The organism is Litoribacterium kuwaitense (assembly GCF_011058155.1).
Taxonomy (GTDB): Bacteria; Bacillota; Bacilli; order Bacillales; family DSM-28697; genus Litoribacterium; species Litoribacterium kuwaitense.
The window spans coordinates 1-57,671 of the sequence record NZ_JAALFC010000004.1 but is presented as its reverse complement, the minus strand read 5'-3'; the positions used below and the strand labels follow the sequence as shown (position 1 = coordinate 57,671).

Here is a 57,671-nt window from a genome sequence, read left to right as displayed (position 1 = left end):
ACCACGCCTTGAGGTCTTTCAAAAGATTCCCCTGCGATTAATGAAGGATTGACCGCATGCGCCTCATTCATTAAATCTGCCCACAGCTTTATATTACGAACGCCATACGAGTAGCCACGATAGTAACGCGGGAGAGACTGCGGTGTATCATAACCATTCCATACCCCTAAAGTTACTTGTGGATTCGAGGCGACAAACCAAGCATCCTTATAGTCTTGTGACGTGCCTGTTTTTCCCGCCCATTCCGACTGAAAGTTTAAAAATCCTGGTAAGCTTCTACCAGTCCCTCGGGAAACGACATCTTTAAGCATATCTACCATAAGGTAATTCGTCTGTTCGGAGAAGACTTGTACGGTTGAAGATTCATGTTTGTAGATCGTTTTACCTTCAGCATTTTCGATGTGATCAATCAAGTACGCGTCGGTGAATTTTCCTTCATTCCCAAAGGTAGCAAAGGCATTTACGTTTTCTTCAACGGTCACTCCTTCTGTTAAGGCACCAAGTGACATTGAATAATTCGAGCGGTCTGCATCGACAAGCGAAGAAATTCCCATCTGCTCCAAATACTTCGTCGGCTCGTGTCCCGCTTGAAGCATATCAACGTACAGTTTGGCCGCAGGTATATTGTAGGAATGAGCAAGTGCTGTGCGTGCTGATGTCATGCCATGATATCTTCCACCATAGTTATGTGGACTCCACATGTCATTGCCTGCTTTTATATTGTATTCCACGTCGGCAATGAGTGAGCCAGGTTGTGTAAACCCTAATTCCAACGCTGGAGCGAAGACGAGCAGAGGCTTCATCGTCGAGCCATTGGAACGAAGGGCTGATGTCGCATGGTTCAACTGTTCAAGTTGAAAGTCTCGACCGCCTACAAAGCTGATAATACGTCCAGTTTTATTTTCCATCAGTAAAGCGCCAACTTCCACAGGCTCTGATACTGTCACTGTCTCGCCGCTATCAGGGTCTTTAAACGAGACTTGTTTATCAGGTCCATATAAATCAAACTGATTTTTAACAGTCTGCATACGGTCATAGATTTCTTTATCAATTGTTGAATGAACTTTGTAACCTTCGTGCTTTAATTTGTGATGTGCATTTTCAAAGTATTCGTGACGAGTATCGTCATCAACGTCATTAAGAGAGACGCCATCAGCTTTTGCCATTTCGTTTGCTAGAATGTTTGTCGCCCTTTGCTCTATTTCAAAGGTTAGCCAAGGGTATTGTTGAACCGGTGAGCGTTGAGGTTCAGCAAAATCAGCTTGAATATCATAGGCGAGTGCCTCTTCATAGCTTTGTTTGTCAATCATTCCGCTTTCAAGCATTCGGTTTAGCACGACTTTCATTTTATCCAATCCAGGGCTAATGTCTGATTTCACAGTTCCATTGTTTGCAAACGGTGTAAATCGAAATGGACTTTGAGGAAGGCCAGCTAAATAGGCCGATTGTGCCAAGTTTAGTTCAGACGCATCGATGCCAAAAACGCCTTGGGCTGCGGTTTGAATACCAGCAATATTTCGTCCGGAAGCATTTCGACCAAATGGTACGATGTTTAAGTACGCTTCCATGATGTCATCCTTTTCGAAAAAGCGTTCTAACCGTAAAGCGAGTAAAATTTCTTTAGCCTTTCGATCAAAGGATACTTCATTTGTTAAGAGCTGATTTTTAATGAGCTGTTGGGTTAATGTACTGCCCCCGGTCCGTTGCGGTGAATTTGTAAATTCTTGAAAGAGCGCACGAAAGATCGCTTTAGGAACGACACCTTGATGTTCGTCAAACATTTGGTCTTCCGTAGCGATGACGGCTTGGGTCACGTATTCAGAAACGTCAGAAAGAGCGACCTCTTCACGCTCTAAATCTGAGGAAAGTTTTCCTAAGTATTGATTGTCTGCAAAATAAAGTTTTGACGTTTCATCATAATTGTAAATTTCAGTGCGCATCGTTTCATAATCTCGCAATGGTTCATCTTTAACGAGCGACGCAAAATAGCCCGCGCCCATTCCGCCAGCGAAAGCCATACCGATGATTCCAATCATAAGCATCAGAAGGAACATATTCCAGGTGACTTTGTATGTAATCCGCAGAGTAGAAAAAAACCTCATTGTCGACCGTTGCTCTAAAAACTGATTAAGGCGTTCATGGAATTGATTCCAAATATCTTTCATGGCGATTTATATCTCCTTCCCGACCATGACAAGTATAGCATTATACATAAATAATATATAGACTGAAAGAGACTTGTAAAGTACATATTGAAAAAAGAAGCATTGTAATTCACGTTGACAGTTCTTTTAGGGTATGATAAAAATGTAAGCAATAAACAAATGCTGTGAAGGGAAAACAGTAGCCTCTGCAAACGGAGCAAACAGAAAGACGGTGGTTTGTGTGAACCGTCCCGGCTCAGTTGGTGAATTACCTCCCGGATGCACTTTTTGCGAAGTTCACACTGGATATGGATGTGTAGCAAAGGGCGGTGCCTGCCGTTATCGGGCTAGAGTGGAAGCGTTTTGACTTCAAACAGGGTGGTACCGCGGCGAAAAAGCCGTCCCTGCGAGAAGAAAAAGGCTTTTTTTGTGTTTGTGAAAAATGTGATGTTACCGGTAAAATTAAAACTTTTAAGATAAGAGAGGACATAAATCAATGAATACATTTCTGAAAGATTTACAAGATCGCGGATTGATCCATCAGTCAACGGATCTCGAGGAGCTGTCAAAGACACTCGATGAAGGCCCGATTTCTTTATATTGTGGGTTTGATGCGACGGCGGATAGTCTCCATATCGGACATTTACTTCCGATGCTGATGCTTCGTCGTTTCCAGGAAGCCGGTCATCGTCCCGTTGCTCTCGTCGGCGGCGGTACGGGGTTAATTGGCGATCCGAGTGGTCGGTCGGAAGAGAGAACGTTAAACCCTGCTTCAACAGTACAAGGATGGACAGATAAGCTTAAGCAGCAAATTAGTAAAGTTGTGAAGTTTGATGACGGAGCCCAGCCTGCCAAGCTCGTTAATAACTATGATTGGCTTGGCGGATTAGAAGTGATCACATTTCTCCGAGACGTAGGAAAGCATTTTTCAATAAACTATATGCTCGCTAAAGATTCCGTTAGCACGCGTCTTGAAAAAGGCTTATCCTTTACCGAATTCACATATATGATGCTACAGTCTTACGATTACTTAAATTTGTACGATCAAGAAAAATGTCGCCTTCAGATCGGTGGTAGTGACCAGTGGGGCAACATTACTGCCGGCATTGAGCTCATCCGCCGCTCGATCGGAAAAACAGACGTTCACGGATTTACGATGCCGTTGATTACAAAAAGTGATGGTACAAAATTTGGAAAAACAGCCGGAGGAGCGGTTTGGTTAGACGGCACTAAAACAAGTCCATATGAATTTTATCAGTTTTGGTTAAATACCGATGATCGCGATGCGATTAAGTTCCTAAAGTGCTTTACCTTTTTATCGCTTGAGACGATCGCTTCGATCCAAGAGGAGTTTGACAATGCACCTGAAGAGAGAAAGGCGCAAAAAGTGCTCGCTGAAGAGATGACAAAGCTTGTGCATGGGGAAGAAGCACTTCAGCAAGCAATTCATATTTCTAATGCCCTATTTGGAGGCGGCGACTTAAAAACGCTCTCAAGTGAAGAAATTCGTCAAGGCTTTAAAGACGTACCTTCAAGTCAATGGGCTAAAGAGGAGATGTCGCTCGTCGATATGCTCGTTGAAGCAGGCATTTCTCCGTCAAAGCGTCAAGCGCGTGAAGACATCCAAAACGGCGCGATCTATATTAATGGAGAACGGCGCACCGAAGTGCAGACGGTACTTGGAGAAGCAGATAAGCTCGATGGCACATATGTCATTGTCCGTCGTGGTAAAAAGAAATACCACCTTATAGAGTGGGTGTAACGAAAAAGGCGCGGGATCGCGCCTTTTTGTCATGCCAGGGACTTGTCTGAATCATAAATGAATTGAAAGTGTTACCATCTTGAGAGTAAAAGGCTGAATGTTCCGTCAATAAAATGAGGCGAAGCAGTCTGCCTGTAAGTCATTGTAAACGCGTTACCTACTTTTTTCGGTTAACGACCAGAGGTATGACGATCGTAAGAGTACGTGATATAAATAATATCAGGTCCAGCACGATCTTTTCTTGTATTTTTTAATAAGTTTAGTCGCGCAAAAAGACAAGCAAGAGCAATTCTGAGATGTTTCCAAATGCTTCCTGTTAGTAAATCAGTTCTCAATATGTTCACTTATGTGGCTTAGAGGTGTTTTATGTTAAATAAACTTTCTTTTAAAATAGGATTATTGTTTTTCTTGTTTATCGTCATTATCGAGTTTATTTTGTTTCTCATTTTATATATAAATTTAGCTGACGATCGTGTGGAAGAGGTGATGAATAGCTTATTAGCGCGTGGGAATACCCATCGGGACGTGCTAGAAGATCATTTTGATCAATCCACGCTAGATCATGTAGGTATCATGGAATCAGTCTCAGAATTTGTCGTCGTCATTACTGATGAAAAAGGAGAGATGTTGATATCTTCAGACCCTGTAGAAGACGAGATGATTGATGTCATTCATAACACGAATAACAGGGAAATAGATTCAGATGGGAAAATTGTTGAGGATCGCTGGAGTGAAGTGAATTATATTGCAACAAATAGTCCAATGACAATAAACGGTGAGCACAAAGGTCACGTCTTTATGTTTGTTCACACAGAGTATGTAAAACGAACTGTTGATCAACTGAAAAGTCAGTTTGTACTGGCGGGCGTCATAACGATTGCTTTAACCATCGTAACCATTTTTATTTTATCAAGGTTGATTGCACAGCCTCTCATAAAAATGAAAGAAGCAACGGAACAATTAAGCCAAGGAAAGCACCATGTTGAGTTGCACACAGAGCGGAAGGACGAATTAGGTGAATTAGCGAACGCCATTACGAAGCTAGCAAAGGACTTAAAAGAACTAAAGATGGCGAGAAATGAATTTTTAGCAAGTATATCCCATGAACTTCGGACGCCTTTAACTTATATTAAAGGGTATGCAGAGATCATTAATCGTCAAGATTCGACAAAAGATCAAATCAAAGAATATGCAGAGATCATTCGTGAAGAAACAGAGCAATTAACAATACTGATTAAGAATTTATTTGCCTTAGCAAAAATTGATCAAAATAACTTCGTCATTAAACGTGAGCGAATCGCGATATGTGAAATCATCAGCAATGTTGCACACCTTATTCAACCTGTATTATCAGAAAGAAAAATCGTTTTAAATGTCAACTGTCCAAATGACATTACAGCGTTTGTAGATCCAGAACGACTCCAGCAAGTGTTTATCAATGTATTAGATAATGCTATTCATCATTCTAATGAAGGATCTGACATTTTACTGAATGTCATTGAGACAGAACAGGATGTTGTAGTGACGGTTACAGACCACGGAGAGGGCATTCCAAGCGAGGATGTACCTTATATATTTGACCGCTTATACCGTGTGGAAAAATCGCGCTCACGCCAAAGTGGTGGATCAGGTCTAGGTTTAGCCATTACGAAAGAAATTATTGAATCTCATGGTGGTAGCATTGAGATGAAAAGTCAGCAAGGGAAAGGGACAAGCGTCATTATTAAGTTAGCAAGAGGTGAACGCCATGCATAAAGTTTTAATCGTTGATGATGAAAAACGAATGTTGGATTTACTAGAATTATATTTACGGCCTCATAACTACACATGTAATAAGGCGCAAGGCGCTAGTGAGGCTTTGTCTTATATAAAATATGAAACGTTTGATATTGTTTTGCTGGATATCATGATGCCTGACAAGGATGGATGGGAGCTATGCAAAGAAATAAGGCGTTATTCTGATGTGCCTATTATTATGGTGACTGCACGTGATCAACAAAATGATATTATTAAAGGCTTACAGCTCGGTGCAGATGATTATATTACAAAACCTTTTAATGAAGGTGAACTTTTGGCAAGAATGGAGGCTTTATTACGACGGAGATCACCTAAAATGAAATTGAAGTCAACGGGTTGTTATGGAATAAAGATCAGTTCGAATTAACATATCGGCATATCCCAATTAAGTTAACACCAAAAGAATTTGTGATGCTCGGACATTTTTTGTTAAATCCGAACCAAGTGTTCTCTCGCGAACATTTAATTGAACTCATTTGGGGGTTTGATTCTGAAACAGAAGGCAGAACGGTTGATTCACATGTGAGAAATATGCGTGAGAAAGTTCGGCAGACCGGCTTCCCGATTGATCATCATCTGAAAACAGTCTGGGGGATCGGATATAAATGGGTGCATGAATAACACTGAGTTTTGCAAAGCCGTAACTATTTCTACACAGTTTCTGCACAATCTTCCTTTAACATCCTAAGTATAAGAAGAACATACGAAGGGTGGTCAAAAATGAAGAAATTGTTTATGTCAATAAGTTTGGCTGCTATTTTACTGTTGAGCGCATGTGGCACTAGTTTTGGTCATATGAATATGATGAATTCTCCGGAGGAGCGTTCAGAATGGTCTATGATGAGAGATCAGATGATGGGTGAGAGAATGATGAGGCAGCATGAGTCAATGATGCGCGAACCCATGATGAATGAGTCTATGATGATGGGACAAATGGGGCACGGTCATGACGGAGTAAGATTACAAGATTCCACAGGGCAGAATGCTTTGAACATCCCGCCTATTTTAGAAAGTGATCAAAAAAGCGGGAATGACGTTTACTATACGATTGAGGCGCAAAAAGGGCAGACAGAAATCTTTGAAGGTTACCAAACGGATACGTTAGGTTATAACTCATCGTTTTTAGGCCCGGTGTTAAAATTACAAAAAGGGCAAACGGTGCATATGACATTAAAAAATCGTTTAGACGAAGAAACAACGTTCCATTGGCATGGACTTATTATTGAAGGCGATGCGGACGGTGGGCCTCATAGTGTGATTCAACCTGGTGAAGAAAAGGAAATTACTTTTAAAGTACAGCAAGAGAGAGCGACGTTATGGTTTCACCCGCACCCGAAAGGAAAAACGGCCAAGCAAGTATTTGAAGGGCTTGCTGGATTAATGTATATCGAGGATGATGCAGAAGATCCTTACGTCTATGGTGAAAATGACTTCCCTTTAATCATTCAAGATCGAACCTTTAATGACCAGAAACAATTGGATTATGAAGCTGTAAAAAATTTCGATGGTACAACAGGGGAAACCTTACTGATCAATGGCACATTAAACCCTTATTTAACCGTGAATCAAGAAAAAGTCCGCTTGCGCTTACTCAACGGTTCAAATATGAGAAACTATACGTTTAAACTAAGCAATAACCAAGCGTTTCAACAAGTTGCTTCAGATGGAGGCTTACTAAATGAGCCGGTAGAATTGACTGAGCTGCAATTAACACCGTCAGAGCGGGCTGAGATTGTGGTTGACTTCTCAAAAATGAAAGAAGATGAAGAAGTGGAATTAATCATGGATGATGGAACCGTCCTGTTACCATTTGAAGTTACCGATGTTAAAAGCAACATACAAAAAAAGACACCAAAGCCGAAAAAACCGATCACCATTAGTGAAGAAGACATGCAAAAACCAGTGACTAAAACATTTGAGTTGTTTGGTATGGGACAGCATGTGACGATTAATGGTAAGAAATTTGATATGGATCGGATTGATTTCACACAGAAAAAAGGTGAAACAGAGGTGTGGGAAATATACAATAAGCCCGATATGATGGGAGGGATGATTCATCCATTCCATATTCACGGCACACAGTTCAAAGTGATCTCTATCAATGGTGAAGCACCTCCTGAAAACTTACAAGGCTATAAAGACACGATTACTTTAGATCCAGGAGATCGAGCAAAAATTGCTGTGAAATTTGCAGAAGAAGGTATTTATATGTATCACTGTCACATTTTAGAACACGAAGATAATGGGATGATGGGCCAAATTAAAGTCGAGTAATCGACCTGTCGGCGATACGATACGGATACGTATTAAGAGAGCCAATTCTTTGGCTCTCTTTGCTGTTTCATCGTTCATTGTTTTCACTCTTAATCTTATCATTTAGACTTGGTGGTGGGACCATTTTTTGATAATGGTCGGAAATCTGCTTGGGCGTTAATTCGTAGTCATAAAGGGCGACTTTTCCGATCGCGCCTTGAAAAAACGAGGCAAAATCTCGAGTGCCAATCCGCATTGGCGCTGTGCTGTTACCAGGCACGATATTGTAATCAGACAATCTGTCTTGATCGCGCAATACACCGTTTTTATAGAGTTTTGTATATCCAGTTGTATAATCAGAGCTTGTGTTTACCGTGTTAATAACGAGTGTGTAGTGGATCCATTCTCCAGCGATTAAAGGGTCTTGAAAATACGATCCTGCCCCTAAGCCACCACTAAGGTTAAAGGAATAGCCGCTAATGCGGTTGGGACGATTCTCATCGTTCGTTTCATCGTACATTCTTGCTGCCCACGAATGCTGATTCGTCTCACCTTTTCCCATCCAATGGACATAGCCGGCTCTTTCAGAGTTAGGAAATTGTAGGACATCCGGCCGCATCCAAGCTTCTACAGTGAGAATTCCAGTCTGCGTGACTTCCAAATCGTCGTTGTCGGGAATGGTAAAATACTGATCAATGCCATTAAAAACGACTGCAGCGTCACCGTTTGGAAGCAGCGTTTGCGAAGGGCTTCCAGTAAATGTGCCATCTAAGCCATTGCTCGTTTGATCAGACGTTTCGCTCGGCGACAGAGGCCAGTATGCGACGGGGGTATCAGCAAGAATCATTTGATCATACGACTGAGAGTCTGCCTTTACAGAGAAATGAGGTAAGGAAAAAAACGAAGTGACGATCATAATGGAGACAATGAGAAACACATCATACTTGCTTTTCATACCAGTCCTCCTTCAGGATGAACAATATCGCTTGTGCTGGCTTCTTGGTAAAGTGACCTAGCCGACTATATGACATAATTTATTTTTGATTTTTCAGAATATGAATTTCAGTCATTTTTTCGTCATCATTATTTGGTCAGTAAAGATGAGTAGGAGAAATCTCAAGATTATTCATACATTCAACGTATCATCTTTGTAAAGAGAGGTTCGAATGGCAGCGTTTCGATTAGGTCAAAACTCATTAGGATTAGGCAGTCTTTCATTAGTCATAGCGATTGTTGCTTTCTTGTTTAACGATTTCGCTTTTGGCAAAGGGACAAGCCTCGGTGAGTATTTGCTGCGTCCTTTTGGACTTAGTAATATTTCTTGGTACGTCGGTTTCCGTCCTTTTTATTCTGGCATGGTTATTGGGAGTAGACACACAGCAGATTTATTTGCAAGAGCGGGGTTCATCCTGCCAATATGTTTATTTTTAGTCATCCAACATGTCGTTTCAGTATCATTCAGCGCCTCTTTTGTAAGTGGCGCTTAGAAAAATTGGCGTATGGATCGGATGTCATGTTGTCCCAAAACTTGTCATCACACAACGATAAAAAACCCCAAAACCATACTTGTGGCTTCGGGGTTTTTAAATGATGATTGATCAACGAGAGTAGAAGTGAATGGATGCGAAAGTCTTCGTATCAAAAGTTGATCACTTGCCTCGTCAACACTCATCGACAATTTAGCCGAAATTTTATTCACAACAGCACTTAACGTTCGCCGATGCCCTTATCGACTTCTTATTTTATCCTTTGAACACCGTCCAGCTGATGTGATTTAAGCAAATGGTGAGGTGGTGTTTTGGTGAAACGTGTAATTTACAGATTTGAAAAGATTTAAAGGGGGGTGGTGTGTGCAATCATACCTTAACGATACATGTTTTTTATAATTTCATCCATGAGTAATTTAACTAATTGTGACCGGTTTTTAATTTGCTTTTTACTAAATATATTGGTGAGATGCTTTTTGACAGTCACTTCACTGACGAAAAGTTTTTCAGCAATCGTTTTATTCGTTGCCCCTTCGAGAATCAGGTGTGCTATCTCATTTTCACGTGCTGTTAAGTCAGTAAATTGTACATGTGCTTCTCGGTTTAATGCAATGCCTGCATTTGAAGCAAGGTGTTTCAAATAATTTTCCAGTCCCATTGATTTAATATCTAATATTTGTGTTGGGGCAGGGAGATTCACTCCATAGTCATGATGCGCAGCACCTTCAACCTCAATAAACCCTAAGCGTTTTAATAATTGTTGATAGAAAGGTAATGGATTGGAAGCGATGATCATTTTTCCTTTAAATAAAATTTGCAACAATTCTTGTAGAATAACTGAGCGTGCGACGGCATCTTCTGGATCAATCACGTCCATCATTCTAATATACCAACCACAAGGTTCATGCATGGGAACGTAAAATTTCGTTTTTTGCTCGTGAGTAAGGTTTTGAAAGTAAGCTCTTGTCACGGGCTGGTGAGTTAAATAATCGACGCTATTTTTATGGATCGGTATGACTAAGGCAAGCCCAAGTATGGTACCGTGTTGTTTTAATAAAATAAAATGATTATGCTCGGAATGAAGAAAGTCTGGCTGTGTCAGAAGCTCGGACTCAACTCGTTTGTATTCTTTTGAAGCAATTAATTGGATGGGTTGATTTTCCTCCGTATATTGAGTATTAAAAGTTGCATTTTCATACAGTGAGGTGAATTTAAGGTTTTGTAAATATTGCTTTGCTTCATCTGCATTAGATCCGTGAACGTATTCTAAATCATAATGGTGACGAGGAGCAGTGTCATAAAAAATCGCTCTAATCATATCGTCTTCAAGGTGATAAAAAAATTCTGAAAGGAGCCAAGATTGATCTTTATGAAGCTCATTTCCTTCAATTTGATTGAAATAATAAGCAGCAATCGCTTGATTAATTTCATTGTAGCGCTTTGGTGATCGCTTGCGAAGATTTAACGAGATGGCATCTCTCATTAGATCATGCATCATCCAACCTCTTTTGCCTAAACGGATAAATGAATAACTCGTGATATGTTTAAATAAGTCATTTGAAATTTTATTTTTGAGTACGTCAGCTAAAATGTCTTGATCAAACCTCCTCATAAGAGCGATGCTCTCCATGGTAGTGCGTAATGCGGCACTTTTGACTTCTTTTAACCATTGTTCGGTGAGAGAATAAAAAAGGTTCGTTTCTTGAAATAAGTCTTTTCTAATAGGGTGGTTATTATTGACCATAGACGCCGATAATGACAGTGTTAGGGGGTGACCTTGAGACAAGTTATATATGGCAGTGATTTGTGCCATGTCCTTGATATTATATTTGTTTAAATATTCTTTCGTCTGTGCAAGCGTTAATTCCCGTAATGGTAGATCCTCTATTAAATTCCTCCATCCTGGAGAAATAAACCAATGCTCTTGTAATGGATAACGGCCAGAGATGATAATGAGTACTCGGTGATCAAGATGGCTAATGAAATTGTTTTGTAGCCAGTAATCTAGATCTTGCATTTCTTCATAAGTGTCGAAGGCTAAGATAACTGCTGTATCTTTGGCAAGTAGATTAATATGCATGATACAAGCTTTGTGATCTAATTTTTCCTGCTCATTTCCTCCTAACAATTCATAAATTTGGCGCATCATTTGTTGAGGAGAGTGAGCAAAGTCCCGGCTGTTAATGAGAATAAAGCGAGAATTGTAATTTGTGGAAATTCTTTTGTATTGATCTAATAGATAACTTTTTCCCATGCCACCTGTAGCGTGAATATTTAATATTTTCTTAGGGCAGGAAATATCTTTAAGATATGATTCGAAAATTCCAATTTCTTTATCTCTACCAACAAAATATCTTTTCTCCATATTTGATCGAACTTGTTTAAATGAATGGTCGTCATGATTTGCACTCATGTTCAATATCACCTCAAATTTGTGTATATATTTTGAAATAATTTTCTGATTGTTTAAACGCATATTAAAAGTACAGTTTAAAGGCTTTCTGGCCTGTGCCAAGTTTCGCTAATTTTCATTTATCTTACCATGAAACGGTGTTGAAAGTGAAAAAAGTAGACCTTTGGATAGTATCAATCTGATGGTCCATCTAGATATAATGTTAAGGAAATGAATGATGATCTTAAAACAGGTCTGATGAAGCTGTTTAAACAATGTTGGCTTTCATAAGCAAAAAGAAGGTGATCAAAAAAATTAAGATGAGAATAAACAAATAAATAACAAGATTAAATATCTTAATATTCAGTCATAAAGCCATCTTGTATACTTTTTTTGCAAAAGCCATTGTTCGTGACTGAATATGAAAGAGATCAAGGCAAATGTCAGCAGTTATTATGTGAAAACTCGGAGGGATAGGGAATGAAAACATGTTTAAAAAATAAATGGGTAGTTTTTAGTTTAGTGTCTTTACTTTTTTTAAGCTTTTCTGAACAGGCATTCGGCTCAAATACATTGCGCGAAATAAAAGTATTTTTAAATTCTGGTATTAATGTGATGTTGCATGGTGATCGATTTATCGCGAAAGATGCAAGCAGTGGAACAGAACTGCTTCCAATAACCTATAATGGAAATACGTATTTGCCACTTCGAGCTGTAGCCGAGGCAACAGACTTGGAAGTGACATGGGATCAGCGTACACAAACGATTTATTTGGGAGATACTGAACAGAGCGTTCAGCCACAGAATGATCGAATTGTACAATTGACGACGGAATATGGTCGACCAGCAGATAAATATCGGCTGGCAAGCACGACACCACATTTGTTAAATCGCGGACCCGGTAAAACCTTTAAGTATGGGTACGCCAATGATCGTGATTTTCAAATGAACTTACAAGTGTATGTAACAAATAATTTTGAATTCGAGACATTAAAAGCAACGATTTGGGTAGATGATACTAAAAATGATGCGGGTAATTATACTACTTCAAAGCCAAGAATTGAAGTCTATAATGAAAGGAATGAGGTCATTCACGCTGTTCCGAATGTCGCTCATAAAAATTTTTATGAAATCGAAGTGAATATTGCTGATGTCAAAGAGGTACGAATTTTAGTGGACGGTACGTATAGTGTGATTGGTGACCCTGTGTTGATCAAATAGATTCGCAGCGTGTTGACGATTTGCTAAACTAGACAAATAAAATAGGTTGGTCTCTATCACGTTTTGTGGGGGCTTGGCAGTTTTATAGGATTCCACCGGCAATAACGAAATCTCAAAAAATCAAGTCATCCAGAAACGGCGACGAATCTTTAAGAATGAAAGGATTTACTTACTTATTCCCGATTATAGCAATGATGATGAAACATAAGCCACAGCTGTACGATTAAATTGTGCAGCTGTGGCTTATCAATATTGGGGCTATGTTATGCATCTATTTTAATGATATAAGAAAGGTTCTACGTCAATAGTTGGGGTAGGGGTCTTTGTTCCTGGCCCTACTTTTACCCTGCTTGAAAGTCTCTAAGATGTTTCAATTGTTGACTTAATAAAATTTTATAACAGAAATCGATCGTATCTTTGAATCCCATAAGCGTTGCGTTTGATCACTTTCGTTTTGTTGTTTAAACAATAACAAAGACAAAGCGATTAAGAATTTCTGTTTGCCAATTGTTGAACGATTGCAAGACTTGTATTATTTCTGGAATGCCTGCTTCTTCCTCGCGTTTACAGTAGTCTTTTAGTTCCTGCTTCACTTGAGCGATTTGCTCTGAACCAATCATCTTCACTGTCTGGAAACCAAGTACAATACACCTTCCGAAACACTAAGAGTCTCTCTAAATACCACCGTTACTTCTCGCTCAAATACTCACTCACTTCGCTTATAGAAAATTTGCTTACACTTTTTACAATCATATTCATGAAACTCTTTCTGTACACGGCGTCGCACCTTTCAAGTCACCAATAAATATACCGACAACGATATTTAAATTTGCAAGTCTCTTTTTTCTATTGAACAACAAATCATTAATACGAAGGGCTTACATATTGAATGCAAGCCCTTATCTCCATGCTTGTACCTTCGATGGATTCACGCCGGTTTTCTGTTTAAATTGCCTGCTAAAATAATAAATATTTTGATACCCGAGAGCATTTGCTACTTCGGTTACTGTCATACCTGTTCTAAGCAAATACTCTGCACGGTCAATTCTTCTATCAATAATATAGGATTCTATGGTTTGCCCCATAAATTCTTTAAACTTTAAAGAAAAATATCTTGGGGACAGGTGTGCCTGTTCGGCTAAATTAGTGATGGTGTGTTGTTTCCCTGGTTCTTGGTTGATCTTTGCAGCTATATCTAACATTACTCGATTTAATGCATGGTACTGCCGATAACCATCTTTTTTCATTTGACTTTGTCGTTCAAACATTATTAATAATAGTCCCAACAACATAGTGGCCTCTTGTTTAAATCCATATACTCTAGTCAACATCACATGCATAAAACGGTTGAGGTATTGTTCGTGAAATTCTGCTGGGTCAAAATGTACGAATGAAGGTAAATGTAACAAAAAAGATTCATCTGCGTTCAGGGAAAAATGAATAAATGTGACTGTAAGCGGATTTTCTGGATTATGTTTCGCAGAAGTCAAATCGCCTGGTTGGAAAAGGAAGCAATCTCTTTTTCCTACTTGGTGATGTTGACCATTCAATATGACCTCTCCTTCACCGTGCCACACGTACCAATAATCATAATTTTTAAATGGAGTATTTGTGCGATTCCATTTCCAATTATATTCACAATTGACCTTACCGAATGAAGAACTTAATTTAATGTTTTGTAATGATATCAAAGTAAACCGCTCCAATGATGTGAAATAGTATAAATAATGATGTGATTTGTGCATTTGTTTTATCATATTTTTTGAATAAAATGAATTATGGAACGGAAATTATTTAATTGAAGGAGTGATATTATGAGAAACACAACAGAGTCTGAAGAAATTGCAAAGCTATATCGGTTTGATCAAATCGCAGAAAAATATGATGGTTTTGACAATTGGGATGAAGGAAAAATTAAACAGTATCGACATGATGGGTATTTAGCCATAGAAAATGTCTTGACACAAAAAGAGGTGAATCGTGCCATTGATGCTATAAATCAAATAATCTTTGATGACGATAAAGGCGCGAAAATTCAATTTACGAAACCCCAAGCTGAATTAAAAACAGATAAGGAACGTGAGATTGCAGTTCGAAAAATTAGTGAATTTGTAGAAGTTGATGAGCGATTAAACGCAATTGCTTATCACCCTGAGATTCAAACTAAAATAGAAGAAATTCTTGGAGAAGAACCGATCTTAGCGCAAGATATGGCTTTGCTAAAGCCGCCTTTTGAAGGAGGAGAAAAGCCTTGGCATCAAGATATGGCATTCAAAGCTCTTTCTTATACAAATCCTGTGATAGGGGTATGGGTTGCTTTGGATGAGGTGACTCATGATAATGGCTGTATGCATGTGATTCCAGGTTCTCACGCAGAGGGCGCAACGCCTCATTATTTCATTCGGGATTTGCAGATATGCGATACTCATATTTCAGTAGAAAGAGATGTAACGGTGCCCTTAAAACCAGGTGGTATTCTCTTTTTTCATGGTTTACTTAAACATGGAACACCACCAAATCACTCACCAAAGCGTCGTCGAGCACTACAATTTCACTATGTTGGTAAATCAGCACTGAAACTGTCGCCTAAAGAATATAAACGTGTGTTCACAAATGAAATGTCTGGTGCAGAATGTTAAATACGGTATAGATTCAACAATGCACCTAGATTTAACTGAGATAAACAAATAGGGTAATTATGTAATGGGGCACAGTGCACCTTTTTGCAATCTTTGTACCATTGCAGCGGGTTAGGAAGACAAATGCTTGCCATTCCTCAAGCGTCGCGATGGGTTAAGATGCTTTGTTTTCGCCTAAGGTACGTTGGCTGTCGAACAAATGTTGAATATCACGATAGTTCAGCCACCAAGTATTTGACCTAATATGGAATATGGCAATAATGTTTGCTGGATGAGCGTTAAAAAGAAGACATGTGTCATTTTTTTCAATTGCGCCTGCTTACTTTAAAGTTTTTTGACCGAAAACTGGCCGAAAATACGTACATTTTTCTGCATGATCTTGCTAAGGTCGTGAAAATAGAAAAAGCCCTGAAATGTTGGTACATCAACATTTTCAAGGCTTTTTTTCTTGTTAAATGCAATTCGTTCTTATTAACGAGAGTAGTACTCAACGATTAGTGATTCGTTGATCTCTGCTGGAAGCTCAGAGCGCTCAGGGAAACGATTGTACGTACCTTCTAGTGTATCTTCGTTGAATGAAAGGTACTCAGGAACGAATGTGTTTGCTTCAATTGCTTCTTTCACGATGGAAAGGTTACGAGACTTCTCACGAAGAGAGATCGTTTGTCCATGCTCAACGCGGAAAGAAGGGATGTCAACACGTTTGCCATCAACGAGTACGTGACCGTGGTTGACGAGCTGACGAGCTTGACGACGAGTACGCGCAAAGCCGAGACGGTATACGAGGTTGTCAAGGCGAGATTCTAAAAGGGCCATAAAGTTTTCACCGTGGATCCCTTTCATTTTGCCAGCATCGTTAAAGATGCGGAGAAATTGACGTTCGTTAATGCCGTACATAAAACGAAGCTTCTGTTTTTCACGCAACTGTAGTCCGAATTCAGACAGCTTTCTACGCTGGTTTGCACCATGTTGCCCTGGAGCATAAGGGCGTTTTTCTAATTCTTTTCCCGTGCCGGTCAACGAAACGCCAACGCGACGGGCTTTTTTCCAACTTGGTCCTGTATAACGAGCCATAAAATGACTCCTCCTTCGCTTTTATTTTGCATAAAATAAAAGCCTAGTATGGAACTCACGCTTGCAACCGATGTTGTTTCCTGCATCTTCGCCTCAGCAGCTAAGGTTACGCGATACACCTCCTACAGTTAGGAGAAACAACATCCAAGAAACAAGGCGTCCACATCTGCTTTATTTTACACACATGAGTGGTATTATACGGTTCAATTGTTGACTTGTCAATTTAATTCTTTCCAAAAAACATCGTTTTTGATCGCTTGCTCAATAATTTTGCCAGCTTCTTCAAGCCATTCGCGATCTGCTTGAGAAAAACGATCATACTCTGGAGAATCGATGTCAAGGCATCCGACGACGGCACCATTCGCGTGTAAAGGAATGACGATTTCTGACTTGGAGGCGGCATCACAGGCGATATGGCCGGGGAATTCATGAACATTGGGTACAACATAGGTCTTGTCGGCTTTTGTTGCTGTTCCACAAACGCCTTTGCCGTTTTGAATGCGTACACAGGCGGGTTTCCCTTGAAAAGGTCCAAGCACAAGCGTCTCCTCTTTTAACAAGTAAAAGCCAACCCAATTGACTTTGGACAAATGTTCAAATATAAATGCGCTCGCGTTGGCGAGATTGGCAATCGTATCCGGCTCATCTTCTAATAGTACGCGCAACGATTTAAGAAGTGTCGTGCTTAACGGTGGTTCAATTTTTGAATTTGTTTCGTTTGACGTAGACATGATTTGCCTCCAATCTGCAAGATATGTGTGATGTAGACTTTATTCTCGCAAAACTTACGGAAAACGTCGAGCGTTTTATACAGGGAATTTCATCGGCAAAGAGAAAATAGTCGGTATAGGTAAAGAAAAGCAGTTATGACTTACGAAGCGAAGATCGGATGATTGATATAAAGGAGGAAAATTCGTGGCTAGAGAGACGAAGGAAGCGATTATGGACGCAGCCGTTCAATTGTTTAATACGACAGGGTATGGTGGTACATCCGTTCGAGCCATTGCGCAAAAAGCGGGCGTAAATCCAGCGCTCGTTTCGTATTACTTTAAAAATAAAGAAGGGCTTCTTGAAGAAATGTCTGTTTCCTATTTTGAAGGGTATATGTCGTCTCTTGTCAACACCTTAAAAGAAGAAGGGGAAGCAGGTGCTTTAACGGTAATTCGCAAAGTCGTTTTTCGCTTGCTAGATTATCAGCGCGAACATGCGGAAACCGCTCGTTTCCTCTATAGAGAATTAACGCTAGATACAATGTTGGCGCGCGAGATTGCGACGACGTACTTGGCGAAAGAAAAATATATTTTCACCCAACTACTAGAGGAAGCTGTTGCGAATGGAGAGATGGTTCAGTTTCCTGTACCCTATACGATGATGCAATTAAAGACGATGATGATGGTTCCATATTTACAAAAGCACTATTTAACGAATGTTTTATTTGTCTTTCCTCACGAAATGTATTTTCATAAAACGCATCGACAACAGTTGGATTACTGGTTAAAGCAGTTGAAAAAAGAGGCGTCGCCAGTCCATATATAGTCAATTCATGTTTTTTAAGATATTTTTTGTGACAAATTGCCGACAAAATGCGGAACAAGTCTTAAAACCATGATATGATAAGGGTATGCTTTTTTAAGATATAACTATGTATTGTTTTGAAAAAAATGGACTGTTATTGAACAGGTAGATTACCTGTTTTTCCATACAAACGTTAACAATAAATCGTATGGACGAAATGGTGCTGATCGGGGAGGCTTATTTATGTCTTGGTCTGTCATTCACTGGATCATTTTAACACTTGTCGTACTGCTTGTGCTTCTAACAGCAGGGATGATCCGTAAGCGACAAATATATAAACAAGTAGAACGGTTTGAAGAAGAGAAGAATTTACTCTTAAACGGTGATGTGCCAGCGGAACTGGCAAAAGTAAAGCAATTGAAGCTCACCGGCGAAACAGAGAAAAATTTTGAAAAATGGCGTGAATTGTGGGAAACCATTGTAACGGAAGAGCTGCCTTTGCTGGAAGAGAAAATGTTTGACACTGAGGAGGCTGCGGACCGTTATCGATTTAGAAAGGCAGGTCGGCTCAGCGCCGAAATAAAGGCGTCGCTTGAGAAAACGCAACAGCGTATCGACAAAATGCTGACAGAGCTGCAAGATTTGATCGGCAGTGAAGAAAAAAACCGTGTCGAAATTGATGAGTTTCGCGCCCTTCATCAATCGATAAAGAAAACGTTATTGGTTGATCAGCGTAAGCTTGGACCAGCAGCAGAAGTGTATGAAAAGGAAGTAAACAGCTTACAGCCACAATTCACGCTGTTTGAAGAAAAGACGGAGGAAGGAAATTACTTTGAAGCGCGTGATGTGTTGTTTGCAATTAAAGATTCATTACATAGTATAGAAGAAAAAATTGCGGTGCTGCCCGAATTACGTCAAGAACTGCTTTACCGTCTGCCAGAAGCAGTGAAAGATTTAGAGGCAGGTCTTGAAGATATGCAGGAGCAATCGTATTTTCTGGATCATCTCCAACCTGCTACGCAAATTCAACAAATAAAAGAGGAGCTTGAGCAGGGGAAAAAGAGCGTTGAGCAAGGGGATGTTGAAAAATCAGAGACGGTCGCTCAATCAACAAAAGAGAATGTAGATCAACTATACGATGCTTTTGAACAAGAAGTATACGCTCGTCATTTCAATATGCAAGAGTTGTCTGGGATCGAGCCGACGCTCGTATCAATAGGGCGAGAGGAAGAGAGGCTTGAGGAAGAGGTAAGCTTCTTACAAAGTAGCTATCAGCTTGATGAGGAGGCCTTGAAAGAAGCGAAGCAAACCGAAAAGCGATTGAAAGAGCTCGAAAAGACCTACCAGCGACTAGAAGGCTTAATGGAAATGCATACGGAAGCGAATACGGTCATTAAAAAAGACATTCAACAGCTGCTTGAGGACATTCAAGACGTAAAAGAATCGCAAAAACAACGTAGTGAATCGTACCAAGCGCTGCGTCAAGATGAGATGCAGGCGAGAGATGATTTAGCGACGATGAAAAAGCAGCTCGTAGATGCGCGACGGCTCATTTACAAAAGTAATCTTCCGGGCGTACCCTCATCTTATGTGTCAGCTTTTGAGGAGGCGGAGGAAGGGATGAACTTGGTTCACGATGCCCTTCAGCAAACGCCTTTGGATATGACTCATATTAACGAAGTGGTTGCACATATAAAAGAAAAAGTTGAGCGACTACATACGAAGAGCACGGATATGGTAGAACAAGCGTTTCTCGTTGAGCAGTTAATTCAATATGGAAATAAGTACAGAACAAGGTACCCTGAAATACATACACAATTGTTAGAAGCTGAGGACAGCTTTCGCAATTGCGACTATGAGTTGGCGTTAGAGCAAGCTGCCTCCGCTGTTGAATCGATTGAACCGGGGGCATTGCGGAAAATGGAAGAAGTGTTAGAACATCAACATCGAGAAACGTCTCAATAAAGATGATTAGGCAAAGGCTGTTCCTTCGGAAAAAGGGAACAGTTTTTTGTTATATTATGGAGTGGTTTACTTGGCAGAAGGATCGGTTGGCTACTTATCGTTTTGAATTGGTAAAGTTGATCAATACAAGCTTGATAGATGAGGTTCCTGGTATGTTGTTCCACAAAACGAATTCGGGAAGTAGAGTTCCGAAATAGAAGCTCATGTGGTACTATGAAAAGCAGCGTGTCAGCACACGAAGTGCTGAAGGATCGGCGAGGTGATCAGTTTGATTTATTTAGATAATAGTGCGACAACGCGACCGTTTCCTGAAGTCGTTCAAGTACATGCAGAAGTTGCCAGCCGGTATTTCGCTAATCCGGCCTCTTTGCATGGTCTCGGAGAGGAGAGTGAACGGCTTTTACTATCAGCTAGACGCCAAGTCGCGTCTTTGCTCGGAGCAGAAGCAGCGGAGATCGTTTTTACATCTGGTGGGACTGAGAGCAATCAATTGGCCATTTTAGGAAGAATACGGGCGCGCGCTCATCGTGGTAAGCACATCATTACGAGCGCTGTTGAGCATGCGTCAGTTCGACAGCTGATGAGGTCGCTGGAAGAGCAAGGCTTTGAAGTGACGTGGCTAAGTCCAGATCGTGCCGGTCGGATTACAGTCGAACAAGTGATTGATGCGGTGCGTGATGATACGATTTTAGTGAGTTTAATTCATGTGCAGAATGAGCTGGGAACCATTATGCCGGTAAAAGAAATTGCGTCAGCGCTCAGGCATTTTCCACAGCTCGTCTTTCACGTCGACCATGTACAAGGTGCAGGAAAAGAATGTTTACAGATGGATGAAACACCGATTGATCTTTTATCGATCTCTGCTCATAAATTGCATGGTTTAAAAGGAACGGGTGTCCTCTATTGCCGTGAAGGGACGTCATTGACGACGGTTCAAGACGGTGGGGGACAGGAAAGAGGTTTACGGTCTGGCACAGTCAATGTAGCTGGTGCAGTCGCGGCTGCGAAGGCATGGCGACTTACCGTAGAAAGGTATCGACAAAAGCATACAGAGTTACGAAAAATGACAGCTAACCTTAGGCGTCAGCTCACGGACATTGATGAAGTCATTGTCTTATCGCCTGAGGATGCAGTGAGTCATATCGTGCAGTTTGCCGTTCCTCATGTGAAGTCCGAAGTGCTTGTGAATGCGTTGAGTCGTCGAAACATATATGTATCGACGCAATCAGCTTGTGCGTCTAAGGCGCATCAGCCGAGTCGAGTTCTTCTTTCTTGTGGGCATTCAAATGAGGTGGCAGGTAGCGCACTTCGCATTTCGTTAAGCTGTGAGACGAAACCAGCAGAGCTACATGAATTTGTAGGTGTATTTAAGGAAGAGGTAAATCAATTACAGAAAGTGATGAGATAGATTGTTGTATGATCATATGATTATTCGTTATGGTGAGTTGGCATTAAAAGGGAAAAATCGCACTTTTTTTATCAATAAGTTAAAACGCAGTATTGTAAACAGGTTAAAGGGTGTGGCGGGCCAGGCGACACTTGAATTAGCACGCGATCGTATGTTTATTAATCTAAATGACGCTGATCCACATGAGGTAATGCAGTCATTGGTAGATGTATTTGGTATTCATTCCATGAGTCTTGCAGCTAAGTCAACATTGACAATCGATGGCATTCTTGAAACGGCTGATGCGTTATTTAAAGAGCAAATCGAAGGCAAATCGCTCACGTTTAAAGTGACGACGAAACGTTCCTTTAAAGGGTTTACGCCAGACTCGCAAAAAATGAATGCGATTGTAGGCGGTCATTTACTAAAGAATAATGAGAGTGTCTCCGTTAATGTTCATCATCCTGATATAGAAGTACGTGTCGAAATTCGGCATAACGCTGCGTATATTTCTTGTGGCGTCGTTAAAGGAGCAGGTGGTTTTCCGGCAGGGACGTCTGGAAAGGCGATGCTTATGCTGTCAGGTGGAATCGACTCGCCTGTTGCGGCGTATATGGCGATGCGCAGAGGTCTTAGTTTGGAAGCTATTCACTTTTTTAGCCCTCCTTATACGAGTGAGCGTGCGAAACAAAAGGTCATTTCTTTAGCAAAGGAACTCAGGCGTTTTGGCAATATGAAACTGCACATTGTGCCATTTACTGAAATACAGGAAACGATTCAGAGAAATGTGGCACCGGATTATACAATGACGATTACCCGGCGAATGATGCTGAGGATTGCTGAGCGGCTTGCTGAGAAGCGGAAGGCTTTGTCTGTTGTGACTGGTGAAAACCTTGGACAAGTGGCAAGTCAAACGTTAGAAAGCATGTATACGATTGGAGAGGTGACAGACCTTCCACTATTACGGCCGCTCTTGACGATGGATAAAGTCGAGATTATGGATAAGGCTCGGGAAATCGGTACGTACGATGTGTCCATTCTTCCGTATGAAGATTGCTGCACGGTCTTTTTGCCTCCAGCTCCGAAAACAAAACCTAGACGCAGTCAGGCGGCTTTTTATGAAGAAAAGCTCGACATCGATAAGCTCGTTGATGATGCGCTGGCCCAAGTTGAATTAGTGTCGTTAAAGCAGGAAAAGGCGGACGAGTTTTCTCATTTTCTCTAAAGGGAAAATGGACGTCAGAGTAAAGGGGGGAAATGATGAAACGCTTATGGTTTGGCGGTCCCATTTATACGATGGCGAAACCGGGAGAAAAGGTTGAAGCCGTATTAACGGTAGGTGATCAAATCGTTGGCACCGGAGATCAAAAGGCGCTCGGTGAAGCATTTGATCTTTCAGATGCGGAAGCAGTCAATTTACATGGCCGAGCGATGTATCCAGGTTTTGTCGACAGTCATTTGCATATGATTGGCTATGGGGAACAACAACTCCGCCTCGATTTGTCTGAATTGAGTAGTTCGCGCTCGGTCATTCAGAAGCTTATTCATGAGGTTGAAACTACGACCGATGAATGGGTGATTGCTGATGGGCTGAATGAAAACAACTGGACAGACCGGCAAATGATGTCCCTTGAAACGCTTGATGCGATCAGTCCATATCGACCTATGGTCCTTCATCGGGTTTGTAAGCACGCGATGCTTGTTAATAGAATGGCGCTTCAACGGGCGGGTATTGACAAGGATACACCTGATCCTCCTGGCGGTGTCATCGGGCGGTTTCCTGATGGTCGTTTGAATGGATGGCTATATGACAGTGCTCAGGACATTATGAAGCAAACGATGCCGCGCCCAAACCAAGCATATGTTGAGCGAGCGCTTCGTGTGTCAGTGGAAAAATTATTGTCATTAGGATTAACTGGCGGGCATACAGAAGATTTAGCTTACTATCATGGGCTGTATCCAACGTTGTCTGCGTTTAAAAAAGTGATTGATGGGGAGAGGCTCGCTTTTCGGACACAGTTGCTCGTCAATCATTTATGTTTTGAAGAACGGGAACGTTTTGAAGGGCCTATTGATGATCATGGACATCTTGAATGGGGGCCAATCAAAATATTTGCGGACGGTGCGTTGGGCGGAAGGACGGCTTGGTTGTCACACCCGTATGCTGATGACAATACGACCAATGGGGTTGCAATACATTCAGAAGATGAGTTGGAACGTCTCGTTCAACAGGCAAGATCTGTTGATAAAACGGTAGCTATTCATGCCATCGGAGATCAAGCCTTGGCTGCTGTTATTGATGTGCTGCAACATAATCCCCCGCCTGCAGGGGAGGTAGATCGGATCATTCACGCTTCGTTGTCCAATGAAAAATTGATAGCACAAATGCAGACGATGCCAGTCGGCTTGGATCTACAACCACAGTTTGTTTTGTCTGATTTTCCATGGGTGCTTGATCGCATAGGAGATAGCCCAATTTTGTTATATCCATGGAAAACATATCTTGACCGTGGGTTGCGTGTTGCTGGAGGGTCGGATGCCCCGATTGAAACGCCTGATCCCCGGGAGGGTATTTACGCTGCTGTTGCGCGCCGGAAAAAAGATTCTCTTCATGATGGCTATATTCCGCAAGAAAAGCTATCGATGTATGAAGCCATTTCATTATATACGACAGGTAGCGCTTGGATCAGTGGGCATGCTGAAAGACGAGGAAAGATATGTCCGAATTATACCGCTGATTTTTCTATTTTTGCAGCAGATTTCTTTACGATGGAGAAAGACCCAGAAGCCATTCTTGCCAATCCAGTGAGCGAAACAATCGTTGGTGGACGGACGTATTATCAAGCGTAAAAAGATCAATGGGGAACGGTCGCTTGTGGGCGCTCGTTCCCCTTGATTTTTGGCTCTGCAATATTTGTTGGGGTTTACGAAAAAAGGACAAAAAAATACACACAAGCTCCTATATCTTTACTACACTTGAGTTGCCGAAAAACAAGAGAGCGAGATAGGAGTTGTGTGTGTATGCATTCTAACATGATGTTTCCCGGATTAGAAGATGTGATTATTAAAAACGTGGAGAAAAGCCTTGGGAAGGCTTTAACTACACTTTGTCGTCTCTACGCTTAAAAAGTAGAGGCTTTTTTTAATTTTTTACAAAAACGTCCGCTGAACTTTTTCCCAAAATGAGTTGTTGCGGAGCTTGGCTGTGCTGATCTTCCGGTCGCTGATTTGAATATCAATCGTCCGAATGTTTTGCGTACTAAATGCTTCGTTATCAAGACCGATAATCGGATAATCATTTCCATCTTGACGGACGACGAGACGAAGTTTGCGATCATCATTTAACACGAAAGGAGAGCCTAGTGTACGGTAGCGGTTGTTATTGAGTGACGCGAGTTCACTGATCTGCAGGCATTGCAGCTTTGGATCAATAATGGCGCCATTGATCGATTTACTGTAAGCCGTACTCCCAGTCGGTGTGGAGACGACCATACCATCGCCACGGAATGTTTCAAAATGTAAATCATCAATGTAAACATCCATGACAAACGTTTTAATAATTGACGAACGAATGCTGCATTCGTTTAGACACAAAAATGGATTCATTTCATTAATAGACACTTCGATTGTCGGGTAACGGCGCACTTCTACCGTGTCGGTCATGTTTAGCGCTTGTTTAATCGTTTCTGTGTCTTGGAGAGAAAAGTCACAGTAGAGGCGTGGCTCTGAATTGTAAGATAAGCCGACATAGATACAGTTTTGGCGAAAGCCTGTTTTTCGTACCGCTTGTAGAAAGGTGCCATCATCGCCAATGCTCACGATGACATCGGCTTTATTGAAATCTTTTTCAAGCTGAAAGTTATATGTATCAGCAGCCTTCTGTAACTGCTCAAATCGTTTTGCACGGTCTTCAATATTTTTGTAGAAAAAATAAAAAGATTGTTGGTTCACCGTTTCATTCCTCCTTATGTCATCTCTTCGGTGGTACTTTCTTTATTATGACAAAAAAATGCTCCCGTTAACAGCCTTACTGTTTGATTAAACAAGAAAACATTGGTCAATACTGGATGAATACTGACAAAGGCAGGGATGTGCAATGATTTTTGTCTACGTAGCGGTTGGTTTGATTTTTCTTCTTGCTGTCGTCTGGTTTACGAAGGTCTCTGTAGAAGTGACATACAAGCGAGAACAGAAAGATGACCGGTTAGAGGTGCTCATTCAATTTTGGCGATGGGTGCGCATTCGCAAGACGATTCCGGTGCTTAAATTTGATCAAGACATCGGCAAGGTGGAAGTCGATGTGGAAAATTCAAAAAAGCGAGACGAAGAAAAACATCATTGGGTCGGTACAGAGGAACTACTTGAGAAAATTAATCAAGGCCGCAATTTGCTGGCCCATATCGTCGGATTATATCGTATTGTGCGGACATTTTTAAAGAAATGCACTGTAAAAACGTGGGTTTGGCATAGTGAGGTTGGGACGGGTGATGCGGCATCCGCCGGTATCGTAGCGGGCGCACTTTGGACGGCTAAAGGCACGATGTTGCAGCTCGTCAGTTCATATGTCCGTTTTGAAGCGACACCTGTGATTCATATTTGGCCAAATTTTCAGCGAGCGTGTGCCAATACGCTCTTTCAAAGTATGGTTTCTTTCCAGGTCGGACATGCTATAAATGCCATGATAAAAATGGGTTTGCATTGGCGCAAGAGCTGGAGGCAAAAAACAACAAGGAGCATGATACAAATGTCTGAACATCCAATTCAAGGCTTGATGAAAACAGCCATGGAACATTTGCAAAACATGATCGACGTCAACACTATCATCGGTGACCCTGTTGAAACCCCTGATGGAAGTGTGATTTTAACCGTTTCTAAAGTTGGTTTTGGCTTTGCGGCCGGCGGCTCTCAGTTTGGACAAAGAACGGGGCAGAAGAAGAGTTCAAATGATGAAAGCTCGTTTGACGATGAACAGCAATCTAAAGAGGAATTTCCATTTGGCGGTGGTAGCGGTGGTGGGGTATCAATTACACCAATCGCCTTTCTCATCGTCGGTCGCGAAGGCGTAAAAATGATTCATGTCGATGAATCAACTCATATTTATGAGCGCTTGCTTGATTTGGCCCCACAAGCCGTCGAAAAAATACAGGCGATGATCAAAAAACAGGAAAAAGAAAGAAGTCCAGATGAAGACAGGAAACTTGATATTTAGTGAATGCGGCAGGCAGAGGTTTTCTCTGTCTTTTTATTCATAAGTGATGAACTTTTTAAACTTCGATAAAGTGCTGATTTCAAGACTTTTAAGGTTGAAATCTTACTCTGAAAAGTCTATGATGACTATAACAATTCACAAATCGTGTCGGTAGTATCATAGAAGGAGGAAGTGTAATGGGACGTACAGGCATCACTTTTAAAAACAACCCTGTGACATTGGCAGGGCAAGAGGTTCAAAAGGGCGACGAAGCACCAAACTTTACAGTGTTGAACAATCAGCTTGAAGAGCGATCTTTAGAGGACTACAAGGGCCAGCCTTTGATTATTTCCGTTGTACCCTCAATCGATACAGGGGTTTGCGACGCACAGACGAGGAAATTTAATGAAGAAGCTGCACGCTTATCCAATGTTAAAGTCTTAACGATTAGTGTAGATCTTCCTTTTGCTCAAAAGCGCTGGTGTGGTGCAAATGGAATAGAAGCCGTTGAAACGTTATCGGATCATCGAGATCTATCTTTCGGCAAGGCTTTCGGTGTACATATTGAAGAGCTTCGTTTGCTATCTAGGGCGGTCTTTGTTATCGATAAGGATGGAATTATTGTTCATGCGGATTATGTGCAGGAAGTGACGAACCATCCAGATTATGAAGCGGCACTTAAAGCAGTTGAAGAGATTCAATAACACAGGTTCACGAAGGCTCTGGTCATGACCGGGGCTTTTTCGTGTGTTTGGAGGTGGGCAAAGTGCATTCAACAACAGATGTAGAAACAATGTTTAACTGGTTAGATCAAGAAGCGCTGCAACTAGAGAAGAAAAGGGAGCTTTCGTATCTTGAAGGTTTAGCTCTCGCTGCAGAACGTGCTTTTCATGAGCCAAGTCAGACGCTCATTGATCTTGAACGGACTGAACCAGAATCGATACGACGTGCACTGCAGCTTGGCATTTTAAAAGGAATGAAATCGGGCGTGCAACCGCATCATGCGATGACCCCCGATGGTGTTAGCCTATTAATAGCAATGCTCTGTAATTTATGGCTTGGAGAGCAAAAAGAATGGCAACTGTTTGATCCGGCAGTAGGGACTTCAAATCTATTAACTGCCGTGATGAATCAGGCGATTCATAAACCCGTTCAGGCAAGTGGCGTCGATGCGGACGAAACGCTTCTGCAACTTTCAGTAGCTAGTGCGAATTTGCAGCGACATGAAATTGCTTTTTCTCATCAAGACGCGCTAAAGCCGATGTATGTCAACCAAGCAGACGTTTTGATTTGTGATCTGCCGGTGGGATATTATCCTGGAGATGCAGCAGCTTATCAATTAAAGGATGCTTCTGGTGAGCGTCTTCCTTATGCGCATCATTTATTTATTGAGCAATCCCTTCGTTATACGAAAGCGAATGGTCATCTGTTTCTAGTTGTACCAAACACTTTGTTTGAAACAGATAAAGACACAAAGTTACGTGAGTTCATTCATCAAGAAGCAATCATCCATAGTTTTTTCAACTCCCGGACAATTTATTTTTACAGAAAAAATTTAGTAAAAGTATCTTAGTTCTTCAAAAGAAGGGCGACAAAGCCGTAACGCCAAAAGAAGTTTTAATCTCACCATTGCCTACATTGAGTGATCCTAATAAAGTCAGGTCAATGGTCAGACAAATTAGCGATTGGCATAAGGACAATATTCAATCGCAACAATAAAATGAACGCTTGAGCGACAAAATAGAAACAACATAACGGTCATGTGCTGTTCGAGTGAGTCAGTCAAGGGGGACACCAAGATGCAAAAAATCATGGCGATAAACGCAGGCAGTTCATCACTCAAATTTCAGTTATTAGAAATGCCGGCAGAAAGAATTATTACGAAAGGACTTTTTGAGCGAATTGGTTTGGAAAACCCAGTTTTCTCGATTGAAGTTCAGGATGAAAAAATTGAACAAGTCGTAGATATTACAGACCATGGAGACGCCGTTGCGGTGTTACTGGATAGTCTTTTATCGCATGAAATCATTTCTTCATATGAAGAAATTGATGGTATCGGCCACCGCGTCGTTCACGGAGGAGAAAAATTTAGCGACTCTGCATTAATTACCCCGGAGGTCATTCAAGACTTGAAAGAGGTATCAGAGCTTGCGCCACTTCATAACCCAGCGAACATTGTAGGGATGTTAGCTTTTAAGGAAAAGCTACCCAATGTTCCAGCCGTTGCTGTTTTTGATACCGCATTTCATCAGACGATGCCTGAGCAGTCTTATCTTTATAGCTTACCGTTTGAGTATTATGAGAGCTATGGCATTCGAAAGTATGGTTTTCATGGGACCTCGCATAAGTATGTGACGCAGAAGGCTGCAGAAGTTCTTGAGCGCCCTTTAAATCAGCTACGCTTAATTTCTTGTCATTTAGGTAATGGGGCAAGTATTTGTGCAGTTGAACACGGTCGGTCAATTGATACGTCGATGGGCTTTACGCCGCTTGCTGGCTTAACGATGGGCACACGGTCTGGAGATATTGACCCGGCGCTTATTCCTTATATTATGGAGAAAACAGGTAAAACGGCTGAGGAAGTTACGAATATCTTAAATAAAAAAAGCGGCTTGCTCGGTCTAACGGGATTATCCAGTGACCTTAGAGATATTATGGAGGCGGCCCAACAAGGAAATCATCGGGCTGAAATTGGGCTCGAAGTATTTGCTGCGCATATTCATAAATATATCGGGTCTTACGCTGCGCGAATGAGCGGTGTCGACGCGATTATCTTTACTGCAGGTATCGGTGAAAACTCTGCTCCGGTTCGCTCTAGAGTATTAACAGGATTGGAGTTTATGGGTGTATATTGGGATCCAACTTTAAATGAAGCCGGCAAGAAAAATACCGTCATTAGTTATCCGCATTCGCCGGTAAAAGTCCTCGTTCTGCCAACAAATGAAGAAGTGATGATTGCTCGCGATACAATTCGTTTATCCCCCAATCAGTAAAACATTCCCCAAAGGAATCACGGCTAACGAAAGTCTGATCCTTTGGGGTTTTTCATGTCTTACGTGGCGTATTATTCATTTTTTTGTATTTAATCGTATACATGGGTGAAATAAAATAAAAAAAGTGGTTGAAATTCTAGCTGTTAATTGCTAAAGTAAGTGTAAGAAAATACACTTTGATGAATAATAATAAATTATTGATGATAAATAAGACGCTTGCTGTTGTTGGTAAGGATCTTAAGGAGGATATAAACATATGAAAAAAGTTGTTTTAGCTTATTCGGGAGGACTCGATACATCAGTCGCCATTAAATGGTTGCAGGAGAATGGATATGCAGTTGTTGCGCTTTGCCTCGATTTAGGTGAAGGTAAGGATTTAGATTTCGTAAAACAAAAAGCCCTCGATGTCGGGGCAGTCGAATCTTACATGCTCGATGTAAAAAAAGAGTTCGCTGAGGAATATGCATTAAAAGCATTGCAAGGTCATGCATTATATGAACAAAAATATCCACTTATTTCTGCGTTAAGCCGTCCTTTGATTGCGCAAAAGCTCGTTGAGGTTGCGGAAAAAGAGCAGGCTAGCGCAGTGGCACACGGTTGTACTGGTAAAGGGAACGACCAAGTCCGCTTCGAAGTGTCGATTCACGCACTGAATCCAGATTTAGAAGTACTTGCTCCAGTACGAGAATGGAAATGGTCTCGTGAAGAAGAAATTGATTATGCGAAAATGCATAATATCCCTATTCCAATCAACCTTGATTCTCCATATTCCATTGATCAAAACTTATGGGGACGGAGCAATGAGTGTGGTATTTTGGAGGACCCGTGGGCAACGCCTCCTGAAGGTGCTTATGAGCTGACAGCAAATTTAGAACAAACACCTGATACGGCTGACATCGTCGAAATCGATTTTGCGCAAGGTGTACCAGTCGCAATTAACGGTAAAGCGTATCCACTTGATCAACTCATTATTGAGCTAAATATTTTGGCTGGAAAGCACGGTGTAGGTCGGATTGACCATGTAGAGAACCGCCTTGTCGGTATTAAATCTCGTGAAGTTTACGAGTGCCCTGGTGCAATGACATTAATTAAAGCACATAAAGAGTTGGAAGATCTGACACTTCCTAAAGAGGTCGCTCACTTTAAACCAGTCATTGAGAAAAAGTTGACTGAGCTCATTTACGACGGTCTGTGGTTCTCTGCATTACGCCCCGCGATCGAAGCCTTCTTGAGCGAAACACAAAAGTCAGTCACCGGCAAGGTGCGGGTGAAATTGTTTAAAGGTCATGCGATTGTTGAAGGCCGTCAATCTGAGTACTCTCTCTATAACGAAAATCTTGCTACGTACACTGCGGATGACGAGTTTGATCACGAAGCTGCAGTAGGCTTTATCAAATTATGGGGTCTTCCTACAAAAGTACACAGCATGACGCACAACAAGAAGGTGAACGTGTGAAGAAATTATGGGGCGGTCGATTTACAAAAAGCGCCGAAGACTGGGTGGAAGCCTTCGGCGCTTCCATTCCATTTGACCAACAATTAGTCATGCAGGATATCGAAGGAAGCCTTGCTCACGTCTCGATGTTAGATGCTTGCGGCATCATATCTGCTGACGAAGCTAAACAAATTCAGGACGGACTTTTGACCTTGCAAAAAAAAGCCGCGGCTGGAGAATTAACGTACCATGTGGAAAATGAGGACATCCATTTAAATTTGGAAAAGCATTTAATTGATCTCATTGGACCTGTCGGTGGAAAGCTTCATACTGGTCGAAGCCGGAACGATCAGGTTGCCACAGATATGCATTTATATTTACGCGAAGAAATTAAAGAGATTGCTGCATCTATACGTCACTTTCAGCAAGTGCTCCTAGATGTAGCAGAAGCCAATGTAGAAACGCTCATTCCAGGTTATACCCATTTACAACGAGCTCAGCCAGTCTCATTCGCTCATCATATAATGGCGTATTTTTGGATGCTTGACCGCGACTATGAGCGTTTGAACGATAGTTTAAAACGGGTCAACCAGTCGCCTTTAGGTGCTGGTGCACTTGCTGGCACTACTTTTCCGATTAACCGAGAAATGACGGCAGAAGCGTTAGGGTTTGCTGGTATTTATCAAAACAGCTTAGATGCAGTGAGTGACCGTGACTTTATCATCGAATTTTTAAGTGATGCCGCGATGATTATGATGCACTTGTCACGGTTTTGTGAAGAGCTTATTCTTTGGTCATCTAAAGAGTTTAACTTTATTGAGATGGATGATGCGTTTGCTACTGGGTCGAGTATTATGCCGCAAAAGAAGAATCCCGATATGGCAGAGCTCATTCGTGGAAAGACAGGTCGTGTCTATGGGCATTTAATGGGACTGCTGACCGTAATGAAAGGGACACCGCTAGCGTATAATAAAGACATGCAAGAAGATAAAGAAGGGATGTTTGACGCGGTGACGACCGTAAAAGGATCCTTGAAGATCTTTGCAGGTATGATCGAAACGATGACGGTGAACAGCGAGCATATGAAAGCGGAAGTCCACAACGATTTTTCAAATGCAACGGAACTCGCAGATTATTTGGCGAATAAAGGCGTGCCGTTCCGCGAAGCGCATGAAATTGTCGGCAAACTCGTCTTGCAATGCATCCAAAAGGGGATTTACTTAAAAGATCTGTCATTGGAAGAATATAAAGCAACACATTCAGCCTTTGACGATGATATTTATCATGACCTCGATCCTTTTACAGTTGTCGACCGACGAAACAGTGCAGGTGGGACAGGCTTTTCGGCTGTTCGAAAAGCAATTGAAGTTGGTAAGCAAGTTCTGAAAAATTAAATGTCATTATGATGAAAAGCTGCAAATGTCAAAGTGAGCATCATTCTCCTTTGACGCAGCTTTTTTTTGCGTTATGCTTGAAGGGGATGATCTTATGGAAAAATGAGGAGGGACTGTATGGCACTTATTCATTGTTGGATGAAGTAAGGCGTTTTAGCGCTCTCAACCTCAGTCACAGTTTTATTGCCGGAGCAACCTGTAAAAGAGAAGCTACCGACGCTATATTTGCTCCACGGGCTGTCAGACGGTTTATGGAAAAGGTATTTAACTTCCGCAGCAGGATGATTTATTGTACTTGCTTCAATCACAACAGGAACATACACCGTCAAGTCAAATTTTTCAATGATGTAGAATTGAGAATTTCTTATATGAGCAGAACATTATTTTCAGAGATGAAGCGAGAAAGCGTGGATTAGACCTGATTGATGAAAAAGGGTCAGATCATCATGCTTGGGGTTATTGGGGTGAGCAAATCAGACGTGTATTGCAATGGCTCCCACTTAAATAACAAAAACTAAGGAACAGTGGAGGATCGATTACATTGAATCCGCACGTATTTATTAGCGCAGGAACGAAGGGATTAGGTCGCCAAGTTGCTGAATATTTTTTAAAACAAGGTCATTTCGTTACTGTTTCTTATTTTAAAGATGAAAAGGCCGGTCAAGCGATGAAAAAGGAACTTGATCAATATCAACAGTCACTTCATCTCGTTCAAGGTGACGTTACGATCAAAGAAGACATTGACCGGATGATCGCTAGTAGCAAAGAGAGGTTTGGGCCCGTTTCTATTCTTGTTTGTAATGCGGGGCCATATATTTTTGAGAGGAAGAAGCTCGCAGACTATGAGTCAACGGAATGGAATGCGATGGTTCAAGGAAATTTATCTTCAGTATTTCATTTTTTTAAGGCGTGCGTCGCTGATATGAGAAAAGCGAAATTTGGCCGCATCATTACGTATGGTTTTCAAGATGCTTCCAACGCTCCTGGTTGGATGGATCGATCGGCGTTTGCCGCAGCAAAGACGGGGCTCGTTTCATTGACTCGGACAATTGCTCAAGAAGAGGCTGCCTCAGGAATTACAGCAAATATGGTTTGTCCAGGAGATATTTCTGGAAAAATGAAGGAAGCGACCATTGAGGAGATTGACGAAAATCTAGGGGAGCCAGCACCTGTCGGGCGACCGGGTACTGGGGAAGATATTGCTCGAGCAGTTGCTTTCTTTGCTGACGCATCCTCAGATTTTATTACGGGAGCCATTATGGAAGTCACTGGCGGTCAGAATGTCGTCCATCGCAAGGTCTAAAAAATGTACGCATAACCTAAGCCACATTTTGCCACCCTAAGACAAGAGGTGATTGCTTATGTGGCGACTTATACTTGTAGGTTTGGCCCTCTGGATTTTGTTCACTGCTGATCCAGTGATGCCGGACCAGATTCCTAGTGAGTCTAAAGATCAATTTCAGTTAAAACTTGAAAATGATGGCGAGATGTCATTGTTTCAACAGCAAGGTGAAGATCAATTTGTTGCTTTTGCTCCAGACGAGTTAATAGGGGAAGATGCGAAGGCGGCCGTGCAACAAATGGTTGATGCCTTAAAGCCGTCAGACGATAAAGCTGTCGCTGAGTATGTAGAAGAATTAAAAGCGATTGGGTATGAATCGCTTGAATCTTTTCAAATGCTATTAAGAAACAGCGAAGGCCTGTTTACGTGGGTATGGCCTGAATAAATAGAGCACAAAGGGAGAGATCGTATGAATATTGGCGTACCAAAAGAAGTGAAAAATCAAGAGCATCGCGTTGCTTTAACGCCGTCCGGAGTGTCAGAGCTAACCGCACGGGGACATTCGGTGTTTGTGGAAGCGAATGCAGGTGTCGACTCAGGATTTTTAGATGAGCATTATGAACGAACGGGAGCGCAAATTGTAGATACTGCTGAAGAGGCTTGGTCTTGTGATATGGTGATGAAGGTAAAGGAACCCATCCCGTCAGAGTATGCTTTTTTTCGTGAAGGGCAGCTTCTCTTTACATATCTTCATTTGGCTGCCGATCGTGAGCTTACAGAGGCTTTGATGTCAGCAGGGGTTAACGCTGTCGCTTATGAAACGGTACAAACAGATGCAGGTCTTCCGCTTTTAAATCCGATGAGTGAGGTCGCTGGTCGGATGGCGACACAGATTGGTGCTCATTTTCTTGAAAAAAGAAATGGTGGCAAAGGTATTCTTCTCGGAGGTGTGCCTGGAGTTCGGCGCGGCAATGTTACTGTCATTGGTGGAGGGACAGTCGGTTTTGAAGCTGTGCAAATCGCGATTGGCCTCGGGGCGCAAGTAACCGTACTCGATGTGAATACAGCTCGTTTGCATCACTTTGATCAACTATTTGGAACGCGTATTCAAACGATGATGTCAAACCCATTAAACATTGATGAGGTCGTCGCGGAGAGTGACTTAGTGGTCGGGGCTGTTCTTCTTCCTGGTGCGAAAGCGCCTACACTCGTGCATGAAGAGACGGTGAAGCGAATGAGTGAAGGATCTGTCATCGTCGATGTAGCGATCGACCAAGGAGGGATTGTGGAAACGTCGGATCAAGTGACGACGCATGATTCTCCAACGTACGTAAGGCATGGCGTGCTTCATTATGCTGTATCGAATATGCCTGGAGCGGTGCCGAGGACATCAACAATTGCTCTGTCAAACGTGACCGTTCCATATGCAGCAAAATTAGCCGATCTCGGGTTTAAGCAGGCGATGAAAAAGGATGCGGCACTTCGAAAAGGTCTGAATATCACTGGCGGGGATATCGTTTATCAAGCTGTGGCTGACGCGCATGATCTCCCGTATGAGCCGTTCGATATTTAATGGTTATAAAAGCACCTCCACTGGTTGGCAATTTCTAACCTTGGAGGTGCGGTTGCTTTTATGTATGACTGAAAATTAGGAAGAGTGCCGCCAATCATACGGTAATAAATCCTTTAAGGCGACGATGACGTCGTCTTCGATGAGAACCTTGGTTAAGTCGTTGTCGTCATGAAGTTGGCGAATAAACTCACGACAACGTCCGCAGGGCGGATAAATGTTACCGTTCCAGCCGACGGCCACCATTTTTACCACACGGCTTTCCGCGTTCAGCACCATTTGCGCTGCGGCGGCATGCTCTGCACAAAAGCCTAAAGAACAAGCAGTATCGATACAAATGCCTGTATATACTTGACCGCTTTCAGATAATAGGGCAGCTCCGACGCCGCCTGCTTCTGCCGTTTCTGACAGGCGCTTAGGATGAACAACCGATTTTGCGTACTTGTATAGTTCACCAAAGGTCATTGTCTTTCTCCTCAAAACATTTTTATTGTGCCACGCCCGTGCAGCAGTGTCTCGTATTATTGCACTCTTCTTGCATGGTAGCGTTAAAGTGGACGGCTGTCTGAATGTAAAAGTGCTTCGATTCTGTCGAGCGTTTCCGATGAAAGCTCAACATTTGATGCTTTAACATTTTCACGCACTTGCTCAGGCTTACTTGCACCAATCAGCGCGCTGGACACATTTGGTTGCCGTAAAATCCACGCAAGTGCCAATTGCGACATCGTTAAATTCTCCTCGTCAGCGATCGCTTGGATCTCGGCGACACGATCAAGAGCTGAGTCATTTAAAAAGCGTTGGATCGCCTCCGGCTTATTTCCTGAAGCCGCTCGGCTGTCTTTAGGGATGTCACTGCCTTTTTTGTATTTTCCACTTAACACACCTTGAGCAAGCGGGGAGTAGACAACCTGACCGATCCCTTTTTCTTCGCCAAGCGGGATGACTTCTTTTTCAATATAACGCTCTAGCATATTGTAGATTGGTTGGTTGACGACAATGCGATCAAGCAAACGTCGATCGGCGATGGCGAGCGCTTCAGTCATCTGCGCAGGGGTCCATTCGCTGACGCCGACGTAAAGCACTTTACCTTGCCTGACGAGGTCATCTAATGCGCGCAAAGTTTCTTCAAGCGGCGTATTCTCATCGTATCGATGACAGTAATATAGATCGATGTAATCTTCATTGAGGCGCTTTAAGCTGGCGTGACATTGCTCCATAATATGCTTGCGTGATAGTCCGCTATCATTTGGACCTTCTCCCATACCTCCATAGACTTTCGTGGCAAGCACATAAGATTCACGTGGATACGTACTTAATGCTTCGCCAACGACTTTTTCAGCCTCACCTCGTTCATACACATTGGCAGTGTCAAAAAATTGATCCCTTCTTCGTAAGCTGTATGTATGGCGTTCACAGCCTTTTCTTTTTCAACATAGCCTCCATACGTCAGCCAGCTTCCTAAGCTGATTTCACTCACCTTGACGCCGGTTTGTCCAAGTCGCCGATATTTCATAAATAAGTCCTCCTCAAGATTATTGTATAAATCAATATAATTCAGAAAAATAAAACTTGCAAGAATGATGCTTTCGTGTAGTCCTTTTGAAAAAGTTCAACGTTTTTATATTGGAGGCTCGTCGCTGTTCATATAGAATGAAACTAACGATCATAGATGCTTTTTGTAAGTGTCGTTTAGAAAAAGGTGGAAGACATATGACAGTGTTACGAATTATGGCAGGCGGGCCTGAAAGAGATATTCCTTTGCATGATTTGAATGTAAAAGGGCGTTGGATTGGTGTTGATCGAGGTGTTGCTGTGCTTGAAAAGCTAGGAATTGTTCCTGAGGCGGTTTTTGGCGATTTTGACTCGCCTGAGGGCCTTGCTGCACTTAAAAAGTTAAAGAATGCAAAAGAAAAGCATATATTTCAATCAGAAAAAAACGATACAGATTTAGCGCTTTGCTTACGCTGGTCGCTAGAGCAAGATCCTGCTAAGATAGAAATATATGGCGCTACGGGTGGACGTGCTGACCACTTCCTCGGCAATCTCGCTTTGTTGGAAATGGCTGCTACTTACAATGTACCCGTTGTTATTAAAGATAAATTCAATGAAATTTCATTGCTTAAGCCAGGGGAATGGGTTGTCCCGAAGCGTAGTGATGATGAATACTTATCGTTTGTAGCGATAACAAAAACAGTGGAACGCCTTGATCTCGAAGGTGTCGCTTATCCACTTTTTCAATATGTGTTGCATCGTGACAGCACTCGCTGCATTAGTAATGAAATTATTGAGCGTGAAGCGATTGTTCGTTTTACGTCTGGATTATTGCTCATGATTCGAAGTCGGGACAAAGAACTCAAAGTTTAAGGTACTATTTTTCAGTTAGCGAATATAATGTAGTAAAAGAGGAGCCTGAACAACAAGAGCGAGCGGTTCTTTGAGAGGGTAAGCCATGCAAGTACGAGGAGGGGGAATCTTATGAAATTTTATACTATTAAACTCCCAAAGTTTTTGGGAGGCTTTGTACGTGCCATTCTCGGATCCATTCGGAAGGAATAGGTAATCGGTCACAGCTTTCGTGTTCTTTGATTAAAGCAGGCTCTCTTTGGTGCCCCTCAATGTTTCCCCTGCCCTACTAAATGGACTTCAGGTGAAACGAGAAAGAAAATTCAAGTCCTTCATCTTTTTGTGTGTAACGTATCTGTATAAGGTATGGTGGCAATGAATAAAAGAAGGCACTCAGCTTTTTATTAGGCTGAGTGCCTTCTTTTTAGGTGGGCTTAGACACGCTCCACCTTACCTGATTTTAATGCACGTGCAGATACGTAGACACGCTTAGGTTTTCCGTCCACGAGAATGCGGACTTTTTGTACGTTCGCGCCCCATTTACGTTTGTTGGAATTCATCGCATGAGAGCGTTGGTTACCTGTTCCGGTTTTCTTACCTGTAATCACACATTTACGAGCCATTTTTCTGTCCCTCCTTCTTCACAGGGTATGGCGTGCATACCCGAAAACATACATACCGTATAAATGTACCATATCAACACATATGTTTCAATACATTCATTGGCTGAAGTGACGTGCTTTCTTTAAAAATATCCAGGATTATAGTAAACTTACGATAGCTGTCATGATATAATCCGAAAAGGAGGATGGACCCATGTCCATTGAGATGAACTCATCGTATGGTCGCATCCATATTGACACAAATGTGATCGCTACAATTGCTGGTGGAGCAGCAATTGAATGTTATGGTATTGTTGGCATGGCATCGAGAAAGCAGATTAAAGATGGCATTGCTGAGTTACTTAAAAAAGAAAACTTATCTAAGGGGATCATCGTTAGAAAAGAGGACCAGGTACATATTGATATGTACATCATTGTTAGCTATGGAACAAAAATTTCTGAAGTAGCGCACAATGTACAACAAAAGGTCCGTTATACATTAAATCAAACATTAGGTCTTCATGTGGATTCAGTGAACATCTTCGTTCAAGGTGTCCGTGTGACGAATGAATAACAAGGAGGAGCCATTTTGACGAAGTATGTGATTGATGTCAACACATTTAGAAAAATGCTCATGCATGGGGGCAGCCACTTGACAACGCATGCAGAGATGATTGATGCATTAAATGTGTTTCCTGTACCAGACGGTGATACGGGCACAAATATGAATTTGACGATGACTTCTGGTGTCAATGAGGCACGGCGACTTGAAGCTGAGCATGCAGGGAAGGTTGCTTCCTCATTTGCTCGCGGATTATTGATGGGGGCTCGTGGCAACTCAGGGGTTATTCTTTCCCAGTTATTTCGTGGATTTGCTAAGCATGTTGAGCAGATGGAATCGTTGAGCGCCAAAGCTTTAGCGGAAGCGTTGCAAGCGGGTGTGAATACAGCTTATAAAGCCGTGATGAAGCCCGTTGAAGGGACGATTTTAACTGTCGCTAAGGACGCGGCTCAACGTGCAGTAGAGTACAGTGAGGAAACCGACGATGCGATTGCGTTATTCGAAAATGTACTTATCGAAGCGAAAGCCTCTCTTGACCGCACCCCTACCCTGTTACCAGTGTTAAAAGAGGTTGGGGTTGTCGATAGTGGAGGGCAAGGTCTAGTAACGATTTACGAAGGTTTTTTAGCCGCGCTAAAAGGAGAGGAATTGCCAGACGGTGCCCTCTCAAAGCTGACGATGAATGAGCTCGTTAAGGCTGAGCATCACCGTAGTCATCAAGGGTTTATGCGCACTGAAGACATTGAGTATGGCTATTGTACAGAGTTTATGGTCAAGCTTGAGGAGAAAAAGCAGGCGGTTGCTGACTTTGATGAAGAAGCGTATCGCGATGCGCTTTCTGAACATGGAGACTCACTCCTCGTAGTGGCTGATGATGAACTTGTAAAGGTACATATTCATACTGAATTTCCTGGTGATGTGATGACGTACTCACAAAAATTTGGCAGCTTGATCAATATGAAGATTGAAAACATGCGTGAGCAGCATGCGCACGCGACAGCGCAAGATGCCGAAGGTTCTGGAGACGTTGTTCCAAGCGAGCAAGAAGAAGAAAAACCTTTTGGATTTGTGACTGTTGCTATGGGTACGGGTGTGTCAGAGTTATTTACATCTTTAGGTGCAGATGTTGTCATTGAGGGCGGTCAGACGATGAATCCGAGTACGGAAAAGCTTGTTGAGGCGATCAAAAAGGTGCCTGCAAGCTGTGTATTCGTCGTCCCAAACAATTCAAACATCGTTATGACGGCTAAGCAAGCAGCCGAACTTGCCGATAAGCATGTCATTGTCGTACCGACAAAAACGATTCCTCAAGGCTTAAGTGCCTTTTTAGCCTTTGATCCAGCGCTAGAAAGCGAAGCAAACCTCGAGCAGATGGAGCAAGCGATGAAGCATGTGAAGTCTGGTCAATTAACATATGCTGTGAGAGATACGTCGATTGAAGGAAAGCAAATTAACAAAGATGACTATATGGGCATTTTAGAAGGTGACATCGTCATCGTCGATTCGTACATGATGTCTGCGGTGCAAGCGCTCATTAAGCAAATGGTCGATGCTGATGATGAACTCTTGACGCTGTTGTTAGGTGAGGACGTTACAGAAGAAGAGGAAGAGGAACTGACTAGCTACATTGCCACGACCTTTGCGCATTTGGAGCTGGAAGTTCACCGCGGCGATCAGCCTCTCTATCCGTTTATAATCTCTGTAGAATAAATAAAGAAGTCGCAAGTTTTACTGATGGAGACGAATGGCAGAGTGTAGGGAAAGTCTTGACAGGCTTTTGCCTACACTCTTTCTTAGAAATGCTGTCGTTTTAACAGGTCATATAACGCTGCTATAGCTATACAAGTGATTGTTACATAAGGGGGAGAGGCACATGGATTTGTCACGGCTAACGGTAGATCAGATTGGTGGCGTTGGTCCGGCAACCGCCGAGCTTCTCGTAAAACACGCCCTCGTTACAGTGGAGGACGTGCTTCTTTACTTTCCATACAGATATGAAGACTACACAGTGCGCGATATTCAACAAGCCGCGCATGATGAGCAAGTGACCATTTGTGGCGAGGTTATTTCAGAACCAATGCTTCGTTTTTTCGGGAAAAAGAAAAATAAAATGACCGTACGGTTGAAAACCGGAAGTCATGTCATTATGCTCGTTTTTTCAACCAAGCCTTTCATAAAAAAAATCTCGCCTTTCAGCAGACGATTACGGTCAGTGGGAAATGGGATAAACATAAAGCTACCCTTACCGTGTCAAGGTTAGTCAAAGGCGACTCAAATGGTACGAGAGCACGAGAACCGGTTTATCCAGCAAAAGGAGAGCTCACTTCATTAAAGATAAAAAAAGTGATTCGGCAAGCGTTAAGTGATTTTGGTGAGCAAATGGAAGAGTTTTTTCCAGAAGAGCTGCTGCACCTTTATAAACTTCCGACGCGCGCAGATGCTGTCCGTGAGCTTCATTTTAATACTTCGGCGGAGAAGATGAAGCATGCTCGGCGTCGTTTTGTATATGAAGAATTTTTACTTTTTCAATTGAAAATGCATAAATTTAAGCATGAGCGTCGTCAACAGGAGCAGGGGGAAAGAACGCCTGTGAACGTGGAGGCAGTCTCTTCTTTTGTTAACCAACTTCCTTTTTCACTGACCGGTGCCCAAGAACGCGTGCTTCAGGAAGTCATCAATGATTTAACATCACCTTACCGCATGCACCGTCTTATCCAAGGTGATGTCGGTTCAGGAAAGACGATCGTCGCTGCACTCGCTTTGCTCGGCGTCGTGCTTGCAGGCAAACAAGGTGCAATGATGGTGCCTACGGAGATTTTGGCTGAGCAGCATGCTGCGTCTCTCAGTGAATTATTTGCAAATACGGGCGTAACCGTTGAACTATTAACGAGTTCTGTAAAAGCGAAGGAAAAAAAGGAGATTCTCACCGCGCTGGAAGAAGGTTTTATTGACATTGTTGTCGGCACGCATGCACTTATTCAAGATTCGGTGATCTTTCATGACGTTGGTCTGGTCATTACAGACGAGCAGCATCGCTTTGGTGTCGCACAGCGGAAACGTTTACGAGATAAAGGCATAGCGACAAATGTTTTATATATGACGGCAACACCTATTCCCCGTACGCTGGCCATTTCTGTTTTTGGTGATATGGATGTGTCAACCATCGACGAAATGCCTGCTGGGAGAAAGCCGATTGAAACGTATTGGGCAAAGCCAGAACTTCTTGAACGCGTTCTTGCTTTCATGGAAAAAGAGCTTGGTCAAGGGCGGCAGGCGTACGTCGTATGCCCGCTGATTGAAGAGTCGGAGCAGTTAGAAGTGCAAAACGTCATCGATGTACATGCTCAGCTTCGTCAATATTTTAGTGAGAAATATAACGTTGGTTTAATGCATGGCCAGTTGGATGCAGAAGAAAAAGAAGCAGCGATGAAAGCATTTGCTAAAGGAGAGACGCACGTCCTCGTTTCGACGACAGTGATTGAGGTTGGTGTTAATGTGCCAAATGCGACGGTGATGGTGATATATGATGCTGAGCGGTTTGGTTTATCGCAGCTTCATCAATTACGCGGCCGTGTTGGACGAGGATCTGAACAGTCGTATTGTGTTTTACTGGGCGATCCGAAATCAGATACAGGAAAAGAGAGAATGCAGATTATGACGGAAACCGAAGATGGTTTTACGCTGTCCGAAAGAGACTTGGAGTTACGAGGTCCAGGAGATTTTTTTGGTCATAAACAAAGTGGGTTACCGGAATTTAAAGTCGCTGATATGGTTCACGATTATCGTGCGCTTGAGGTGGCGAGAAAAGATGCAGAGATGCTCGTTTCATCGCAAAAGCTTTGGTCCGCTCCATATGAAGCGCTGTTAAAACAGCTTGAGAAGGAGACCGCCGAAAAGCTGGCAAAGCTCGATTGACAGTTTGTTCAATTCGCTCTTGAAATCAAAAAAGGGAACGCATATACTGGGTTTAGTACCTAGTCATAAAACTAAGGTGGCGTTGGAACAGTGAGGCTGACAAAAAGAGAGACAGCACAGGCTTCTGGAAACCATTCAATCCTTCCCCTTCATTACAGATGAGGAGCTGGCCGCTAAATTTAGTGTAAGTATCCAAACGATTCGACTTGATCGTATGGAGCTTTCCATTCCTGAATTAAGGGTTAGGATTAAGTCTGTTGCGAAGGAGCAGTGGAACGAGACTTTGCGCTCGTTGCCTCAAGAGGATGTCATTGGCGAAGTCATTGATTTGGAGCTTGATCATCAAGCGATTTCCATATTAGATATTCGCCAGGAACATCTGTTTACCCATCAGGAAATTGCGCGCGGTCATTATTTATTTGCGCAGGCGAATTCCCTTGCAGTTGCAGTCATTGATGAAGCTTTTGCGCTAACTGCAAGAGCAGATATTCGCTTTATGAGACCAGTGCGTCTTAACGAGAGAGTGGTGTGCAAAGCGACCGTGACTGGCACCGATGATAAAGGACACACTCTCGTTAACGTTGTTTCTACAGTGGGTGGAGGTAGTGTGTTGAAAGGCACGATTGAAATGTATCGATCCACCACCGAAGAAAAAGGGGAGGACCAGTAGTGAAGATTGCCGTAGACCTTTATGGAGGAGACCATGCGCCACAAGCTGTCATTGCAGGGGTGACCATGGCTTTGGAGCGACATGCACAAGCAGAATTTGTCCTCGTCGGCAATGAAGCAGATGTTCCCTCCTCTTTACAACAGCACGAGCGTATACATATGATTCATACAACGGAAAAAATTGATTCGACGGATGAGCCTGTACGCGCTGTAAGGCGAAAGAAAAAGGCATCAATGGTTTTAATGGCGACGGAAGTGAAAGAAGGTCGCGCTGATGCTTGTTTGTCTGCCGGAAACACAGGCGCACTCATGGCGGCCGGTCTGTTCGTCGTCGGTCGTATAAAAGGCGTAGAGCGCCCAGCTTTGGCACCTACGTTACCGACATTGGATGAAAAAGGAGTTCTCCTGCTTGATGCCGGTGCGAATGCTGATGCGACACCAGCACAGCTCGTACAATTTGCAACGATGGGTTCGGTTTATGCGGAGAATGTGAAGCAGTTATCAAAGCCACGTGTGGCTCTTTTAAATATTGGTTCAGAAGAAAATAAAGGCAGTCCGCTTTATCAGGATACATATGCGCTTTTACAGCAATCGCCATTTCATTTTATTGGCAATATCGAAGCGAGGGATTTGCTTGCAGGACAAGCAGATGTTGTCGTGTGCGATGGATTCACTGGCAATATTGCCTTAAAAGCAATTGAAGGAACAGCAATGAGTGTCTTTTCAATGCTTAAATCAGTCTTTACCTCCTCGCTGTCGGCAAAGGCGGCAGCGGCTGTTGTGAAGCCTAAGCTTAAACAATTAAAGGACCAGATGGACTATTCTGAGTATGGCGGTGCAGCCTTGTTTGGCTTGCAAGCGCCTGTTGTCAAAGCGCACGGATCCTCAGATGCAAAAGCGATCGCAAATGCCCTTAGGCAGACAGTAACGATGGTTGAAAACAGAGTCATTCAAAAGATGCATAAGCAAATGCAAAGCGATTAGGAGGAATTGCATGAGTAAATTAGCGTTTATCTTTCCGGGACAAGGCTCGCAGGAAGTGGGCATGGGCATGGACGCGAGAGACGCCTTTGGAGCGGCTGCACATATTTACGAGCAAGCGGATCACGCTCTCGGCTTTTCCTTAACGTCCTTGATTGAAAATGGCCCTGCAGATGTATTGACTGAGACAAAGAATACACAGCCAGCATTGCTGGCCACAAGCGTAGCCTACCTCACTTTATTGCAGAACAAAGGCGTGACACCAGATTTTACAGCAGGTCATTCATTAGGTGAGTATTCAGCACTTGTCGCTTCTGGTGCATTGTCTTTTGAAACGGCAATCGCTCTCGTTCGTAAACGAGGAGAGTTGATGGAAAAGGCGGTTCCAAACGGAGAAGGAACGATGGCGGCTGTGCTCGGTATGGAGAGTACGGAACTTAATGAGCTTGCTGCAAACATCTCTGCAGAAGGGGATGCTGTTCAGCTAGCGAATATTAACTGTCCAGGTCAAATTGTCATTTCTGGTACAGTTGCTGGTGTGCAAAAGCTGTCAGAACGGGCAAAAGAGGCTGGTGCAAAGCGAGTGTTACCGTTGACTGTAAGCGGTCCTTTCCATTCTAGCTTAATGCAACCGGCTGCTGAGCACTTTAGAAACGAGCTCAGCGAGAGCCATTTTTCGAATGCAAACATCCCAGTGATTTCAAACGTCGATGCAAAACCAGTGACTGACGCTGAGGTGATCAAAGAAAAACTGGTAGAACAGCTTTATTCTCCTGTGCAGTGGGAGGAGTCAGTCAAATATTTATTGAATGAAGGGGTAACGTCCTTTGTAGAAATTGGTCCTGGAAAAGTATTGAGTGGGCTTGTGAAGAAAATCAATCGTTCCGCTCAAGTATATCAAGTCAATTCATTAGCAGGGCTTGAGCAGACGCTTGAAGCTGTTAAAGGGGGATGAGCACGCATGAAGGGTAAAACAGTGATTGTCACTGGCGCGTCCAGAGGGATCGGGGCCGCGATCGCACTTTATTTTGCAAAAGCTGGCGCAAATGTTGTTGTCAATTATGCTGGCAACAAAGAAAAGCTGAAGAAGTTGTCAAACAGGCACAGGAGCTCGGTGCTGAAGCCGTGGCGATTCAAGGTAATGTCGCCGATGCAGAAGCTGTAGGCGCTATGGTTAAACAAACGATTGACACTTTCGGCCGTATCGACGTACTCGTCAACAACGCTGGCATTACGAGAGACAATCTTATGATGCGCATGAAAGAAGATGAATGGGACGACGTTATTGATACGAATTTAAAAGGCGTATTTGTTTGTATGAAGGCGGTGACCCGCCAAATGATGAAGCAGCGAGTGGGTCGGATTATCAATGTATCTTCTGTTGTTGGAGTTACTGGGAATGCTGGCCAGTTAAACTACACAGCAAGTAAATCAGGCGTCATCGGAATGACGAAGACAGCTGCCAAAGAATTGGCAAGCAGAAACATTACGGTCAACGCCGTCGCACCAGGCTTTATTGAGACAGAAATGACAGACGAGTTAGGCGAAGACGTAGCAAGTGAATTGTTGAAGCAAATACCACTCGCTAAATTTGGTCAGCCGGAAGATGTAGCAAGTGCCGTCAGCTACCTCGCTTCGGATGAAGCACACTATATTACAGGCCAGCTGCTGCAAGTCAATGGTGGTATGGCTATGTAATTTCTTCAATAAATGGTTTACTTGAGAGGAGGTGACGAACGTGGCAAATGAAGAGATTTTTAACCGTATATCTAAGATTGTTGTTGACCGTCTAGGGGTTGACGAAGCAACGATTAAGCCAGAAGCGTCTTTTAAAGATGATCTTGGTGCTGATTCACTTGATGTTGTTGAATTAGTGATGGAGCTTGAGGATGCTTTTGATATGGAAATTTCCGACGAGGATGCTGAGAAAATCGCAACCGTTGGTGATGCAGTCACATACATCGAAAGCCATCAGTAAGACTTGTCGAATTCTGTGGGCGTTTACTGATCAATTAGACAGGAAACGTCCACGGACTTTACTATTTGATTTTTGAAGCTTACTTTAAAATCGTAGCTTCATGATAAGAGGAACCAAGTGGATGTTCGGTGCCCTCTCTTGTAGTCAAATATGCGTGTTTGGGAGGACCAATATGAACAGGAGAAGTGACGTACGGTCAAAGCATTTAACTGCTGATCAAAAGAGAAAAATCAATCAGTTTCAAGAGATGCATGAGATTTCTTTTCATCATAAAGATCTATTATATCAAGCATTTACACATTCATCGTATGTGAATGAGCATCGTTCTAAACCCTATGAAGATAATGAACGATTAGAGTTTCTTGGAGATGCCGTCCTTGAACTCATGATATCGCAGTTTTTATTCAAAAAATATCCGAAAATGTCGGAAGGACAGCTGACAAAATTGCGGGCGGCCGTCGTTTGTGAGCCTTCGCTCGTTCGTTTTGCAGAGAAGCTGTCTTTTGGAGATTTAGTTCTTCTTGGAAAAGGTGAAGAGCTAACGGGAGGAAGGCGTCGACCGGCTTTGCTTGCAGACGCTTTTGAATCGTTCATAGGGGCTTTGTATTTGGATCAGGGAATCGAAACGGTGGAAATATTTTTGCAGAAGCATGTCTATCCATCGATTTCTGAGGGTGCTTTTTCTCATGTGATGGATTATAAAAGTCAACTGCAAGAAATCGTTCAACAAAAAGGAGCAGGAATTCTCGAATATGAGATTTTAGAGGAGAACGGTCCCGCGCATCATCGTGAGTTTGTCGCATCTGTAAATTTGAACGGGGATTCAATAGGAAAAGGTCTAGGCCGCTCAAAAAAAGAAGCGGAGCAACAAGCGGCCAGAAAAGCGATAGAGACCTTCGAAAAAATGACATAGGCTGGCTCGATGACATACTTATGTATTGAAAGAAAGTTTCTCGATATCAACCAACACAAGGGTTCTGCGAATGCGTAGGCCCTTTTTTCAACGAATGTACGCACCGTGTGCTGTTCACTTTTTGCGACACGAGCTAAGGGCTTGTAAAATAGCTTCACGGTCGCTAACGGAAAGGTTAGTTGTGCGCTTGACCATGTCATATACATCTTTTACGGTGTCATAATGCTGGAGATCGTAATCACTGGCATCAAGCATACGTGTATTGACCACTTGGAGATCTTGCGCAATTTCTGTTAACATCAAGCTCAGGTTTTTTTCGTTCGGTTCGGAATAATTCAATTAGAAGAGCCTCCTTTGTCATCGTTAGGTTTTATCGTAACAAAGCATCAAGCGGCTTTCAATATAGAATAACAGCACGATTTTTAGGAGAAGGCGGTGATTGGCATGCTGTTAAAGAAAATTGAGATGGTCGGTTTTAAATCTTTTGCAGACAAAATCACAATTGATTTTGTTAAAGGTGTAACAGCCATTGTTGGACCGAATGGGAGCGGAAAAAGTAACGTTACAGAAGCCATTCGCTGGGTTTTAGGAGAACAATCTGCTAAATCATTGCGGGGCTCAAAGATGGAGGATGTCATTTTTTCAGGCAGTGACAGTAAGCGAAAAATGCAAATGGCCCAAGTGACAATCACGTTCGATAATCCAAATCGGACGCTACCTATTGATTATAGTGAGGTCAGTGTCACTCGTCGTGTGTATCGCAGTGGAGAGAGCGAATTTTTAATTAATCAGCAACCGTGTCGGCTGAAAGACATTATTGAACTATTTATGGATTCAGGTCTTGGAAAAGAAGCCTTTTCGATTATTAGTCAGGGAAAGGTGGATGAAATATTAAATAGTAAACCAGAGGACCGGCGCAAAATATTTGAAGAAGCGGCAGGGGTGCTGAAATATAAAAACCGCAAACGGCAAGCGGAAGACAAGCTTGAGGAAACAGAAGGAAACCTTCATCGGGTGGAAGACATCATCCATGAAATTCATGGTCAGCTTGAGCCTTTGGAAATGCAAGCCTCTATTGCGAGAGATTATTTAGATAAAAAAGAGGAGCTTGAGCATATTGAGGTCGCGGTCACGGTTGCGGAAATTGAGCACCTTCATGCGTCTTGGAAGGATATCGGACAAAAGCTCGCGCATAAGAACAGTGATGCTGAACGACTTGAAGCACAAAAAATGGCGTATCAGTCTGAAGTGACAACTTGCACAGAACAGCTCACTGCTTTAGAAAAAGAGTTTGAAGAGAATCAAACGACGCTGTATCGACATAAGCAGGAGCTTGAAAAGCTAGAGGGCCAAAAAAAAGTGTTAGCTGAGCGGAAGCGTAATGCTCATCAAAATAAAGATCGTTATGAAGCTGAAGTCAAAGAGCTTACGGAAGCGACCGACTGGTCAAAAGACCAACTGGCTAGAGAACGTGCGACGTTAAAAAGTGAAGAAAAGTCTTTCAAAAAATTGGAAGATCAATTAAAAGAAAAGCAGGCTTGGATTGCGACGAATGAATGGAATGCCGCACAAGACATTGACGCCTTGAAAAGTGATTATATTGAAGCGATGAATAAAGCGGCTGCAGCCAACAATGAAATTCGCTATATTGAGGATCAATTGCAACGAAACGAAGAAAAGCAACGCCGTTTAGAACGTCAGAACCAAAATCGCATTGATGAGCGGAATAGGCTAACCTCATCCTTGAAAAAAGCTGAGGATGAGCTCATTGCACAGCAGGCTACGCTTAGAGAGATCGTTACAAATATTGATACATACAAAACGGATGTCGCACGCGAGCGCGAAGAATTGAAAAAGCTACAGGATAAGCTTTATCAAGCATACCATTACGTTCGCGAGCAAGAATCGAAAATGACAGTAATTAAGCAGATGCAGGAAGGGTATGAAGGGTTTTATTCAGGCGTTAAAGCAGTTTTAAAAGCAAAAAGCGGGCGCCTTCAAGAGGTTCATGGAGCTGTTGCAGAAGTCATTCGTGTGCCTCAAAACTATGAAACGGCGATTGAAACAGCGTTAGGGACGCAGCAGCAGCACATCATTACATCAGATGAGTCATCAGCCCGACAAGCGATCCAATTTTTACGGGCGAATCGGCAAGGGCGGGCGACATTTCTCCCTTTGACGACAATACAACCGCGTACAATCCCAGACCATGTGCTAGATCGCTTGTCGTCGATGGAAGGCTGGGTTGGCCAGGCGAGTACACTTGTTCAAACAGATGATACTTACAAACAGGTTGTTCAACATTTATTAGGACATATTTTGATCGCTAAGAATCTTACAGCGGCCAATCAAATGGCTTCTGCTTCAGGACGTCGTCATAAAATTGTTACGCTCGAAGGTGATGTTGTGAACCCTGGAGGCTCGATGACAGGGGGACAGTCAAATGCAGCAAAATCTTCTTTTGTCTCGCGAAAAAATGACTTAGCACGTTTAGAAAGCGAGCATCAGATGATGAAAGAGAAGACGGCAAAGCTAGAGGCGGCTGTTAACGAGCGTAAAAAGTTGTTGGAGTCACGCCAGCATGAAAGCAGTCAATGGGAAGAACAAAAAGCTGCCATTGAAGAAGAAGTGAATGAGGCATCCAGAAAAAAAGAATCATACGTTTTAGAATTAAAACATGCCAATGAACATCTCACCTTGTTTGATCAAGAAAATCGACTCGTTCGTTCTGAAATAGAGCAGCTTTCTTCACGACTTGATGCTCTTAAAACGGAGAAGGAAGACGCCGATCGTTTAGTGCAGGAAACGAACGAAACAATTCTGCAAACAGAAAAACAAAAAAAGATTGCCGAAGAACACTTGCAGCAAACCAATGAAGAATGCACACAAATAAAAATAGCCATTGCGCAAAAGAAAGAATCATTGCATTATCAAAAAGAGAAGGTCGACCACTTGCAAAAGGAGCATGACCGCAATTCAGCACGATTAAGGCAAAGGAAAGAAGAGTTATCATTACTCTCTGAAGATATGTCAAAAGGGCAAATGAGTGCTGAAGAAATTACGAAGCATATTGAAGTATTTAAACAAGAGATTGCCGACAGTGAAGAAAAGCATGGGCAGCTCGCAGCGCAAAAAAATGATTTGCAAGAAATGCTCACTAAACAGCAATCGGTTTTCACTTCTTTAAGCGAGCGGCTAGACGAGCTACATAAAGACATCCAAACGCTTGATATTCAAAACAATCGACTGGATGTTACGCTAGAAAATCATTTAAATAAGCTTCAAGTTGAGTATAATTTAAGCTTTGAGAAGGCAAAGCTGGATTATCCATTAGAGATAAATTTAGAAGAAGCACGCGAAAGAGTGGCGCTCATCAAGCGTGGCATTGAAGAGCTTGGCAACGTAAACATTGGTGCTATTGAAGAATTTGACCGTATTCATGAACGATATACCTTTTTACAAGGGCAACGGGAGGACTTGCAGCAGGCAAAAGCCACACTGTATGACATTATTCAAGAGATGGATCAAGAAATGTCGAAACGCTTCCTAACGTCCTTTGAAGAAATTAGGTACCATTTTGGTCAAATTTTCACGGAACTATTTGGCGGCGGTGCGGCTGATCTCATTCTCACGTCACCTAAAGAGATTTTAACCTCTGGTGTCGATATCGTATGTCAGCCTCCTGGGAAAAAACGCCGCAATTTAAGCTTACTTTCCGGTGGTGAAAGGGCCCTAACGGCCATTGCGTTATTGTTTGCTATACTTAAAGCGCGTCCCGTACCATTTTGTGTGCTTGATGAGGTTGAAGCAGCGCTTGACGAAGCGAATGTTGTTCGTTTCGCACAGTTTTTAAAAAGGTTTAGTCAAGGAACGCAATTTATCGTCATTACTCACCGGAAGGGTACAATGGAAGAAGCGGAAGTATTATACGGCGTAACGATGCAAGGGTCGGGTGTGTCTAAGGTGCTTTCTGTGCAGCTAGAGGAAGCCAAGCAGTCCGTACTTGTGTAATTACAGAAAGGGATGAACACGAATGAGTTTTTTTAAAAAGCTAAAAGATAAGATAAGTGGACAAACGAATCAAGTCACCGAGAAATTTAAAGGCGGACTTGAAAAAACGAGAAGCTCATTTACCGAAAAAGTGAATGATGTGCTGGCAAAATACCGTAAAGTAGACGAAGACTTTTTTGAAGAGTTAGAGGATGCATTTATTGGGGCTGACGTCGGTGTCAATACAACGATGGAACTCATCGATATGCTGAAGGATGAAATTCGCCGACGTAACATTCAGGATACAAACGAAGTGAAAGAAGTCATCGTTGAAAAGTTAGCAGCACTGTTTGAAGATGAAGAGACAGAAGCGCCGCTTCGCATACAGGCAGACGGCTTAACGGTTATTTTAATCGTTGGTGTTAACGGTGTCGGAAAAACGACCTCGATTGGCAAATTGGCTCATCAGCTGAAGCAAGAAGGAAAAAGTGTGTTGCTTGCAGCAGGAGATACATTTCGGGCAGGCGCGATTGAGCAGTTAGAAAAGTGGGGCGAGCGTGCGGGTGTCGATGTCGTGAAGCAAGCTGCCGGATCAGACCCAGCTGCGGTGATGTACGATGCCATTCAGTCAGCAAAGTCACGTGGCGTTGATGTTCTCCTCTGTGATACGGCGGGCAGGCTGCAAAATAAAGTGAATTTGATGAACGAGCTTTCCAAAGTAAAGCGTGTCATTTCAAGGGAAGTTCCGGGAGCGCCTCATGATGTACTCATCGTTCTTGACGCAACGACGGGCCAAAATGCAATGAGTCAGGTCAAGACGTTTAAAGAAGCAACAGACGTCTCTGGAATTGTGTTAACTAAACTAGACGGAACTGCCAAAGGCGGAATGATTCTGGCGATTCGTCATGAGTTAGGACTACCCGTTCGATACGTCGGGTTTGGTGAGCAGATGGATGATTTACAACCTTTTGATTCGCACCAGTTTGTGTACGGTTTGTTTGCTGATGAAGTAGAGCAGCAGTCGTCGTGAAAAGGGATTGCAAGTAAAAACACTTGACGCATTTTAGTGATATTGCTATAGTGTCAAGAAGATGCTTGGTGATTTGAGGTGAGGGTAATGATAGATAAGACAAATCGTATGACTAGCTTGTTTGATTTTTATGCCCCTCTACTGACTGAAAAACAACACGCCTACATGAACCTTTATTATTGTGAAGATTATTCGCTTGGTGAGATCGCCGAGAATTTCGAAGTGAGCCGGCAAGCGGTGTACGATAATATACGGCGTACAGAAGCATTACTGGAGGATTATGAATCGAAGCTACACTTGCTGGAACGCTTTCACAAGCGGGACCAGCTTCTCGACACATTGAAATCGACGCTTATGAAACAAGGTGTCGAGGACGATGCTCTACAGTTACTTGAAGAGATTGAAAGACTTGATTAAAAGGAGGGATTGTATTGGCGTTTGAAGGGTTGGCAGAAAGGTTGCAAGCCACACTCCAAAAAATCAAGGGAAAAGGTAAGGTCTCTGAGGCAGATGTCAAAGAGATGATGCGCGAAGTACGGATGGCACTCCTTGAAGCGGACGTCAACTTCAAGGTCGTTAAATCCTTTGTTAACCGTGTGAAAGAACGCGCTGTCGGTCAAGAGGTGTTGGAAAGCTTGACGCCTGGGCAGCAAGTGATCAAGGTTGTTAAGGAAGAACTGACCGAACTCATGGGTGGCGACGCCAGCAAAATCGACATGAGTAAAAAGCCGCCTACTGTCATTATGATGGTCGGTCTTCAAGGGGCAGGAAAAACGACAACATCAGGAAAACTAGCCAATTATCTCCGAAAAAAGCACAATAAAAAGCCGTTAATGGCAGCAGCGGACGTTTATCGTCCTGCGGCGGTCGATCAGCTGGAAACGTTAGGTCGGGAGCTTCAGCTGCCTGTTTATTCTAAAGGGACAGATGCAAACCCGGTTGACATCGCCCGTGAGGCTGTCGAAGAGGCAAAAGAGACCCACCAAGATATTGTATTTATCGATACAGCGGGTCGTCTTCATATTGATGAGACCTTAATGGAAGAGCTTCAACAAATTAAAGAAGTGACCCAACCGGATGAAATCCTACTCGTCGTTGATGCGATGACGGGGCAGGATGCAGTAAATGTCGCTGAAAGCTTCAATGATCGCCTTGGCTTGACCGGCGTCGTGCTTACGAAGCTTGATGGAGACTCCCGTGGCGGGGCTGCGCTATCGATCCGTTCTGTAACTGAGACACCGATCAAATTTATTGGTACCGGTGAAAAGCTTGATGCGCTTGAGGAATTTCATCCAGATCGTATGGCGTCTCGTATTTTAGGCATGGGAGACGTTCTTTCGCTGATCGAAAAAGCACAGACAAATGTGGATGAGAAAAAAGCAAAAGAACTGGAAGATAAATTTCGGTCAATGTCGTTTACCTTTGATGACTTTCTCGAGCAGCTCGGTCAGGTTAAGCAGATGGGACCTCTCGATGAGCTGATTGGCATGCTCCCTGGAGCTAATAAGATGAAAGGCATGAAAAACCTTGAGGTGGACGATAAGCAGCTTGTTTTTGTTGAAGCGATCATCCAATCGATGACAAAGCAAGAACGTGAATCTCCCGAAATCATCAATGCCAGTCGTAAAAAGCGCATTGCCGCTGGCAGCGGTACGTCCGTACAAAAGGTCAATCAGCTGTTAAAGCAATTTAATGAAATGAAGAAGATGATGAAGCAGATGACAAATATGCAAAAAGGAAAGAAAAAAGGGCAAATGAAATTCCCATTCATGTAGGGTGTTAAATAAAAACCCTTTACAACCTCTCTTTCATTTGGTAACATTCTTATTTGTGTACAGAACATTTGGAGGTGCAAGACAAAATGGCAGTAAAAATCCGTTTAAAGCGTATGGGTTCCAAAAGGAAGCCTTTTTATCGAGTTGTCGTAGCAGATTCTCGTTCTCCGCGTGATGGCCGTTTTATCGAAGAGATTGGAACTTACAACCCAACGGCTAAACCAGCAGCTTTCGATGTGAGCGAAGAGAAGGCTTTGGAATGGTTGGCGAATGGTGCACAACCTTCCGATACAGTGCGTAACTTGTTTTCAACGAAAGGCATCATGCAAAAGCATCACGAGTCTAAGAGCGGTCGCTAAGAGGATTAGGCGATGATACACTTCATACAAACAGTAGTGAAGCCCATTGTGGACTATCCTGAAGCTGTTGAGGTGATCCATCGTAAGGATCGCCGTGGTGATGTCTATGCGCTCATTGTGCATCCTGAAGATAAAGGGAAAGTGATTGGCAAAAATGGGCGTGTGGCGAAAGCCATTCGATCCGTCGTGTATGCGTATGCCTCGAAGCATCCGCAAAAAGTGTATTTAGATATTCAGTAAAAAGGGGGAGGGGATGAGCCACTCTCCCTTTCTTTGCATTTTTGCTTACTGTAGTTTGACGCGCTACCTTTTTATCTGTTGATCTCACTTCCATAGTGAGTGTCTTTCATCCTTTTGGAAAAGGGGAATGAAAACGGTGAAGATGATTCGAAAAGCCGTTGTTAAAAAAGTGCTCACTCCCGATGAGCGAGCGCGAATTCGTGCCACTTTACAGACCAATCATGATCAAGCTGTGCGTGAGTATGAGCAATTGAAGTTTTATTTAAAGCGTTCAGAGCACCAAAAGCAAACTGAAACGACGCAACGTCTGCGTAAAGAGTTGGTTGCGAAAGAAGAAGCAGTGGAATCAATTAACTTTCAGATGGAACAGCTCGATCTTCTTCCTGGAGGTACAGAGCTTAAGGTGGCTGAGGTAGAGATTGAGCAGGACATTGAGGTTGGTATGCAATGGGAAGACAAGCCGGCAGAAATCATCGTAGAAGATGGTGTAATTAAAGATATTCGCTAGAAAGGAGGAACCCGGTTGCAATGGTTTCGCGTAGGGCGAATTGTGAATACACATGGCATTAAAGGTGAGATGCGCATTCAAGTGACGACTGATTTTCCTGAAGAGCGTTTCGCCAGTGGCGAACAGGTTTATGCGTTTGTTGGGAACGAAGAGCATCGCCCGTTAACTGTTCATTCGTGCCGTCCTTATAAAAAGGGTTACCTTTTAGTCGTAGAAGAGGTTAAAAATCTTACAGAAGCGGAAAGTCTAAAGAATTTAGAATTGTGGGTACCTGAATCTCACTTACATGAGCTTGAAGATGGAGAATACTATCAGCATGAAATCCGTGACTGTCAAGTCTACACTGCGTCGGGAGATGAGATCGGACGAATTACTGACATTCTTCAAACGGGTGCCAACGATGTTTGGATCATCCGTCCATCCTCAGGAGGAAAAGACGTACTTATTCCCTATATTGATGATGTCGTTCGCCACGTAGATGTTGAACAAAAAAAGGTCGTCATTGATCTCATTGAAGGATTGATCGATGAATGAGAATAGATGTATTAACGCTATTTCCTGAAATGTTCTCGGGTGTGCTCAATACGTCCATGCTCAAAAAAGCACAGGACCAAGAGCGTGTAAGCTATCACGTCACTGATTTTCGGACGTATGCAGACAATAAACACCAATCCGTCGATGATGCACCATATGGTGGAGGCGCAGGCATGCTGCTCACACCACAGCCGCTTTTTGATGCGGTTGATGCGATCAAAACGTCAAGTTCTAGTCAGCCGCACGTCGTCCTACTGTGCCCGCAAGGTACCACTTTTTCACAGGCAAAGGCTCATGAGCTAGCAGAAAAAGATCATTTATTGTTTTTATGTGGACATTATGAAGGCTATGACGAGCGCATTCGCGAAGCGCTTGTCGATGAGGAAATTTCTATTGGGGATTATATTTTGACTGGCGGTGAACTAGGGGCGATGGTCGTCATCGATGCTGTGACCCGGCTATTGCCTGGTACACTTGGAAACGCGGTTTCAGCTAAGACGGATTCTTTTAGTGATGGACGGTTAGAGCATCCGCATTATACACGGCCAGCAAGCTTTCGTGGGTTGGATGTCCCGGAAGTTTTGTTAAGCGGAAACCATGAACGAATTGCTGAATGGCGTAGACGTGAATCATTTATGCGCACGCTTGAACGACGACCCGATTTACTGAACACATATCCGCCGACGGAAGAAGAGACACAATGGTTAAACGAGTGGCGAAACGATAAAAAACGTCCTTGATGTTGCTTCTGGAATATGCTAAGATATGGTGTGTTTGAAATTACCCACGTTCCGCTGCGTAGCAACATACGCATGAGCCTGGTGTGGAAGGAGTGAACGGCATGCAACAATTACTTGCAGAATTGACAAAAGAGCAATTGAAGACGGATCTTCCTGAGTTTCGGGCCGGTGACACAGTACGTGTACACGTTAAGGTCGTTGAGGGAAGTCGTGAGCGTATCCAGGTCTTTGAAGGCGTCGTCATTAAACGTCGTGGTGGCGGCATTAGCGAAACATTTACTGTGCGTAAAATTTCGTCTGGTGTTGGCGTGGAGCGTACTTTCCCTGTACATTCTCCAAAGATCGATAAAATCGAAGTTATGCGCCGTGGAAAGGTTCGCAGAGCAAAGCTTTACTACTTGCGCAACCGTCGCGGAAAAGCAGCTCGTATCAAAGCGCGATAAGAAACGAAAAAGGCTTGCCAAAGTGCAAGCCTTTTTTAATCCAATGAGTATAAAATTTGTTCAACGACTTGAAAATAAACAATTAGACGTTGGGAATGGTTGAAGGCGCTTGTAGTAGCAACTGTAATGATCTATATGATTCGCATGTATTTATTTGCTCCTAACTCGTTGTGACGCATCGATGACACCCACGCTCGCAGGTCATGATCTGCTGTTTATGAATCATTTAATGTACCAATGAAAAGAGCGAAAACGCTTTGACATTATATAACCGGATTATCTGTCTACCCGGTGAGCAGATTATTTCTCAAAGGATCAGTTGTTTAACAATGGACAACCTATAAAAGAGTTTTTAGGTGATTGAGTTAATTTCATAATTTAGAGCCCTTGAGTCTCAAGGTATTCAAGGCACAAAAAATGGAGCACCTCCCCAAATTCTGTATAATGGTAGTTACCACACTAACCTAACAGAGAGGTGAGATGCCCTATGTACATTATACGACAACTAAGTCTATTTGACATGCATGAATTATATGAGATGGAGCCTTCCAATCATTTTGAGGCTGTCTTTTCAGCCCTTAATCTGAATCC

The 57,671-nt window shown here is 42.7% G+C and carries 50 protein-coding genes, 5 pseudogenes and 1 other annotated feature (1 of these 56 running past the window's edge); of the genes and pseudogenes, 43 read left to right on the top strand and 12 right to left on the bottom strand.

Annotation, left to right across the window (positions count from 1 at the left end; all coding sequences use genetic code 11):
* Positions 1-2,165 carry the 5' portion of a transglycosylase domain-containing protein gene (locus tag G4V62_RS04220; protein ID WP_165199545.1) on the bottom strand. Its footprint begins 730 nt before the window's first position, so the window shows 2,165 of its 2,895 coding nt (coding positions 1-2,165); it begins with the start codon at positions 2,163-2,165; the stop codon falls past the left edge of the window.
* Positions 2,166-2,320: 155 nt separating this feature from the next.
* Positions 2,321-2,553, top strand: a binding site (T-box leader).
* An 87-nt stretch (positions 2,554-2,640) separates the two neighbouring features.
* Here G4V62_RS04220 and tyrS point away from each other — a divergent pair.
* The 4 genes and pseudogenes from tyrS to G4V62_RS04200 all read left to right on the top strand — a co-directional run bounded on the left by tyrS (position 2,641) and on the right by G4V62_RS04200 (position 7,977).
* Positions 2,641-3,906: a tyrosine--tRNA ligase gene (gene tyrS / locus G4V62_RS04215; protein WP_165199543.1), complete on the top strand. Its 1,266-nt coding sequence runs from the start codon at positions 2,641-2,643 to the stop codon at positions 3,904-3,906.
* A gap of 366 nt (positions 3,907-4,272) precedes the next feature.
* Positions 4,273-5,661, top strand: a complete 1,389-nt coding sequence (locus tag G4V62_RS04210) for a sensor histidine kinase (protein ID WP_165199541.1) — start codon at positions 4,273-4,275, stop codon at positions 5,659-5,661.
* Positions 5,654-6,324 (top strand): annotated as a pseudogene (locus G4V62_RS04205) (response regulator transcription factor). The gene G4V62_RS04210 and the pseudogene G4V62_RS04205 overlap by 8 nt, the downstream one beginning before the upstream one ends.
* A gap of 99 nt (positions 6,325-6,423) precedes the next feature.
* On the top strand, positions 6,424-7,977 hold the full coding sequence (locus tag G4V62_RS04200) for a multicopper oxidase family protein (RefSeq protein WP_165199539.1): 1,554 nt from the start codon (positions 6,424-6,426) through the stop codon (positions 7,975-7,977).
* A 67-nt stretch (positions 7,978-8,044) separates the two neighbouring features.
* Here G4V62_RS04200 and G4V62_RS04195 read toward each other — a convergent pair whose 3' ends face one another.
* Positions 8,045-8,911 (bottom strand): LamG domain-containing protein, encoded by an 867-nt coding sequence (locus G4V62_RS04195; RefSeq protein ID WP_165199537.1) that lies wholly within the window; start codon positions 8,909-8,911, stop codon positions 8,045-8,047.
* A 211-nt stretch (positions 8,912-9,122) separates the two neighbouring features.
* Here G4V62_RS04195 and G4V62_RS04190 point away from each other — a divergent pair, with 211 nt between their 5' ends.
* Positions 9,123-9,443, top strand: a complete 321-nt coding sequence (locus tag G4V62_RS04190) for a hypothetical protein (protein ID WP_165199535.1) — start codon at positions 9,123-9,125, stop codon at positions 9,441-9,443.
* 376 nt (positions 9,444-9,819) lie between these two features.
* Here the strand turns inward: G4V62_RS04190 and G4V62_RS04185 are convergent, their stop codons facing one another.
* A complete protein-coding gene (locus G4V62_RS04185; RefSeq protein ID WP_165199533.1) occupies positions 9,820-11,856 on the bottom strand; it encodes a helix-turn-helix domain-containing protein in 2,037 nt (678 codons plus the stop codon).
* Positions 11,857-12,315: 459 nt separating this feature from the next.
* On the opposite strand from G4V62_RS04185, the gene G4V62_RS04180 reads away from it, so the two are divergent.
* Positions 12,316-13,056, top strand: coding sequence for a stalk domain-containing protein (locus G4V62_RS04180; RefSeq protein WP_165199531.1), 741 nt, complete (start codon positions 12,316-12,318; stop codon positions 13,054-13,056).
* Positions 13,057-13,517: 461 nt separating this feature from the next.
* Here G4V62_RS04180 and G4V62_RS04175 read toward each other — a convergent pair whose 3' ends face one another.
* Positions 13,518-13,676 carry a transposase gene (locus G4V62_RS04175; protein ID WP_246218255.1) on the bottom strand — a complete coding sequence of 53 codons (159 nt, stop codon included), beginning with the start codon at positions 13,674-13,676 and terminating at the stop codon, positions 13,518-13,520.
* Positions 13,677-13,955: 279 nt separating this feature from the next.
* A complete protein-coding gene (locus tag G4V62_RS04170; protein WP_246218245.1) occupies positions 13,956-14,801 on the bottom strand; it encodes a helix-turn-helix transcriptional regulator in 846 nt (281 codons plus the stop codon).
* A gap of 69 nt (positions 14,802-14,870) precedes the next feature.
* Between G4V62_RS04170 and G4V62_RS04165 the strand changes: the two genes are divergently transcribed.
* Positions 14,871-15,695, top strand: coding sequence for a phytanoyl-CoA dioxygenase family protein (locus G4V62_RS04165; protein WP_165199525.1), 825 nt, complete (start codon positions 14,871-14,873; stop codon positions 15,693-15,695).
* A gap of 471 nt (positions 15,696-16,166) precedes the next feature.
* Here G4V62_RS04165 and rpsD read toward each other — a convergent pair whose 3' ends face one another.
* Together rpsD and msrC are read right to left on the bottom strand one after the other, a co-directional pair.
* The gene (gene rpsD, locus G4V62_RS04160; protein WP_165199523.1) at positions 16,167-16,769 is read right to left on the bottom strand and encodes a 30S ribosomal protein S4; all 603 of its coding nucleotides are present in this window, start codon (positions 16,767-16,769) and stop codon (positions 16,167-16,169) included.
* Between the two features lie 218 nt (positions 16,770-16,987).
* Positions 16,988-17,500: a free L-methionine (R)-S-oxide reductase MsrC gene (gene msrC, locus G4V62_RS04155; protein WP_165199521.1), complete on the bottom strand. Its 513-nt coding sequence runs from the start codon at positions 17,498-17,500 to the stop codon at positions 16,988-16,990.
* Between the two features lie 184 nt (positions 17,501-17,684).
* Here msrC and refZ point away from each other — a divergent pair, with 184 nt between their 5' ends.
* The 5 genes from refZ to G4V62_RS04130 all read left to right on the top strand — a co-directional run bounded on the left by refZ (position 17,685) and on the right by G4V62_RS04130 (position 24,486).
* Positions 17,685-18,305 carry a forespore capture DNA-binding protein RefZ gene (gene refZ, locus G4V62_RS04150; protein WP_165199519.1) on the top strand — a complete coding sequence of 207 codons (621 nt, stop codon included), beginning with the start codon at positions 17,685-17,687 and terminating at the stop codon, positions 18,303-18,305.
* A gap of 222 nt (positions 18,306-18,527) precedes the next feature.
* On the top strand, positions 18,528-20,249 hold the full coding sequence (locus G4V62_RS04145; protein ID WP_165199517.1) for a septation ring formation regulator EzrA: 1,722 nt from the start codon (positions 18,528-18,530) through the stop codon (positions 20,247-20,249).
* Between the two features lie 259 nt (positions 20,250-20,508).
* Entirely contained in the window at positions 20,509-21,657 is a 1,149-nt protein-coding gene (locus tag G4V62_RS04140) for a cysteine desulfurase family protein (RefSeq protein WP_165199515.1), read from the top strand.
* Position 21,658: 1 nt separating this feature from the next.
* Entirely contained in the window at positions 21,659-22,861 is a 1,203-nt protein-coding gene (gene thiI, locus G4V62_RS04135; protein WP_165199513.1) for a tRNA uracil 4-sulfurtransferase ThiI, read from the top strand.
* Positions 22,862-22,896: 35 nt separating this feature from the next.
* Positions 22,897-24,486, top strand: a complete 1,590-nt coding sequence (locus G4V62_RS04130; protein ID WP_165199511.1) for an amidohydrolase — start codon at positions 22,897-22,899, stop codon at positions 24,484-24,486.
* Positions 24,487-24,786: 300 nt separating this feature from the next.
* Here G4V62_RS04130 and G4V62_RS04125 read toward each other — a convergent pair whose 3' ends face one another.
* Positions 24,787-25,587 carry an NAD kinase gene (locus G4V62_RS04125; protein WP_165199509.1) on the bottom strand — a complete coding sequence of 267 codons (801 nt, stop codon included), beginning with the start codon at positions 25,585-25,587 and terminating at the stop codon, positions 24,787-24,789.
* A 145-nt stretch (positions 25,588-25,732) separates the two neighbouring features.
* Between G4V62_RS04125 and G4V62_RS19745 the strand changes: the two are divergent.
* The 10 genes and pseudogenes from G4V62_RS19745 to ald all read left to right on the top strand — a co-directional run.
* A pseudogene (locus G4V62_RS19745) lies at positions 25,733-26,248 on the top strand (DUF2953 domain-containing protein); the annotation flags it as partial.
* 132 nt (positions 26,249-26,380) lie between these two features.
* The gene (gene ytfJ, locus G4V62_RS19740) at positions 26,381-26,845 is read left to right on the top strand and encodes a GerW family sporulation protein (protein ID WP_246218252.1); all 465 of its coding nucleotides are present in this window, start codon (positions 26,381-26,383) and stop codon (positions 26,843-26,845) included.
* Positions 26,846-27,021: 176 nt separating this feature from the next.
* The gene (gene tpx / locus G4V62_RS04115; protein WP_165199505.1) at positions 27,022-27,528 is read left to right on the top strand and encodes a thiol peroxidase; all 507 of its coding nucleotides are present in this window, start codon (positions 27,022-27,024) and stop codon (positions 27,526-27,528) included.
* 62 nt (positions 27,529-27,590) lie between these two features.
* Positions 27,591-28,397 carry a class I SAM-dependent methyltransferase gene (locus G4V62_RS04110; protein WP_165199503.1) on the top strand — a complete coding sequence of 269 codons (807 nt, stop codon included), beginning with the start codon at positions 27,591-27,593 and terminating at the stop codon, positions 28,395-28,397.
* A 226-nt stretch (positions 28,398-28,623) separates the two neighbouring features.
* Positions 28,624-29,817, top strand: a complete 1,194-nt coding sequence (locus G4V62_RS04105; RefSeq protein ID WP_165199501.1) for an acetate/propionate family kinase — start codon at positions 28,624-28,626, stop codon at positions 29,815-29,817.
* Between the two features lie 256 nt (positions 29,818-30,073).
* Positions 30,074-31,273 carry an argininosuccinate synthase gene (locus tag G4V62_RS04100; RefSeq protein WP_165199499.1) on the top strand — a complete coding sequence of 400 codons (1,200 nt, stop codon included), beginning with the start codon at positions 30,074-30,076 and terminating at the stop codon, positions 31,271-31,273.
* Positions 31,270-32,646 (top strand): argininosuccinate lyase, encoded by a 1,377-nt coding sequence (gene argH / locus G4V62_RS04095; protein WP_165199497.1) that lies wholly within the window; start codon positions 31,270-31,272, stop codon positions 32,644-32,646. The genes G4V62_RS04100 and argH overlap by 4 nt, the downstream gene beginning before the upstream one ends.
* A gap of 541 nt (positions 32,647-33,187) precedes the next feature.
* On the top strand, positions 33,188-33,949 hold the full coding sequence (locus G4V62_RS04090; protein ID WP_165199495.1) for an SDR family oxidoreductase: 762 nt from the start codon (positions 33,188-33,190) through the stop codon (positions 33,947-33,949).
* 58 nt (positions 33,950-34,007) lie between these two features.
* Entirely contained in the window at positions 34,008-34,373 is a 366-nt protein-coding gene (locus G4V62_RS04085; RefSeq protein ID WP_165199493.1) for a hypothetical protein, read from the top strand.
* A gap of 24 nt (positions 34,374-34,397) precedes the next feature.
* Positions 34,398-35,501: an alanine dehydrogenase gene (gene ald, locus G4V62_RS04080; protein ID WP_165199491.1), complete on the top strand. Its 1,104-nt coding sequence runs from the start codon at positions 34,398-34,400 to the stop codon at positions 35,499-35,501.
* A gap of 75 nt (positions 35,502-35,576) precedes the next feature.
* Here the strand turns inward: ald and G4V62_RS04075 are convergent, their stop codons facing one another.
* Positions 35,577-35,963 carry a cytidine deaminase family protein gene (locus G4V62_RS04075; protein ID WP_165199489.1) on the bottom strand — a complete coding sequence of 129 codons (387 nt, stop codon included), beginning with the start codon at positions 35,961-35,963 and terminating at the stop codon, positions 35,577-35,579.
* 83 nt (positions 35,964-36,046) lie between these two features.
* Positions 36,047-37,011 (bottom strand): annotated as a pseudogene (locus G4V62_RS04070) (aldo/keto reductase family protein).
* A gap of 197 nt (positions 37,012-37,208) precedes the next feature.
* Between G4V62_RS04070 and G4V62_RS04065 the strand changes: the two are divergent.
* Both G4V62_RS04065 and spoVM read left to right on the top strand, forming a co-directional pair.
* On the top strand, positions 37,209-37,862 hold the full coding sequence (locus G4V62_RS04065) for a thiamine diphosphokinase (RefSeq protein ID WP_165199487.1): 654 nt from the start codon (positions 37,209-37,211) through the stop codon (positions 37,860-37,862).
* Between the two features lie 111 nt (positions 37,863-37,973).
* Positions 37,974-38,054: a stage V sporulation protein SpoVM gene (spoVM, locus tag G4V62_RS04060; RefSeq protein ID WP_165199761.1), complete on the top strand. Its 81-nt coding sequence runs from the start codon at positions 37,974-37,976 to the stop codon at positions 38,052-38,054.
* A 221-nt stretch (positions 38,055-38,275) separates the two neighbouring features.
* Here the strand turns inward: spoVM and rpmB are convergent, their stop codons facing one another.
* Entirely contained in the window at positions 38,276-38,464 is a 189-nt protein-coding gene (gene rpmB / locus G4V62_RS04055; protein WP_165199485.1) for a 50S ribosomal protein L28, read from the bottom strand.
* A gap of 193 nt (positions 38,465-38,657) precedes the next feature.
* On the opposite strand from rpmB, the gene G4V62_RS04050 reads away from it, so the two are divergent.
* From G4V62_RS04050 to rnc, 9 genes and pseudogenes are all read left to right on the top strand, one after another.
* Positions 38,658-39,017, top strand: a complete 360-nt coding sequence (locus tag G4V62_RS04050; RefSeq protein ID WP_165199483.1) for an Asp23/Gls24 family envelope stress response protein — start codon at positions 38,658-38,660, stop codon at positions 39,015-39,017.
* Between the two features lie 15 nt (positions 39,018-39,032).
* Positions 39,033-40,715, top strand: coding sequence for a fatty acid kinase ATP-binding subunit FakA (locus G4V62_RS04045; protein WP_376768263.1), 1,683 nt, complete (start codon positions 39,033-39,035; stop codon positions 40,713-40,715).
* A gap of 163 nt (positions 40,716-40,878) precedes the next feature.
* Positions 40,879-42,920 (top strand): annotated as a pseudogene (gene recG, locus G4V62_RS04040) (ATP-dependent DNA helicase RecG).
* A gap of 124 nt (positions 42,921-43,044) precedes the next feature.
* The gene (gene fapR / locus G4V62_RS04035; RefSeq protein ID WP_165199757.1) at positions 43,045-43,590 is read left to right on the top strand and encodes a transcription factor FapR; all 546 of its coding nucleotides are present in this window, start codon (positions 43,045-43,047) and stop codon (positions 43,588-43,590) included.
* Entirely contained in the window at positions 43,590-44,573 is a 984-nt protein-coding gene (gene plsX, locus G4V62_RS04030) for a phosphate acyltransferase PlsX (protein ID WP_165199481.1), read from the top strand. The genes fapR and plsX overlap by 1 nt, the downstream gene beginning before the upstream one ends.
* Positions 44,574-44,583: 10 nt before the next feature.
* Entirely contained in the window at positions 44,584-45,525 is a 942-nt protein-coding gene (gene fabD, locus G4V62_RS04025; protein WP_165199479.1) for an ACP S-malonyltransferase, read from the top strand.
* A 6-nt stretch (positions 45,526-45,531) separates the two neighbouring features.
* A pseudogene (fabG, locus tag G4V62_RS04020) lies at positions 45,532-46,268 on the top strand (3-oxoacyl-[acyl-carrier-protein] reductase).
* A 40-nt stretch (positions 46,269-46,308) separates the two neighbouring features.
* Positions 46,309-46,548, top strand: coding sequence for an acyl carrier protein (gene acpP / locus G4V62_RS04015; protein ID WP_376768262.1), 240 nt, complete (start codon positions 46,309-46,311; stop codon positions 46,546-46,548).
* 172 nt (positions 46,549-46,720) lie between these two features.
* On the top strand, positions 46,721-47,461 hold the full coding sequence (gene rnc / locus G4V62_RS04010; protein ID WP_165199477.1) for a ribonuclease III: 741 nt from the start codon (positions 46,721-46,723) through the stop codon (positions 47,459-47,461).
* Between the two features lie 114 nt (positions 47,462-47,575).
* Here rnc and G4V62_RS04005 read toward each other — a convergent pair whose 3' ends face one another.
* Positions 47,576-47,800 carry a DUF1128 family protein gene (locus tag G4V62_RS04005; protein WP_165199475.1) on the bottom strand — a complete coding sequence of 75 codons (225 nt, stop codon included), beginning with the start codon at positions 47,798-47,800 and terminating at the stop codon, positions 47,576-47,578.
* 105 nt (positions 47,801-47,905) lie between these two features.
* Here G4V62_RS04005 and smc point away from each other — a divergent pair, with 105 nt between their 5' ends.
* The 10 genes from smc to rplS all read left to right on the top strand — a co-directional run bounded on the left by smc (position 47,906) and on the right by rplS (position 57,080).
* A complete protein-coding gene (gene smc, locus G4V62_RS04000) occupies positions 47,906-51,472 on the top strand; it encodes a chromosome segregation protein SMC (protein ID WP_165199753.1) in 3,567 nt (1,188 codons plus the stop codon).
* A gap of 22 nt (positions 51,473-51,494) precedes the next feature.
* Positions 51,495-52,481 (top strand): signal recognition particle-docking protein FtsY, encoded by a 987-nt coding sequence (gene ftsY / locus G4V62_RS03995; protein ID WP_165199473.1) that lies wholly within the window; start codon positions 51,495-51,497, stop codon positions 52,479-52,481.
* Positions 52,482-52,568: 87 nt separating this feature from the next.
* Positions 52,569-52,898 (top strand): putative DNA-binding protein, encoded by a 330-nt coding sequence (locus tag G4V62_RS03990; RefSeq protein ID WP_165199471.1) that lies wholly within the window; start codon positions 52,569-52,571, stop codon positions 52,896-52,898.
* Positions 52,899-52,912: 14 nt separating this feature from the next.
* Positions 52,913-54,256: a signal recognition particle protein gene (gene ffh / locus G4V62_RS03985; protein ID WP_165199469.1), complete on the top strand. Its 1,344-nt coding sequence runs from the start codon at positions 52,913-52,915 to the stop codon at positions 54,254-54,256.
* A gap of 86 nt (positions 54,257-54,342) precedes the next feature.
* Positions 54,343-54,615, top strand: coding sequence for a 30S ribosomal protein S16 (gene rpsP, locus G4V62_RS03980; RefSeq protein WP_165199467.1), 273 nt, complete (start codon positions 54,343-54,345; stop codon positions 54,613-54,615).
* Positions 54,616-54,627: 12 nt separating this feature from the next.
* The gene (locus G4V62_RS03975) at positions 54,628-54,855 is read left to right on the top strand and encodes a KH domain-containing protein (protein WP_165199465.1); all 228 of its coding nucleotides are present in this window, start codon (positions 54,628-54,630) and stop codon (positions 54,853-54,855) included.
* A gap of 142 nt (positions 54,856-54,997) precedes the next feature.
* A complete protein-coding gene (locus G4V62_RS03970; RefSeq protein ID WP_246218249.1) occupies positions 54,998-55,363 on the top strand; it encodes a YlqD family protein in 366 nt (121 codons plus the stop codon).
* 15 nt (positions 55,364-55,378) lie between these two features.
* Positions 55,379-55,897: a ribosome maturation factor RimM gene (rimM, locus tag G4V62_RS03965; protein WP_165199462.1), complete on the top strand. Its 519-nt coding sequence runs from the start codon at positions 55,379-55,381 to the stop codon at positions 55,895-55,897.
* Positions 55,894-56,637 carry a tRNA (guanosine(37)-N1)-methyltransferase TrmD gene (gene trmD, locus G4V62_RS03960; RefSeq protein WP_165199461.1) on the top strand — a complete coding sequence of 248 codons (744 nt, stop codon included), beginning with the start codon at positions 55,894-55,896 and terminating at the stop codon, positions 56,635-56,637. The genes rimM and trmD overlap by 4 nt, the downstream gene beginning before the upstream one ends.
* A gap of 101 nt (positions 56,638-56,738) precedes the next feature.
* Positions 56,739-57,080: a 50S ribosomal protein L19 gene (rplS, locus tag G4V62_RS03955; protein ID WP_165199460.1), complete on the top strand. Its 342-nt coding sequence runs from the start codon at positions 56,739-56,741 to the stop codon at positions 57,078-57,080.
* Positions 57,081-57,671: the final 591 nt, after the last annotated feature.

Excerpts from the sequence above, each read along its gene's own strand:
- G4V62_RS03975 (WP_165199465.1), top strand. The coding sequence starts at position 54,628 with ATGATACACTTCATACAAACAGTAGTGAAGCCCATTGTGGACTATCCT.
- ftsY (WP_165199473.1), top strand. The coding sequence starts at position 51,495 with ATGAGTTTTTTTAAAAAGCTAAAAGATAAGATAAGTGGACAAACGAAT.
- tpx (WP_165199505.1), top strand. The coding sequence starts at position 27,022 with ATGGGACGTACAGGCATCACTTTTAAAAACAACCCTGTGACATTGGCA.
- G4V62_RS04210 (WP_165199541.1), top strand. The coding sequence starts at position 4,273 with ATGTTAAATAAACTTTCTTTTAAAATAGGATTATTGTTTTTCTTGTTT.
- G4V62_RS03970 (WP_246218249.1), top strand. The coding sequence starts at position 54,998 with ATGATTCGAAAAGCCGTTGTTAAAAAAGTGCTCACTCCCGATGAGCGA.
- ald (WP_165199491.1), top strand. The coding sequence starts at position 34,398 with ATGAATATTGGCGTACCAAAAGAAGTGAAAAATCAAGAGCATCGCGTT.
- G4V62_RS04100 (WP_165199499.1), top strand. The coding sequence starts at position 30,074 with ATGAAAAAAGTTGTTTTAGCTTATTCGGGAGGACTCGATACATCAGTC.
- rplS (WP_165199460.1), top strand. The coding sequence starts at position 56,739 with ATGCAACAATTACTTGCAGAATTGACAAAAGAGCAATTGAAGACGGAT.
- rpsD (WP_165199523.1), bottom strand. The coding sequence starts at position 16,769 with ATGGCTCGTTATACAGGACCAAGTTGGAAAAAAGCCCGTCGCGTTGGC.
- spoVM (WP_165199761.1), top strand. The coding sequence starts at position 37,974 with ATGAAATTTTATACTATTAAACTCCCAAAGTTTTTGGGAGGCTTTGTA.
- G4V62_RS04065 (WP_165199487.1), top strand. The coding sequence starts at position 37,209 with ATGACAGTGTTACGAATTATGGCAGGCGGGCCTGAAAGAGATATTCCT.
- rpsP (WP_165199467.1), top strand. The coding sequence starts at position 54,343 with ATGGCAGTAAAAATCCGTTTAAAGCGTATGGGTTCCAAAAGGAAGCCT.
- rnc (WP_165199477.1), top strand. The coding sequence starts at position 46,721 with ATGAACAGGAGAAGTGACGTACGGTCAAAGCATTTAACTGCTGATCAA.
- rpmB (WP_165199485.1), bottom strand. The coding sequence starts at position 38,464 with ATGGCTCGTAAATGTGTGATTACAGGTAAGAAAACCGGAACAGGTAAC.
- G4V62_RS04200 (WP_165199539.1), top strand. The coding sequence starts at position 6,424 with ATGAAGAAATTGTTTATGTCAATAAGTTTGGCTGCTATTTTACTGTTG.
- G4V62_RS04195 (WP_165199537.1), bottom strand. The coding sequence starts at position 8,911 with ATGAAAAGCAAGTATGATGTGTTTCTCATTGTCTCCATTATGATCGTC.
- msrC (WP_165199521.1), bottom strand. The coding sequence starts at position 17,500 with ATGTCTACGTCAAACGAAACAAATTCAAAAATTGAACCACCGTTAAGC.
- G4V62_RS04165 (WP_165199525.1), top strand. The coding sequence starts at position 14,871 with ATGAGAAACACAACAGAGTCTGAAGAAATTGCAAAGCTATATCGGTTT.
- tyrS (WP_165199543.1), top strand. The coding sequence starts at position 2,641 with ATGAATACATTTCTGAAAGATTTACAAGATCGCGGATTGATCCATCAG.
- fabD (WP_165199479.1), top strand. The coding sequence starts at position 44,584 with ATGAGTAAATTAGCGTTTATCTTTCCGGGACAAGGCTCGCAGGAAGTG.
- G4V62_RS04170 (WP_246218245.1), bottom strand. The coding sequence starts at position 14,801 with ATGCACAAATCACATCATTATTTATACTATTTCACATCATTGGAGCGG.
- G4V62_RS04085 (WP_165199493.1), top strand. The coding sequence starts at position 34,008 with ATGTGGCGACTTATACTTGTAGGTTTGGCCCTCTGGATTTTGTTCACT.
- G4V62_RS04145 (WP_165199517.1), top strand. The coding sequence starts at position 18,528 with ATGTCTTGGTCTGTCATTCACTGGATCATTTTAACACTTGTCGTACTG.
- G4V62_RS04130 (WP_165199511.1), top strand. The coding sequence starts at position 22,897 with ATGAAACGCTTATGGTTTGGCGGTCCCATTTATACGATGGCGAAACCG.
- G4V62_RS03990 (WP_165199471.1), top strand. The coding sequence starts at position 52,569 with ATGATAGATAAGACAAATCGTATGACTAGCTTGTTTGATTTTTATGCC.
- trmD (WP_165199461.1), top strand. The coding sequence starts at position 55,894 with ATGAGAATAGATGTATTAACGCTATTTCCTGAAATGTTCTCGGGTGTG.
- ytfJ (WP_246218252.1), top strand. The coding sequence starts at position 26,381 with ATGTCTGAACATCCAATTCAAGGCTTGATGAAAACAGCCATGGAACAT.
- G4V62_RS04190 (WP_165199535.1), top strand. The coding sequence starts at position 9,123 with ATGGCAGCGTTTCGATTAGGTCAAAACTCATTAGGATTAGGCAGTCTT.
- G4V62_RS04175 (WP_246218255.1), bottom strand. The coding sequence starts at position 13,676 with ATGATTGGTTCAGAGCAAATCGCTCAAGTGAAGCAGGAACTAAAAGAC.
- G4V62_RS04185 (WP_165199533.1), bottom strand. The coding sequence starts at position 11,856 with ATGAGTGCAAATCATGACGACCATTCATTTAAACAAGTTCGATCAAAT.
- G4V62_RS04180 (WP_165199531.1), top strand. The coding sequence starts at position 12,316 with ATGAAAACATGTTTAAAAAATAAATGGGTAGTTTTTAGTTTAGTGTCT.
- G4V62_RS04050 (WP_165199483.1), top strand. The coding sequence starts at position 38,658 with ATGTCCATTGAGATGAACTCATCGTATGGTCGCATCCATATTGACACA.
- G4V62_RS04105 (WP_165199501.1), top strand. The coding sequence starts at position 28,624 with ATGCAAAAAATCATGGCGATAAACGCAGGCAGTTCATCACTCAAATTT.
- smc (WP_165199753.1), top strand. The coding sequence starts at position 47,906 with ATGCTGTTAAAGAAAATTGAGATGGTCGGTTTTAAATCTTTTGCAGAC.
- G4V62_RS04075 (WP_165199489.1), bottom strand. The coding sequence starts at position 35,963 with ATGACCTTTGGTGAACTATACAAGTACGCAAAATCGGTTGTTCATCCT.